This is a genomic window from Acidovorax sp. IB03 (assembly GCF_016406015.1).
GTDB classification, from domain to species: Bacteria; Pseudomonadota; Gammaproteobacteria; order Burkholderiales; family Burkholderiaceae_C; genus Acidovorax; species Acidovorax temperans.
In genome coordinates this window covers 114,003-167,395 of sequence record NZ_JAEFCH010000003.1, presented here as the reverse complement: position 1 = coordinate 167,395, position 53,393 = coordinate 114,003, and the positions used below count along the sequence as shown (strand labels likewise).

Annotated in this window: 66 protein-coding genes, 1 tRNA gene and 1 pseudogene (2 of these 68 cut by a window edge); 42 read left to right on the top strand and 26 right to left on the bottom strand. The window is 62.4% G+C overall.

From position 1 onward, the window contains the following. Positions 1 to 1,083, bottom strand: the 5' portion of a protein-coding gene (locus IHV84_RS02960) for an iron-containing alcohol dehydrogenase (protein WP_198845739.1). 54 nt of this gene lie to the left of the window's left edge; 1,083 of the gene's 1,137 nt are visible here — the first part of the coding sequence; the start codon lies at positions 1,081 to 1,083; the stop codon falls past the left edge of the window. A gap of 85 nt (positions 1,084 to 1,168) precedes the next feature. Here IHV84_RS02960 and IHV84_RS02955 point away from each other — a divergent pair, with 85 nt between their 5' ends. From IHV84_RS02955 to IHV84_RS02945, 3 genes are all read left to right on the top strand, one after another. Continuing rightward, entirely contained in the window at positions 1,169 to 2,038 is an 870-nt protein-coding gene (locus IHV84_RS02955) for a 2-keto-4-pentenoate hydratase (RefSeq protein WP_198845738.1), read from the top strand. An 86-nt stretch (positions 2,039 to 2,124) separates the two neighbouring features. After that, positions 2,125 to 3,051 carry an alpha/beta hydrolase gene (locus tag IHV84_RS02950; RefSeq protein WP_198845770.1) on the top strand — a complete coding sequence of 309 codons (927 nt, stop codon included), beginning with the start codon at positions 2,125 to 2,127 and terminating at the stop codon, positions 3,049 to 3,051. 6 nt (positions 3,052 to 3,057) lie between these two features. After that, a complete protein-coding gene (locus IHV84_RS02945) occupies positions 3,058 to 3,915 on the top strand; it encodes a YbgC/FadM family acyl-CoA thioesterase (protein WP_198845737.1) in 858 nt (285 codons plus the stop codon). A 46-nt stretch (positions 3,916 to 3,961) separates the two neighbouring features. Here the strand turns inward: IHV84_RS02945 and IHV84_RS02940 are convergent, their stop codons facing one another. Next, positions 3,962 to 4,876 (bottom strand): folate-binding protein YgfZ, encoded by a 915-nt coding sequence (locus IHV84_RS02940; protein WP_142080674.1) that lies wholly within the window; start codon positions 4,874 to 4,876, stop codon positions 3,962 to 3,964. 45 nt (positions 4,877 to 4,921) lie between these two features. Between IHV84_RS02940 and mltG the strand changes: the two genes are divergently transcribed. From mltG to IHV84_RS02910, 6 genes are all read left to right on the top strand, one after another. Beyond that, on the top strand, positions 4,922 to 5,911 hold the full coding sequence (gene mltG / locus IHV84_RS02935; protein WP_370541167.1) for an endolytic transglycosylase MltG: 990 nt from the start codon (positions 4,922 to 4,924) through the stop codon (positions 5,909 to 5,911). Positions 5,912 to 5,979: 68 nt separating this feature from the next. After that, positions 5,980 to 6,657 carry a dTMP kinase gene (tmk, locus tag IHV84_RS02930; RefSeq protein ID WP_044394618.1) on the top strand — a complete coding sequence of 226 codons (678 nt, stop codon included), beginning with the start codon at positions 5,980 to 5,982 and terminating at the stop codon, positions 6,655 to 6,657. After that, entirely contained in the window at positions 6,654 to 7,685 is a 1,032-nt protein-coding gene (locus tag IHV84_RS02925) for a DNA polymerase III subunit delta' (protein ID WP_370541166.1), read from the top strand. The genes tmk and IHV84_RS02925 overlap by 4 nt, the downstream gene beginning before the upstream one ends. Before the next feature lie 2 nt (positions 7,686 to 7,687). Further along, positions 7,688 to 8,047 (top strand): PilZ domain-containing protein, encoded by a 360-nt coding sequence (locus tag IHV84_RS02920; protein WP_044394620.1) that lies wholly within the window; start codon positions 7,688 to 7,690, stop codon positions 8,045 to 8,047. A gap of 62 nt (positions 8,048 to 8,109) precedes the next feature. Beyond that, positions 8,110 to 8,916, top strand: coding sequence for a TatD family hydrolase (locus IHV84_RS02915; protein WP_198845735.1), 807 nt, complete (start codon positions 8,110 to 8,112; stop codon positions 8,914 to 8,916). Continuing rightward, complete coding sequence (locus IHV84_RS02910; protein ID WP_198845734.1) at positions 8,913 to 9,584, top strand: ankyrin repeat domain-containing protein; 672 nt, start codon at positions 8,913 to 8,915, stop codon at positions 9,582 to 9,584. Before IHV84_RS02915 ends, IHV84_RS02910 begins: the two co-directional genes overlap by 4 nt. Before the next feature lie 33 nt (positions 9,585 to 9,617). Here IHV84_RS02910 and msbA read toward each other — a convergent pair whose 3' ends face one another. Then, positions 9,618 to 11,405 (bottom strand): lipid A export permease/ATP-binding protein MsbA, encoded by a 1,788-nt coding sequence (msbA, locus tag IHV84_RS02905; protein WP_198845733.1) that lies wholly within the window; start codon positions 11,403 to 11,405, stop codon positions 9,618 to 9,620. A 292-nt stretch (positions 11,406 to 11,697) separates the two neighbouring features. On the opposite strand from msbA, the gene tolB reads away from it, so the two are divergent. The 6 genes from tolB (at position 11,698) to IHV84_RS02875 (ending at position 16,692) form a co-directional block, all read left to right on the top strand. After that, positions 11,698 to 13,017, top strand: coding sequence for a Tol-Pal system beta propeller repeat protein TolB (tolB, locus tag IHV84_RS02900; protein ID WP_198845732.1), 1,320 nt, complete (start codon positions 11,698 to 11,700; stop codon positions 13,015 to 13,017). A gap of 44 nt (positions 13,018 to 13,061) precedes the next feature. Further along, positions 13,062 to 13,601 (top strand): peptidoglycan-associated lipoprotein Pal, encoded by a 540-nt coding sequence (gene pal / locus IHV84_RS02895; RefSeq protein WP_044394630.1) that lies wholly within the window; start codon positions 13,062 to 13,064, stop codon positions 13,599 to 13,601. After that, the gene (gene ybgF / locus IHV84_RS02890) at positions 13,601 to 14,383 is read left to right on the top strand and encodes a tol-pal system protein YbgF (protein WP_198845731.1); all 783 of its coding nucleotides are present in this window, start codon (positions 13,601 to 13,603) and stop codon (positions 14,381 to 14,383) included. Before pal ends, ybgF begins: the two co-directional genes overlap by 1 nt. A gap of 11 nt (positions 14,384 to 14,394) precedes the next feature. Continuing rightward, a complete protein-coding gene (locus tag IHV84_RS02885; protein ID WP_233099677.1) occupies positions 14,395 to 15,198 on the top strand; it encodes a ThiF family adenylyltransferase in 804 nt (267 codons plus the stop codon). Between the two features lie 54 nt (positions 15,199 to 15,252). Continuing rightward, a tRNA-Lys gene (locus IHV84_RS02880) sits at positions 15,253 to 15,328 on the top strand. A gap of 146 nt (positions 15,329 to 15,474) precedes the next feature. Then, entirely contained in the window at positions 15,475 to 16,692 is a 1,218-nt protein-coding gene (locus IHV84_RS02875; protein ID WP_198845729.1) for a site-specific integrase, read from the top strand. Here the strand turns inward: IHV84_RS02875 and IHV84_RS02870 are convergent. From IHV84_RS02870 to IHV84_RS02770, 22 genes and pseudogenes are all read right to left on the bottom strand, one after another. Continuing rightward, a complete protein-coding gene (locus IHV84_RS02870) occupies positions 16,670 to 16,969 on the bottom strand; it encodes a helix-turn-helix domain-containing protein (protein ID WP_198845728.1) in 300 nt (99 codons plus the stop codon). The two genes, IHV84_RS02875 and IHV84_RS02870, sit on opposite strands and share 23 nt — an antisense overlap. After that, the gene (locus IHV84_RS02865) at positions 16,966 to 17,289 is read right to left on the bottom strand and encodes a hypothetical protein (protein WP_198845727.1); all 324 of its coding nucleotides are present in this window, start codon (positions 17,287 to 17,289) and stop codon (positions 16,966 to 16,968) included. Before IHV84_RS02865 ends, IHV84_RS02870 begins: the two co-directional genes overlap by 4 nt. Beyond that, positions 17,286 to 17,798 (bottom strand): class I SAM-dependent methyltransferase, encoded by a 513-nt coding sequence (locus tag IHV84_RS02860; protein WP_198845726.1) that lies wholly within the window; start codon positions 17,796 to 17,798, stop codon positions 17,286 to 17,288. Before IHV84_RS02860 ends, IHV84_RS02865 begins: the two co-directional genes overlap by 4 nt. A 196-nt stretch (positions 17,799 to 17,994) precedes the next feature. Then, positions 17,995 to 18,990 (bottom strand): phage Gp37/Gp68 family protein, encoded by a 996-nt coding sequence (locus IHV84_RS02855; protein WP_198845725.1) that lies wholly within the window; start codon positions 18,988 to 18,990, stop codon positions 17,995 to 17,997. 101 nt (positions 18,991 to 19,091) lie between these two features. Further along, on the bottom strand, positions 19,092 to 19,349 hold the full coding sequence (locus IHV84_RS02850; protein WP_198845724.1) for a hypothetical protein: 258 nt from the start codon (positions 19,347 to 19,349) through the stop codon (positions 19,092 to 19,094). After that, a complete protein-coding gene (locus IHV84_RS02845) occupies positions 19,336 to 19,674 on the bottom strand; it encodes a hypothetical protein (RefSeq protein WP_198845723.1) in 339 nt (112 codons plus the stop codon). The genes IHV84_RS02850 and IHV84_RS02845 overlap by 14 nt, the downstream gene beginning before the upstream one ends. Then, positions 19,671 to 19,838 (bottom strand): hypothetical protein, encoded by a 168-nt coding sequence (locus tag IHV84_RS02840; protein ID WP_198845722.1) that lies wholly within the window; start codon positions 19,836 to 19,838, stop codon positions 19,671 to 19,673. Before IHV84_RS02840 ends, IHV84_RS02845 begins: the two co-directional genes overlap by 4 nt. Then, positions 19,835 to 21,079 carry a DUF551 domain-containing protein gene (locus IHV84_RS02835; RefSeq protein ID WP_198845721.1) on the bottom strand — a complete coding sequence of 415 codons (1,245 nt, stop codon included), beginning with the start codon at positions 21,077 to 21,079 and terminating at the stop codon, positions 19,835 to 19,837. The genes IHV84_RS02840 and IHV84_RS02835 overlap by 4 nt, the downstream gene beginning before the upstream one ends. 279 nt (positions 21,080 to 21,358) lie before the next feature. Next, on the bottom strand, positions 21,359 to 21,892 hold the full coding sequence (locus tag IHV84_RS02830) for a hypothetical protein (protein WP_198845720.1): 534 nt from the start codon (positions 21,890 to 21,892) through the stop codon (positions 21,359 to 21,361). Between the two features lie 76 nt (positions 21,893 to 21,968). Beyond that, complete coding sequence (locus tag IHV84_RS02825; protein WP_198845719.1) at positions 21,969 to 22,553, bottom strand: hypothetical protein; 585 nt, start codon at positions 22,551 to 22,553, stop codon at positions 21,969 to 21,971. Between the two features lie 56 nt (positions 22,554 to 22,609). Further along, a complete protein-coding gene (locus IHV84_RS02820) occupies positions 22,610 to 22,963 on the bottom strand; it encodes a helix-turn-helix domain-containing protein (protein ID WP_198845718.1) in 354 nt (117 codons plus the stop codon). 58 nt (positions 22,964 to 23,021) lie between these two features. Then, positions 23,022 to 23,180, bottom strand: coding sequence for a DNA translocase FtsK (locus IHV84_RS20265; protein WP_370541170.1), 159 nt, complete (start codon positions 23,178 to 23,180; stop codon positions 23,022 to 23,024). A gap of 87 nt (positions 23,181 to 23,267) precedes the next feature. Next, positions 23,268 to 24,180, bottom strand: a pseudogene (locus IHV84_RS02815) (recombination-associated protein RdgC); the annotation flags it as partial. A 56-nt stretch (positions 24,181 to 24,236) separates the two neighbouring features. Further along, a complete protein-coding gene (locus tag IHV84_RS02810; RefSeq protein WP_198845717.1) occupies positions 24,237 to 26,018 on the bottom strand; it encodes a YqaJ viral recombinase family protein in 1,782 nt (593 codons plus the stop codon). 10 nt (positions 26,019 to 26,028) lie between these two features. Further along, the gene (locus tag IHV84_RS02805) at positions 26,029 to 27,117 is read right to left on the bottom strand and encodes a RecT family recombinase (RefSeq protein WP_198845716.1); all 1,089 of its coding nucleotides are present in this window, start codon (positions 27,115 to 27,117) and stop codon (positions 26,029 to 26,031) included. A gap of 293 nt (positions 27,118 to 27,410) precedes the next feature. Continuing rightward, positions 27,411 to 27,698, bottom strand: a complete 288-nt coding sequence (locus tag IHV84_RS02800) for a hypothetical protein (protein WP_198845715.1) — start codon at positions 27,696 to 27,698, stop codon at positions 27,411 to 27,413. Next, the gene (locus IHV84_RS02795; protein WP_198845714.1) at positions 27,695 to 28,093 is read right to left on the bottom strand and encodes a hypothetical protein; all 399 of its coding nucleotides are present in this window, start codon (positions 28,091 to 28,093) and stop codon (positions 27,695 to 27,697) included. The genes IHV84_RS02800 and IHV84_RS02795 overlap by 4 nt, the downstream gene beginning before the upstream one ends. After that, positions 28,090 to 28,287: a hypothetical protein gene (locus tag IHV84_RS02790; RefSeq protein WP_198845713.1), complete on the bottom strand. Its 198-nt coding sequence runs from the start codon at positions 28,285 to 28,287 to the stop codon at positions 28,090 to 28,092. Before IHV84_RS02790 ends, IHV84_RS02795 begins: the two co-directional genes overlap by 4 nt. Further along, positions 28,271 to 28,726, bottom strand: a complete 456-nt coding sequence (locus tag IHV84_RS02785; protein ID WP_198845712.1) for a hypothetical protein — start codon at positions 28,724 to 28,726, stop codon at positions 28,271 to 28,273. Before IHV84_RS02785 ends, IHV84_RS02790 begins: the two co-directional genes overlap by 17 nt. A gap of 838 nt (positions 28,727 to 29,564) precedes the next feature. Next, entirely contained in the window at positions 29,565 to 29,804 is a 240-nt protein-coding gene (locus IHV84_RS02780) for a hypothetical protein (protein ID WP_233099665.1), read from the bottom strand. 174 nt (positions 29,805 to 29,978) lie between these two features. Beyond that, the gene (locus IHV84_RS02775) at positions 29,979 to 30,266 is read right to left on the bottom strand and encodes a hypothetical protein (RefSeq protein WP_198845710.1); all 288 of its coding nucleotides are present in this window, start codon (positions 30,264 to 30,266) and stop codon (positions 29,979 to 29,981) included. A 50-nt stretch (positions 30,267 to 30,316) separates the two neighbouring features. Then, the gene (locus IHV84_RS02770) at positions 30,317 to 31,105 is read right to left on the bottom strand and encodes an XRE family transcriptional regulator (RefSeq protein WP_233099664.1); all 789 of its coding nucleotides are present in this window, start codon (positions 31,103 to 31,105) and stop codon (positions 30,317 to 30,319) included. 71 nt (positions 31,106 to 31,176) lie between these two features. Between IHV84_RS02770 and IHV84_RS02765 the strand changes: the two genes are divergently transcribed. After that, entirely contained in the window at positions 31,177 to 31,434 is a 258-nt protein-coding gene (locus IHV84_RS02765) for a helix-turn-helix domain-containing protein (protein ID WP_066694352.1), read from the top strand. A gap of 302 nt (positions 31,435 to 31,736) precedes the next feature. Here IHV84_RS02765 and IHV84_RS02760 read toward each other — a convergent pair whose 3' ends face one another. Beyond that, positions 31,737 to 32,003, bottom strand: coding sequence for a hypothetical protein (locus IHV84_RS02760; protein WP_198845709.1), 267 nt, complete (start codon positions 32,001 to 32,003; stop codon positions 31,737 to 31,739). 227 nt (positions 32,004 to 32,230) lie between these two features. Between IHV84_RS02760 and IHV84_RS02755 the strand changes: the two genes are divergently transcribed. The 26 genes from IHV84_RS02755 to IHV84_RS02630 form a co-directional block, all read left to right on the top strand. Beyond that, on the top strand, positions 32,231 to 32,551 hold the full coding sequence (locus tag IHV84_RS02755) for a hypothetical protein (RefSeq protein ID WP_198845708.1): 321 nt from the start codon (positions 32,231 to 32,233) through the stop codon (positions 32,549 to 32,551). Further along, the gene (locus IHV84_RS02750; RefSeq protein WP_198845707.1) at positions 32,544 to 32,747 is read left to right on the top strand and encodes a hypothetical protein; all 204 of its coding nucleotides are present in this window, start codon (positions 32,544 to 32,546) and stop codon (positions 32,745 to 32,747) included. The genes IHV84_RS02755 and IHV84_RS02750 overlap by 8 nt, the downstream gene beginning before the upstream one ends. After that, entirely contained in the window at positions 32,741 to 32,998 is a 258-nt protein-coding gene (locus IHV84_RS02745) for a hypothetical protein (RefSeq protein ID WP_198845706.1), read from the top strand. Before IHV84_RS02750 ends, IHV84_RS02745 begins: the two co-directional genes overlap by 7 nt. A 288-nt stretch (positions 32,999 to 33,286) precedes the next feature. Beyond that, the gene (locus IHV84_RS02740) at positions 33,287 to 34,162 is read left to right on the top strand and encodes a YdaU family protein (protein WP_198845705.1); all 876 of its coding nucleotides are present in this window, start codon (positions 33,287 to 33,289) and stop codon (positions 34,160 to 34,162) included. Beyond that, a complete protein-coding gene (locus IHV84_RS02735) occupies positions 34,162 to 34,629 on the top strand; it encodes a hypothetical protein (RefSeq protein ID WP_198845704.1) in 468 nt (155 codons plus the stop codon). The genes IHV84_RS02740 and IHV84_RS02735 overlap by 1 nt, the downstream gene beginning before the upstream one ends. Beyond that, a complete protein-coding gene (locus IHV84_RS02730) occupies positions 34,620 to 34,757 on the top strand; it encodes a hypothetical protein (protein ID WP_198845703.1) in 138 nt (45 codons plus the stop codon). Before IHV84_RS02735 ends, IHV84_RS02730 begins: the two co-directional genes overlap by 10 nt. Further along, the gene (locus tag IHV84_RS02725) at positions 34,754 to 35,248 is read left to right on the top strand and encodes a hypothetical protein (RefSeq protein ID WP_198845702.1); all 495 of its coding nucleotides are present in this window, start codon (positions 34,754 to 34,756) and stop codon (positions 35,246 to 35,248) included. The genes IHV84_RS02730 and IHV84_RS02725 overlap by 4 nt, the downstream gene beginning before the upstream one ends. A 187-nt stretch (positions 35,249 to 35,435) precedes the next feature. Next, the gene (locus tag IHV84_RS02720; RefSeq protein WP_198845701.1) at positions 35,436 to 35,732 is read left to right on the top strand and encodes a DUF4406 domain-containing protein; all 297 of its coding nucleotides are present in this window, start codon (positions 35,436 to 35,438) and stop codon (positions 35,730 to 35,732) included. After that, complete coding sequence (locus IHV84_RS02715) at positions 35,725 to 36,072, top strand: DUF1064 domain-containing protein (protein WP_198845700.1); 348 nt, start codon at positions 35,725 to 35,727, stop codon at positions 36,070 to 36,072. The genes IHV84_RS02720 and IHV84_RS02715 overlap by 8 nt, the downstream gene beginning before the upstream one ends. Further along, the gene (locus tag IHV84_RS02710; RefSeq protein ID WP_198845778.1) at positions 36,069 to 36,290 is read left to right on the top strand and encodes a hypothetical protein; all 222 of its coding nucleotides are present in this window, start codon (positions 36,069 to 36,071) and stop codon (positions 36,288 to 36,290) included. The genes IHV84_RS02715 and IHV84_RS02710 overlap by 4 nt, the downstream gene beginning before the upstream one ends. After that, on the top strand, positions 36,287 to 36,784 hold the full coding sequence (locus IHV84_RS02705; RefSeq protein ID WP_198845699.1) for a recombination protein NinB: 498 nt from the start codon (positions 36,287 to 36,289) through the stop codon (positions 36,782 to 36,784). The genes IHV84_RS02710 and IHV84_RS02705 overlap by 4 nt, the downstream gene beginning before the upstream one ends. Before the next feature lie 533 nt (positions 36,785 to 37,317). Beyond that, positions 37,318 to 37,851 carry a hypothetical protein gene (locus tag IHV84_RS02700; RefSeq protein WP_198845698.1) on the top strand — a complete coding sequence of 178 codons (534 nt, stop codon included), beginning with the start codon at positions 37,318 to 37,320 and terminating at the stop codon, positions 37,849 to 37,851. Positions 37,852 to 37,872: 21 nt separating this feature from the next. Next, the gene (locus IHV84_RS02695) at positions 37,873 to 38,619 is read left to right on the top strand and encodes a hypothetical protein (RefSeq protein WP_082758701.1); all 747 of its coding nucleotides are present in this window, start codon (positions 37,873 to 37,875) and stop codon (positions 38,617 to 38,619) included. A 3-nt stretch (positions 38,620 to 38,622) separates the two neighbouring features. Further along, positions 38,623 to 40,218 (top strand): terminase, encoded by a 1,596-nt coding sequence (locus IHV84_RS02690; protein WP_233099663.1) that lies wholly within the window; start codon positions 38,623 to 38,625, stop codon positions 40,216 to 40,218. Between the two features lie 9 nt (positions 40,219 to 40,227). Beyond that, positions 40,228 to 42,498 carry a hypothetical protein gene (locus tag IHV84_RS02685; protein WP_198845697.1) on the top strand — a complete coding sequence of 757 codons (2,271 nt, stop codon included), beginning with the start codon at positions 40,228 to 40,230 and terminating at the stop codon, positions 42,496 to 42,498. Further along, a complete protein-coding gene (locus IHV84_RS02680; RefSeq protein ID WP_198845696.1) occupies positions 42,495 to 43,013 on the top strand; it encodes a hypothetical protein in 519 nt (172 codons plus the stop codon). The genes IHV84_RS02685 and IHV84_RS02680 overlap by 4 nt, the downstream gene beginning before the upstream one ends. 26 nt (positions 43,014 to 43,039) lie before the next feature. Continuing rightward, positions 43,040 to 43,438 (top strand): Gp49 family protein, encoded by a 399-nt coding sequence (locus IHV84_RS02675; protein ID WP_198845695.1) that lies wholly within the window; start codon positions 43,040 to 43,042, stop codon positions 43,436 to 43,438. Between the two features lie 213 nt (positions 43,439 to 43,651). After that, on the top strand, positions 43,652 to 44,692 hold the full coding sequence (locus tag IHV84_RS02670) for a hypothetical protein (RefSeq protein WP_198845694.1): 1,041 nt from the start codon (positions 43,652 to 43,654) through the stop codon (positions 44,690 to 44,692). Positions 44,693 to 44,748: 56 nt separating this feature from the next. Next, a complete protein-coding gene (locus tag IHV84_RS02665) occupies positions 44,749 to 46,041 on the top strand; it encodes a DUF4043 family protein (RefSeq protein WP_198845693.1) in 1,293 nt (430 codons plus the stop codon). Between the two features lie 68 nt (positions 46,042 to 46,109). Continuing rightward, a complete protein-coding gene (locus tag IHV84_RS02660; RefSeq protein WP_198845692.1) occupies positions 46,110 to 46,589 on the top strand; it encodes a hypothetical protein in 480 nt (159 codons plus the stop codon). Between the two features lie 70 nt (positions 46,590 to 46,659). Further along, positions 46,660 to 47,103 carry a hypothetical protein gene (locus IHV84_RS02655; RefSeq protein ID WP_198845691.1) on the top strand — a complete coding sequence of 148 codons (444 nt, stop codon included), beginning with the start codon at positions 46,660 to 46,662 and terminating at the stop codon, positions 47,101 to 47,103. 36 nt (positions 47,104 to 47,139) lie between these two features. Then, a complete protein-coding gene (locus tag IHV84_RS02650; RefSeq protein WP_370541165.1) occupies positions 47,140 to 47,775 on the top strand; it encodes a DUF6682 family protein in 636 nt (211 codons plus the stop codon). Between the two features lie 86 nt (positions 47,776 to 47,861). Continuing rightward, complete coding sequence (locus IHV84_RS02645) at positions 47,862 to 48,266, top strand: hypothetical protein (protein ID WP_198845689.1); 405 nt, start codon at positions 47,862 to 47,864, stop codon at positions 48,264 to 48,266. 15 nt (positions 48,267 to 48,281) lie between these two features. After that, positions 48,282 to 49,187 carry a LamG domain-containing protein gene (locus IHV84_RS02640; protein ID WP_198845688.1) on the top strand — a complete coding sequence of 302 codons (906 nt, stop codon included), beginning with the start codon at positions 48,282 to 48,284 and terminating at the stop codon, positions 49,185 to 49,187. Positions 49,188 to 50,235: 1,048 nt separating this feature from the next. Beyond that, the gene (locus IHV84_RS02635) at positions 50,236 to 51,405 is read left to right on the top strand and encodes a hypothetical protein (protein WP_198845687.1); all 1,170 of its coding nucleotides are present in this window, start codon (positions 50,236 to 50,238) and stop codon (positions 51,403 to 51,405) included. Then, positions 51,402 to 53,393, top strand: partial view of a hypothetical protein gene (locus IHV84_RS02630; RefSeq protein ID WP_198845686.1) — the 5' portion only. It continues 549 nt past the right edge of the window; only the first 1,992 of its 2,541 coding nucleotides appear in the window; the start codon lies at positions 51,402 to 51,404; the stop codon falls past the right edge of the window. Before IHV84_RS02635 ends, IHV84_RS02630 begins: the two co-directional genes overlap by 4 nt.

The following is a 53,393-nucleotide window of genomic DNA, read 5'->3' as shown; positions in this document are numbered from 1 at the left end:
GTTGGTCTTGTGGCAGTGGTCGGCCATGGCGCCTTTGATGACATCGTCAAACACGTCGGGCGTGACACCCATGGCCGCCAGGCCCGTGGGCAGGCCCAGGCGCGCATTCATGTCGCGAATCGCCTCGGGGATGTCGCTGGCGGACGCCAAACCCATGGCGTGGGCCATGCGCTCCAGGCGGCGCTCTTTCTGCACCGACTCTGCCTGCGCGTTGAACCGCACCACCGCAGGCAAGAACATGGCGTTGAGCGTGCCGTGGTGCAGGCGCGGGTTCACGCCGCCCAGGCTGTGGCTGAGCGAATGCACAGCCCCCAGCCCTTTCTGGAAGGCCATGGCCCCTTGCATGCTGGCGCTCATCATGTTCAGGCGTGCTTCGCGGTCACTGCCGTTGCGGGTGGCTTTTTCGATGGCAGCCCAGCCGCGTTCCAGTCCGTCCAGTGCAATGCCATCGGCAGGTGGGTTGAAGGCGGCAGACATGAAGGTTTCCATGCAGTGCGCAATGGCGTCCATGCCCGTGGCGGCCGTGAGCATGGGGGGCAGACCCAGCGTGAGTTCGGGGTCGCAAATGGCGGCCTTGGGCACCAGGTTCCACGAGTGAAAGCCCAGCTTGCGGTGGTCGTCCACGATGATGATGGCGCCGCGCGCCACCTCGCTGCCCGTGCCGCTGGTGGTGGGCACGGCAATGACCGGTGCCGTGCGCTCGCTGATGCGGGGTGAGCCGCCTTCAATCGTGGCGTAGTGGGTGAGGGGGCCTTCGTGGGTGGCCGCAATGGCAATGCCCTTGGCGCAATCGATGGCCGAACCGCCACCCACGGCAATCAGGCCATCGCAGCCCTGGGCCTGGTACACCGCCACGGCCGCGCGCACGGCGGCTTCGGTGGGGTTGGCCGGCGTCTGGTCGAAAACGGCCAGCGGCAGGCCGGGCAGGGCGTCCAGCGCTTTTTGCAGCACCCCGGCGGCTTTCACGCCGGGGTCGGTCACGATCAGGGGGCGGGTGATGCCGACCCGATCGCATTCCTGGCGCAGCAGTTGCACCGCGCCAAACTCGAACTGGATCTGGGTCACGTAGTTGATGAAAGCCATGGTGTGAGATGGATGTGAAGAAGAACGCCAGCGATTACGATAGCCGCCAGCCCGCAAAGGCCCACTTTATAAGGAGGAGACGCACATGCCTACGAAGCAAACCCTGATGACTGTTTTGCTGGCCGTCACTTGCGCGACAAGCGCCAGCGCCCAGTGCCTGAGCGATGCACAGGTGTCTGACCTGGTCGCCAATTACCTGGCCAAAAAGCCCGCCGCCAACATCGAAGGCTTGTCAGACGCTGACGGCGCCTGCACCCGCGCCAAGGTCAACAGCCTGCTCGCGCAGCGCTTTGGCAAGGTGGTGGGCTACAAGGCCGGGCTGACCAACCCTGCGGTGCAAAAGCGCTTCAACACCGACAAGCCCGTTTGGGGCAAGCTGTACGAAGGCATGGTGCTGGCCAACGGCGCGGCGGTAGAGGCAGGCTTTGGTGCCCGCCCACTGTTCGAGGCCGACATGCTGGTGCGCGTGAAAAGCGCCCAGATCAACCAGGCCAAGACGCCCCTGCAGGTGTTGGAGTCGATTGACCAGGTCATTCCGTTCATTGAGCTGCCCGACCTGCTGGTGCAGGCGCCGCCCAAGCTCAACGGCGCTGGCGTCAGCGCCATCAATGTGGGCGCTCGTCTGGGCGTTGCCGGTGCGCCGCTGGCCGTGCCAGCCTACCGTGCAGAGCGCTACGCGTTCCTGCAGGCTCTGGCCGACATGCAGGTCAGCCTGACCGATGGCGCTGGCACCCGGCTGGGTGGCGGCAAGGGCAGCGACATTCTGGAGCACCCACTCAACGCCGTGGTGTGGCTGGCGCAAGCCCTGGCGCAAGAAGGGCTGGCGATGCAGCCGGGCGACTTGATCAGCCTAGGCTCTTTCTCGCCCCTGCTGCCACCCAAGGCAGGCCTGTCGGTCACGGCCACATTTGAAGGCCTGCCAGGGGCCGAGCCTGTGCGGGTGAGCTTCAAGTAGGCGCTACCCCAATTTTTCGACCGCAACCCACGGAGCTTTGTGTTTTGACCGATTTGCACATCCACCACACCCGCCTGACGCCGCAAATGCGCGGCGTGCTGCAAGGCATGGCCCGCGCTGGGCACCCGCCGCTGCACACGCGCACCCCCGAAGATGCGCGCAAGGCCTACGAGGCCGGTGCCGGTGTGCTGGAAGTGCCCAAGGCGGCACTGCCCAGGGTGGAAGACTTTCACATCCCCGCGCGCGACGGCTACCGTATGCCTGCGCGGCTCTACGCACCTGTCGAGGCGGGGGGCGCCGCGCTGCCGCTGCTGCTGTACCTGCACGGCGGCGGCTTCACCATTGGCAGCATTGCCACGCATGATGTGCTTTGCCGCGAGCTGGCGCGCCTTTCGGGGGCGATGGTGGTGTCGCTGGAATACCGGCTGGCGCCGGAGCACCGGTTCCCCACAGCCAGCAATGACGCGTGGGACGCGCTGGCCTGGCTGGCCCAGCACGCCGCCACGCTGGGCGCAGACCCCGCCCGACTGGCGGTGGGGGGCGACAGCGCCGGGGGCACCCTGGCGGCAGTCAACGCCATCCTGGCGCGCGATGCGGGCCTGCCGCTGGCTTTGCAGCTGCTGTTTTATCCAGGCTGCGCGGCGCACCAGGACACTCCCTCCCACGCCACCTACTCGCGCGGCCTGGTGCTGGAAGAGCCCGCCATCAGCTGGTTCTTTGGGCACTATGTGCAAAGCCGGGCCGAGCGGGAGGACTGGCGGTTTGCCCCCCTGCACGCGCCCGATGTCGAAGGCGTGGCCCCTGCGTGGATCGGCCTGGCCGAGTGTGACCCGCTGGTGGACGAAGGCGTGGACTATGCCGACAAATTGCGCGCCAGCGGTGTGGCGGTCGATCTGGAAATCTACCGTGGCGTGACGCATGAATTCATCAAGATGGGACGTGCCGTGCCCGAGGCATTGAAAGCCCACGCCGACGCAGCCCGCGCGCTGCGCCAAGCCTTTGGAATGGAGTGATACCGAATGCAACGCCAGAACTTCCGTTGTATGCACCGCCTGCGCGTGCGCTGGGCCGAAGTGGACATGCAGAAAATCGTGTTCAACGCCCACTACCTCATGTACATCGACACCGCCATGTCGGAATACTGGCGCGCGCTGGCGCTGCCGTATGAGGCCAGCATGCACATCCTGGGCGGCGAGATGTATGTGAAAAAGGCCACGGTGGAATACCACGCCTCGGCCAAGCTGGACGACACGCTGGACGTGGGGTTGCGCTGCGCGCGCATTGGCAACTCGTCCTGTGCGTTTGAAGCGCCCATTTTCTGTGGCGACCGGCTGCTGGTCACTGGCGAACTGATTTACGTGTTTGCAGACCCCGCCACCCAGACATCCACCCCCGTGCCTGCCGCGCTACGGGCCATGCTGGAGGGGTACGAGGCCGGTGCCGAGATGGTCGAAGTGCGCACGGGTGACTGGAATACGCTGGGCCGCGATGCCGCCCGCCTGCGCACGGCGGTGTTTGTGCGCGAACAGGGCATACCCGCCGATGTGGAAGCAGACGCGCTGGATGCCAGCGCGCGCCACGCGGTGCTCTACAACCGACTGGGGCAGCCTGTGGCTACGGGGCGGCTGCTGCAGCAAGCACCGGGCGTGGGCCGCATTGGGCGCATGGCGGTAGACCGGTCCGTGCGCGGTGCCCAGTGGGGCCGTGTGCTGCTGGCTGCCTTGCTAGAGGCCGCGCGCGCCCGGGGTGACACGCAGGTGCAACTGCACGCGCAGTGCAGCGCACAAGGGTTCTATGAGCGGGCGGGGTTCACGGTGGCGGGTGCGCCCTATGAGGAGGCCGGGCTGGCCCATGTGCTGATGACCCAGGCGCTTTGAGCGCCAAGCCTGCTGGCGCCCTTGCAGGGGTTGTGCAGGCAGACTCTTAAATATCTTCCAGCAGCGGGTACGGCAGGGCTTGCAACTGCAATGCCACGCCGCCGGCTGCGCCCACCTGCAACGGTTGTTCGGTGGCAGCAATCTGCAGCGAGACCAGCGCATCCACGCCCCCTTGCGGCGAAGGCGCAGTCTGCACCACCGTGCCGCAAGGCTGCTCCAGGTCGTCGGCGGCAAAGACTTCGCTGCCTACGGCGATGTCGCTGCTGGCGTGCGCCAGATAGGTACGGCGCTTGAGTGTGCCCCGGAACTGGCTGCGCGCCACCACTTCCTGGCCGGGGTAGCAGCCCTTCTTGAAGTTCACACCGCCCACCGATTCGTAGTTGAGCATTTGCGGCACAAACGCATCCACCAGCGGTGCCGTGAGCGTGGCAACACCGCTTTGCACCTCGCTCCACAGCCAGATTGACGGGTCCAGCTGCGGGCCCTGGGGTGCGGGGCTGCCCTGGGGGGCGATCCACAGCGCGCGCGGCTGGCCTGCGGCCGGGTAGAGGTGGATGATCGTGTTTTGATCAAAATCGGCCTTGGACCAAGCAGGTAAAGCGCTGCCAGCTATGGTTTTGATAGTGTCACCCGCCAGCCCGTAGAGTGCGAAGTCCGCCGTCGCATCGCTGAGCTTGGCCTTGGCGCGCAGCACAAACATCGACAGGCGCTTGAGCGTGGGTGCGAGCAAGTCCAGGCTGCAGACCAGCAGCACTTCGGTGGCGCTGCGCTTGAAGCCGATGAAGCTGGCTTGCATTCGGCCCTTGGCCGACAAAAAAGCCGCCAGCCGGGCGTGCTGCATGTCCAGCAGCGCAAAGTCCTGCGTCAACTGGCCGTGAAGGAATTTCGCGGCGTCTTCGCCTTCCACGCGAATCACGCCGAGGTGGGACAGGGGGGCAATACCGTTCAAAAGCTGCGTCATGGCTGAATTATGATGCCCCCTCCTTTTCACACAGGCAGCAGGGTTGTGCGACGTTTACTGGCATGGGTGTTTGTTTTATTGATCGCCAGCGGCGCCGCTGCCGCATGGTGGTTGCACGAGCCCCTGGCCACAGGTGCCGAGCCGCTAGAGCTGGCGATTGAGCCCGGCTCCACCCCGCGCGGCGTGGCCCGTGATGTGGTGGCTGCGGGTGCGCAGACCAACGCGCAGCTGCTCTACGCCTGGTTTCGCCTGTCTGGCCAAGACCGCCTGATCAAGGCGGGCAACTACGAGATTCCGGCAGGCACCACGCCACGCAGTTTGCTGCGCATGCTGGTGCGCGGCGAGGAGGCCTTGCGGACCTTGACTCTGGTGGAGGGCTGGACCTTCCGGCAGGTGCGCCAGGCGCTGGCCAAGGAAGATCAGATCAAACAAGACACGGCGCAGCTGACGGCTGAGCAAATCATGGCCCAGCTGGGCCGCCCGGGTGTGCATCCGGAAGGGCGGTTTTTTCCTGACACCTATTCGTATGCCAAGGGTTCGAGCGACCTGGCGCTGCTGCGCCGTGCCTTGCACGCCATGGACCGCCGGTTGGAGGCCGCATGGGCTGCACGGGCGTCGGACGTGCCGCTGAAGTCACCCGACGAGGCGCTGATTCTGGCCAGCATTGTTGAAAAAGAAACCGGCCGGGCCAGCGACCGGGCGCAAATTGCCGGGGTGTTTGCCAACCGCCTGCGGGTGGGCATGCTGCTGCAGACCGACCCCACCGTCATCTACGGCCTGGGCGAGAAGTTTGACGGCAACCTGCGCCGCCGTGACCTGCAGACCGACACGCCCTGGAACACCTACACCCGTCCCGGCTTGCCGCCCACGCCCATCGCCATGCCGGGCAAGGCGGCTCTGTTGGCCGCGGTGCAGCCAGCGTCCACCCGTGCGCTGTACTTTGTGGCCAAGGGCGATGGCTCCAGCCATTTCAGCACCAGTCTGGACGAACACAATCGCGCGGTGAATCGCTACCAGCGGGGGCAATCGCAGTAACTGGCGTGCATGCGGTAGATGGCGGTTGATCGACTTGATGGGGCACGGCCTCAACACTGAAGGGTTCCATGTCACGTTCTGGCTTATTCATCTCGTTTGAAGGCATCGACGGTGCAGGCAAGTCCTCGCACATCGACGGCCTGGCACAAGCCTTTCGGGCCCAGGGGCGCAACGTTACGCTCAGCCGCGAGCCCGGCGGCACCCCGCTGGCCGAAAAGCTGCGCGAGCTGGTGTTGAATGACCCCATGGATGCGCTGACCGAAGCCCTGTTGATCTTCGCCGCCCGGCGCGACCATTTGTGCCAGGTGATTGAACCGGCCCTGGCGCGCGGCGATGTGGTGCTGTGCGACCGCTTCACCGATGCCACTTTTGCCTACCAAGGCGCTGGGCGCGGGTTTGATACGAATTTGCTATCGATTTTGGAGCGCATGGCGCAGACTGGTGTTGCGCCAGAGCCTGATTTGATGCGTGAACCCGATTTGACCGTGTGGTTTGATTTGGCCCCCGAAGTAGCGGCCGAGCGGCTGGCAGGTGCGCGTGTGCCTGACCGGTTCGAGTCCCAGCCCGTGGAGTTCTTCCGGCGCGTAGCCCAGGGCTATGCCGACCGGGCGGCTGCCGCGCCCCAGCGCTTCGCCCGCATCGATGCCGCACAGGACCGCCACCGTGTTTGGCAGCAGCTCACCAGCGTGTTTGTGCGCAAGGGGTGGTTGTCCATCATGGTGCCCACGCCAGGAGCCGTCGCGTGAGCAATCTGCCTTCCAGCGAGTCCCCCGCACTGGCGCCGTGGATTGCGGCGCAGCGCACCACCTTGCTCGCGCAACGTGGCCACGCGTGGTTGCTGCAAGGCCCTTCAGGCATGGGGCAGTACGCCCTGGGCCTGGAGCTGGTGCGCGCCTGGCTGTGCGATGCACCCACCCCGCACGGAGCGTGCGGCCAGTGCGCCAGTTGCCACGCCATCGAGGTGCGCACCCATGCGGATCTGTGCGTGCTGATGCCCGAAGTGCAGATGATGGAGCTGGGCTGGCCCTTGTCGGAAAAAGCCCAGGCCGAAATCGACGACAAGAAGCGCAAACCCAGCCGCGAAATTCGCGTGGAAGCCATGCGCGATGCGGTGGAGTTTTCACAGCGTACCTCTGCCCGAGGGCGCGGCAAGGCGGTGCTGGTTTACCCCGCAGAGCAGATGAACCACGTCACGGCCAATGCGCTGCTCAAGACGCTGGAAGAGCCGCCGGGCGACGTGCGTTTTGTGCTGGCCAGCGAGGCTGCGCACCAGTTGCTGCCCACCATTCGCAGCCGTTGCCTGGGCCATACCATGACGTGGCCTGCGCAGGCCGATATGTTGCAGTGGCTGCAATCGAAAGGCGTTGCCGCCGATGCGGCCACCGCGTTTTTGCGTGCAGCGGGCGGGCGGCCTGATGATGCGCTGGCGGTGGCCCGTTCAGGGCGCAGCCCCCAGGCCTGGGCATCGCTGCCGCAGGCGGTGGCGCGTGGTGATGTCACCGCGCTGGGCGACTGGACGCCCGCGCAGGCCATTGAGGCCTTGCAAAAGCTCTGCCATGACTTGCTGGCCGTGGCGGTAGGAGCCGCGCCGCGCTACTTCGCTGCGGCCGACTTGCCCAAGCCTCCTCCCTTGGCCGCGCTCACCCGCTGGTCCAAGGCGCTGGCCAAGGAGGCACGCACGGCAGACCACCCCTTCAATGCTGGACTCATGCTGGAAGCGCTTGTCGCCCAGGCGCGAAACACCCTACACTCCAGACAACCAACGCATTCCTGACCATGAGCACTCCGTCCAATGCCCCCCGTCCCAGCGTCATGCAGCTGGCCATCAAGGAAAAGGGCGCTTTGTATGCTGCGTACATTCCTTTTTTTGTAGAAGGTGGCATTTTTGTCCCCACCCAGCGCGACTACAAGCTGGGCGACGACGTCTATGTGCTGCTGACCTTGCCCGAAGATACCCAGCGCTACCCGGTGGCGGGGCGCGTGGCGTGGGTGACTCCAGCGCGTGCGGCCGGCAATCGCACCCAGGGGGTGGGCATCCAGTTTCCAAAAGACGAAAAATCCCGTCTGCTCAAGCTCAAGATCGAAGAAATCTTGGGAACTGCCCTGGGCTCGGAGCGTCCTACCCAGACCATTTGATGGCGCCGTTGCGCCCTGTGCCGACCTGCGCTGGCTGGTCGGCTTTTTTATTTTGATGCCGCATGTTTATTGACTCGCACTGTCATCTCTCGTTTCCCGAACTAGTGAGCCAAATGCCGGCCATTCGCCAGGCGATGGCCGATGCCCGCGTGGACCGGGCCCTTTGTATCTGCACCACCATGGAAGAGTTTGGTGACGTGCACGCTCTGGCATTGGCCTACGACAACTTCTGGAGCACGGTGGGCGTGCACCCCGACAACGAGGGCGTGCAGGAGCCCTCTGTGGAGGACTTGCTGGCCAAGGCCGGGTTGCCCCGTGTGGTGGCGATTGGCGAAACCGGCCTGGACTATTACGGCATGGAAGACCGCAAGGGCGGGCGCAGTGTGGCTGATCTGGAGTGGCAGCGCGACCGTTTCCGCACCCATATCCGCGCGGCGCGCGCCTGCGCCAAACCGTTGATCATCCACACCCGCAGTGCGTCGGACGACACATTGGCCATCCTTCGGGAAGAAGGGGAAGATGGTGCAGGCAACATCGCGGGCGGTGTCTTCCATTGCTTCACGGAATCCATGCAGGTGGCCCGGGCTGCGCTGGACCTGGGGTACTACCTCTCGTTCTCCGGCATCATCACCTTCAAGAACGCGCAGGACTTGCGTGACGTGGTGGCATTCACTCCGCTGGACCGAATCTTGATCGAGACCGACAGCCCCTATCTGGCGCCGGTGCCGTACCGAGGGAAAACCAACAATCCTTCCTTTGTGCCCTATGTGGCCCAGCAGGTGGCGCAGTGCAAAGGCATTGCGGTGGAAGAGGTGGGACACGCCACCAGCCGCAACTTTGAAACGCTGTTCAAAGGGGTGATGCCATGATCCATCGCCGCACTGTGCTGTTGGCCGCAGGGGCCGCAGTAGTTAGCCCTCTGGCTTGGGCAGGCTCGTACGAAGATTTTTTCACGGCCATTTTGCGCGACGACCCTGCCACTATCACCGCCTTGCTGCGCCGGGGTTTCGATCCCAACACACGCGATGCCAAAGGGCAGGTGGGTTTGGTCATTGCCTTGAAACAAGAGTCCGACAAAGCATTCGACGCTTTGCTGGCCGCGCGCAACACGCAGGTGGAAGCACGCAACGCGCAGGACGAAAGCCCGCTGATGATGGCGGCCATCAAGGGCAATGTGGAAGCGGTGCGCAAGCTGATCGCTCGCGATGCAGATGTCAACAAGACCGGCTGGGCGCCGCTGCACTACGCTGCGTCTGGTGGCACTGAGCAGCATTTGCGCATTGCTGCGCTGTTGCTGGAGAGCCATGCCTATATCGACGCTGCTTCTCCCAATGGCACCACGCCTTTGATGATGGCCGCGCAGTATGGCTCCGCAGAGATGGTGAAGTTATTGCTGGATGAAGGGGCGGACCCCACCCTGAAAAACCAGCTGGGTTTGACCGCTGTGAATTTTGCGCAGCGGGTCAGCCGCAGCGAATTGGCTGCGCAGCTTTCCGCAGCGATTCGCAAGCGCCAGCCCAACGCCGGCTCCTGGTGATTGACGGCTACTGGTGCGCGTAGCGGCGCGCCATCAAAGCTCTGCGGGCGTGCCCGTACGGCTTTGCAAGCGGGCGTAGAGGCCACCCGAAGCCATCAGTTGCGCGTGGGTGCCTTGCTCCACGATGGCCCCGCGCTCCATGACGACCACGCGATCGGCATGCTCAATGGTCGAGAGGCGGTGGGCAATTACCAGCGTGGTTCTTCCTTGCATCAGCCGCTGCAAGGCGTCTTGAACCAGGCGCTCGGATTCGGTGTCGAGCGCTGAAGTCGCTTCGTCCAGTATCAGGATGGGAGCGTTTTTATACAGCGCACGGGCAATGGCCAAACGTTGCCGTTGCCCCCCAGACAGTTGCGCTGCATTGTGGCCTGCCACGGTATGAATGCCCTGAGGTAGCGCCGCAATGTGCTCGGCCAGATTGGCTGCCGCCAGACACTCGTGCACCCGCTTTTCATCCATGGCGCTGCCCAGCGCCACATTGGCCGCGATGGTGTCGTTGAACATCACCACGTCCTGGCTCACCATGGCAAATTGGCTGCGCAGGGAGGCCAGGTTCCAGGTGCTCAGCTCATGCCCGTCGAGCGTGATCTGGCCCTGGCTGCTGTTGACGAAACGTGGCAGCAGGTTGACCAGAGTTGTCTTGCCTGCGCCCGAGGGGCCCACCAGCGCCACGATCTCGCCCGGTGCCACACGCAGGCTGACGTTGTTGAGCGCTGGCGCCTGTTCTGCGCCGAAAGAGACGCTGACCTGGTTCAGCACAATCTCTCCCCGCACCCGGTCGGCAGTGTGCGTGCCTTCCGATTCTGCCCCGGTGTCACCCAATAGCGATAAACCTCGTTCCAGCGCAGCAACGCCACGCGTGATGGGGTTGGCCACATCAGCCAGCCGGCGGATGGGGGCAATCAGCATCAACATCGCGGTGATGAACGAGACAAACCCGCCGACCGTGACGTCTTTGGAGTCCACCACCCCACGGCTTTGCCACAGGGCAATGCAGATCACCACAGACAAGGCTGCGGCGGCCAACAATTGGGTCAGCGGCGTCATGGCAGCTGAGGCGATGGTGGATTTGATCGCCAGGCGTCGCAGGCTCTGGCTCAGCGCGCCGAAACGGCTTGCCTGGCTTTGCTGGGCACCGTGCAGGCGCACCATGCGGTGGGCCAGTACGTTTTCTTCCACCACGTAGGCGAGTTCATCGGTGGCTTGCTGGCTGAATTTGGTGAGCTTGTACAGACGGTGTGACAAGGTTTTCATGATCCAGGCCACGCCCGGCACTACCACGGCCACGATCAGCGTCAGTTGCCAGTTCAGGTACAGCAGGTATCCCAGCAGGGCAATCAATGTGAAGCCATCCCGAGAGAGGCCCAGAAGCGCTTGCACCAGCAGGTTGGATCCGTTCTGCACCTCGTACACCACCGTGTTCGAAAGCGCACTGGCCGATTGGCGGCCAAACAGGCCCATTTCTGCTGCCAGCACACGCTCAAACAGAGCCTTGCGCAACAGGAGCATGCCCTCGTTGGCAATCTTGGCCAGCGCGTATTGGCCTATGAATTGAGCCAGGCCCCGGATCAGGAAGACCCCCATGATGGCCAGAGGAACCGTCCACACCTGCAGGGTGCCTTGGGTGAATCCCTTGTCCAGCAACGGCTGCAAGAGGGCAGGAATCATGGGCTCGGTCACAGCGCCGACCAAGGTCGCGGCAATCGCCAAGCCCCATGCAAGCCGCTGGTGCCCGAAGTAGACCGCCAGCCGGGCCAGTCTGGTCATCAAGGGAAGGCTGGAGGTGGCGCGCTGCTCGCCTTGCGATTCATTTGCTTGCATGTGACGCGGATTCTACGGTTGCGGCATTGCACTTCGGGTTGAAGTGGGCGGGGCAGAGCAACAACTGCGTGCGCCAAAGTTGCATGCACGCTTGGACTACGCGTTGTTGGCAGGTTCTCTGGCCCCGTTCACGCCGGAAGACGCGTGGAATCCATGGGTGCCTGAAAGTCGCAAAAAATGCCTTTCCCTGTAAGGGATGCCGAACAGTTTGTCACAGGGGGTGCTTTCCAGTGTGTAACATTGAAGGTTGTCTTCCGCCAGACTGCGATAGTTCGGCTATTTCTGAACGCCAATGACCATCGAACACCACTCACACCAAATTCTCGCTGCGGCCAAGCCGCTCCATCACCGCCGAAATGTGCTGGCTGCCTTGGCCGCGACCTCGGTAGCGCCGGCCATGGCGCAGTTTCGTGTCGAAGTCACCGGCGTGGGCTTGACGCAATTGCCGATTGCCATCGCTCCGTTTCGTGGCGATGCCCAGGCTCCCCAGAAGATTGCTGCAATTGTTCAGGCAGACTTGGAGCGCAGTGGTCAGTTTCGCTCCATCGATGCTTCTGGCGCTGCGCTGGACGAATCGTCCCGCCCTGACGTGGCAATGTGGCGGCAAAAAAGCGCCGATTCTCTGGCTACCGGCAGCATCACCCGTATTGCCGATGGCCGGTATGACGTGCGCTTCAGGCTCTGGGACGTGGTTCGGGGTCAGGATTTGGGTGGGCAAAGCTTTGTCGTGACCCAAGGCGATCTGCGCTTGGTGGCGCACCGTATCGCCGACTTCATTTACGAAAAGCTCACGGGCGAGCGAGGCGTGTTTTCCACGCGCATCACTTACGTGACCAAGACCGGTTCTCGCTACAGCCTCTGGGTGGCGGATGCGGATGGTGAGAACGCCCAGTCCGCGCTGTCCAGCCCCGAGCCCATCATCTCGCCTGCGTGGTCTCCGAGCGGCGGGCAGATCGCTTACGTGTCTTTCGAATCGCGCAAGCCCGTGGTGTATGTGCACGATGTGGCCACGGGGCGTCGCCGTTTGATTGCGAATTTCCGCGGCTCCAACAGTGCTCCTGCCTGGGCTCCAGATGGCCGCACTTTGGCGGTCACCCTCAGCCGTGACGGCGGCTCGCAGCTCTACACCATTGACGCCAATGGAGGAGAGCCACGTCGTCTTATGCAAAGTTCTGGCATTGACACGGAGCCGGTGTTTTCGAGCGATGGTCGCACGATTTACTTCGTGAGCGATCGTGGTGGCGCTCCCCAGATTTATCGGGTTCCCGTTGGCGGCGGTAGTGCTGAGCGAGTGACCTTCTCTGGAAATTACAACATTTCCCCCAGCATCAGCCCCGATGGCAAGTGGCTTGCCTTCATCTCTCGGGTGGGCGGGGCCTTCAAGCTGCACGTCATGGATCTCGCTTCCGGCGCAGTCAATGCCATTACAGACACGACAGCGGATGAGAATCCGAGCTTTGCACCCAACAGCCGACTGCTGGTGTACGCGACTCAGCAGCAGGGGCGTGAGGCTCTGATGACGACAACGCTGGACGGAAAAATCAAGGCACGCCTGGCAGGACAAGCAGGGGACATTCGCGAGCCTGACTGGGGCTCGTTTCAAAAACAATGAACTTTTGACTCTTTTTAGCAATCCGTAATTTCTGGAGATTTTTGATGATCAAACACGCAACCCTTGCCCTTTCCCTCGTCGCACTTCTTGCCGCAGGCTGCAGCTCTGGCGTCAAGCTCGACGATGTGCCTGTCGAAGACAAAACAGGCTCTACCTCTACCACTGGTAGCGGTGCCAACTCTGGTAACACCAGCCAAAGCGGCGTGGCCGGGGTAGATCTGGGCCAGTCGGCTCGCGATGCTGCTGGCCCGGTGGGCGTGAGCCGCATCGTGTACTTTGACTACGACAGCTATGTCATCAAGCCAGAATTCCAATCTTTGATTGAGGCACATGCCCGCTTCATCAAAGCTGGCGGTAACCGCAAACTGATGGTGGAAGGCCACACCGATGAGCGCGGTGGCCGCGAATACAACCTGGCTCTGGGCCAAAAGCGTGCAGAAGCCGTTCGTCGTGCTCTGGCATTGCTGGGCGTGTCGGATGCACAGGTGGAAGCTGTGAGCTTCGGCAAGGAAAAGCCTGCTGCCCAAGGTGGCACGGAAGAAGTGCACGCGAAAAATCGCCGTGCTGAACTGTCGTACCGCTAATGCGCACCGGTGTGATCGCCAAACCCGTGAAATCCCTGCTGGCCCTTGTGCTGGCGGGGCTTTTTGCTTCGGCCAGCAACGCAGCCATTTTTGAAGACGGTGAGGCACGTCGTGCCATCCTGGAGCTTCGCCAGCGTGTGGATTCCATGCAGGCTGCCCAGCAAAAGGCAGCGGACGAGCACCGCCAAGACACCGAGCAACTTCGCCGCATCCTGCTGGATCTGCAAAACCAGATCGAGGTGCTGCGGGTGGAGCAGGCGAAATTGCGCGGCCAAAATGAGCAGCTCATCAGGGACGTTGCGGACCTGCAGCGCCGTCAAAAAGACATCGCCCAAGGGGTGGACGAAAGGCTGAGCAAGTTCGAGCCGGTCAAGGTGACGCTGGACGGACAGGAGTTCCAGGCGGACCCTGCTGAAAAGCGTGATTTCGAAGCCGCCCTGGCAGTCTTCCGTTCTGGCAAGTTTGCCGAGGCCAACACGGCTTTCGCATCCTTCGTGCGTCAATACCCCCGAAGCGGTTATGGCCCATCTGCCCGTTTTTGGTTGGGTAATGCGCAGTATGCGCAGCGCGAGTACAAAGAAGCGATTGGCAATTTCAAGCAGTTGCTTTCGGATGCGCCTTCGCACGCACGTGCACCCGAGGCGGCTCTCTCGATCGCCAATTGCCAGTTGGAACTCAAAGACAACCGTGCAGCCCGAAAAACGCTGGAAGATTTGGTGCGCGTTTACCCGCAATCTGAAGCCGCCGCCGCTGCCAAAGAACGACTTGCGCGCTTGAAGTGACATCCAATTCTTTGTCTGCGTCAAATACCGCCGAAGTCACGCAGCTGCCGGACGAAGTGACCCAGCGCCGATTCGGCGGTCTGGAGCGGCTGTACGGAGTGGGCGGGGCTCAGCGCATCCGTGATGCTCATGTCGTTGTCGTGGGTGTGGGCGGGGTCGGTTCCTGGACGGCCGAGGCCTTGGCCCGCAGTGGTGTCGGCCAACTGACCTTGGTGGACTTGGACCATGTGGCTGAGTCCAACATCAACCGCCAAATCCATGCGGTGTCCACCACGGTGGGTCAAGCCAAGGTGCTTGCCATGCGTGACCGGATCGCGCTGATCAATCCAGGTTGCGTGGTTCATTGCATCGAAGACTTTGTCGAGCCTGAGAACTGGCCGGAGCTGCTCGGCGGCGTGAAAGTGTCTGCAGTGGTGGATGCCTGCGATCAAGTGCGAGCGAAGACAGCCATGGCTGCATGGGCCCTCGCCAACAAGCAGTTGTTGATTTCGGTAGGTGCCGCAGGGGGCAAGCGCCAAGCCCACAAGGTGGATATCGATGACCTGTCTGCCACGACGCATGACCCTCTGTTGGCGCAGCTTCGTTACCGCCTCAGAAAACACCACCGTGCTGCACGAGACGGTAAAAAAATCGGTGTCTCCTGCGTTTTTAGCCGTGAGTCCGTGGCGCCGCCCGACGCTTCATGTGCGCTGGAAAGTGGGGGTGACGGATCGCTCAACTGCCATGGCTATGGATCGGTGGTGGCGGTGACGGCGACTTTTGGCCAATGTGCGGCCGGCTGGGTGCTCGACAAAATTGCCGGGGTTTCTTCTTAGTCCTGAAATTCAGGCTATAATTTGAGTCTTTACAGAAATGTAAATAGACAGGTTGGGACGTTAGCTCAGTTGGTAGAGCAGCGGACTTTTAATCCGTTGGTCACAAGTTCGAATCTTGTACGTCCTACCACCCAACACCGCGTCAGATAAAGAAAGCCTGCTACTAAAACAGTAGCAGGCTTTTTTGTTTTTGGCCCAGAATAGGCTGGAAATCGGCAGTTGGCTACCCGGAAAAGGTAGCACGCTACCCGCTGCTACCCGCTACCATCACGCCCCATGGCAAGCATTCAACCGCGCGGGGGCAAGTTTCAGCTCCGAATCAAGAACAAGGTGCTGCCCAGGCCACTTTTTTACACCTTCGACACCATGGCAGAAGCTGAGGCGTTCAAGGCGCAAGTGGATGGGTTGTTGAAACAGGGCGTTGTGCCCCAGGTGCTGATGGACGAGGCGCAGGCCAAGCAGAAGCACGAAAAGGCTACCCAGAATTCACAGTTTCTCTCTGCCGTGGTGCAGGGCTATCTGAACCATGCGCCTGTGGCGCCCACTGAGGCTGAACTGTTGACCGTCATGCAGCGCGATGATCTGCAGGGCGTGACGGTGGCGGACATAACCTACCGGTGGGTGGAGGACTATGTTCGGAAACTGAAAACGGGTAGGGGGGATGTTCGTGGGGCGTTCGGGCGCAAGGTGGGGAACCTGGCGCCGGGCTCTATCCGCAAGAGGGTGGGCGCGTTGGCTCGGGTGATGGATTGGCATTGGCGGCGCACAGTGCCAGCCGGGGAGGGCGTGCCGCCCAATCCGCTGCGCCAGCTTCCCCGTGGCTACAGTGTTTATTCTGACAAGGACACGGCAGAGGCCGCGCGTGCGGGATTAGCCGCCAAGAAGGACACTACCCGAGAGCGCAGGCTTGCCCCGAGTGAAGAATCGCTACTGCTGCAGGCGCTGGATGGCATCAAGCTACCGGGCAAGTTGCGCGCCCTGGCGCCCGACCCCGAGGCAAAAATGTTCCTGCGGCTGGTGCTTGATACCGGCCTGCGCATGAAAGAGGCGTACACCCTGCGCGTGTCCCAAATTGACTTTGCCCGTGGCTTTATCAACGTGGAAGGCTCCAAGGGACACCGCGGGTCGGCCAAGCCGCGCACGGTGCCCCTGAAACCTGGCATTGCGGCCGTGCTGCGCGCCTGGTGCACGGGCCGCGTGGGCCTGGTGTTCAGCTACTGGGATGGCGACAAGGACACCATGAAGCGCACCACCAACCAGCTGACCTCACGGTTTCGCAGCCTGTTCCGCCATGTGGAGCTGCCCGACATGAAGGAGCACGACTTGCGCCACGAAGCCTGCTGCCGGTGGTTTGAGCTGCGCGGTAAGGATGGCCGGTGGGTGTTTTCCGATGTGGAAATCTGCAAGATCATGGGCTGGAGCGACTACAGCATGGTGCTGCGCTATGCGTCGCTCCGTGGTGAAGACCTGTCTAGCCGACTGAGTGCAATGTAGGCAGCGTAGGTATATCCCGGCGCCGGCCGGGTTTGCGCTCTTTGGTGCTGGCCACGGCCTGCACTGCGCGCCTGGTTGACTTGCGGTGCAACTCCCCGGTGATGGCCAGGGTGTTGATGGCTTTCATGAAGGCTTCACGGGGAAACCGCCATTCGTGGCCCATGCGCAGGCCTGGAAGCACACGGTTGCGGGCATGCTCCTCGATGGTGGACGGTGAGCAGCCCATCATTTCGGCGGCTTCTTCGGTGGTGAAAATTTCCTTTTCTTTGGTGGTCATGGTGTCGTTCTCCGGTGTTCTTTCGCCAGCTTGCTGCTGGCCAGTGCGTAGTGCTTGCCGCCGAGGTGGACTGTTTCGGGTGCATGGCTTGGCTTCCAGGCGCAGAAGCCATCGGGGCCGATGACGGCACCCTGTCGGGCCCAGGCGGTGACCGCCTCCCAGAAAAGGGAGCGCGGGCCGGGCTGTGCCTCCAGCAGTTCGCCCTCTGCGTCCTGCGCTGCGGGGCCGCAGTAAGGGTGCATTTCAAAGCGCCACACCTTGCCCGTGGCGTCTCTGATCTTGCGGTCTGGGCCGCCGTAGCTGATGTGGATGATCTTCATGTGGCCACCTTGCAAGGCTTCATGAACACCAACCAGTGCGTGAGGCCTCCGCGTCCACTGACTTGGCCGAACAGTGGTTTCTCAGGTGTCAGGGCCAGCACCTCACGGAGCTTCACCTGTGTCTCGTTCCACTTGAAGACCAGCACTCCCTCGGGCTCCAGCACACGGAAGCACTCGGTAAACCCCTGGCGCAGGTCATCGCGCCAGTCCTGGCCCAGCTTCCCGTATTTCGCGGCCAGCCAGCTGCGCGGGCCAGCGCGCACGACATGCGGTGGATCGAACGCAACCAGCTTGAAACTACAGTCGGGGTAGGGCAGGGCCCGGAAGTCCAGCAGCACATCGGGCTCGATGGTCAGCGTGCGCGTGCCGTCCTCGCGGTGAGAACGGTCTGTAACTGTGAGGGTTTCGCTGCGGCGGTCGCCAAAGATTGCACGCGGGTCTGCTTTGTCAAACCACATCATCCGACTGCCGCAGCACGGGTCCAGGACGTGGACAGTTTCTTGGGTCATGGTTTCCTCCCCTGGCGCTTCCTCAGCCAAGTGAAATGCGGCGGATCACCCGCCTGGTTGTACTGGGCCCAGAGCTGCGCCCCCTCGGGGCAGCGCTGCTGGGTGTTTGGGCTTGTGCCTGACGCGCGGCATTGGGGGCAGGCTGCGTGGTGCTGCTGGTAGGCCCTGTCGGCGGCGGGCCAGTCGGGCGTGGTAGTCATGGGGCCGGGAAGCCGTCCAAGGTGCGGCCATCCAGCAGACGGCCTGCGGCCTTCTTGCCAACCCGGAAGACTTCTGGTCGTAGCGATGCCAGTTCAACGCCGTTTTGCAGTGGCCCTGGACATTCATGGCGCGGCACACCACCGTCGCGTCGGTCCTGCTCAAACCATCCGCAGTGTGCGATGCCGGTTCGTTCGATGGAGTCGGGTTCTCCCCATTCGCCCCACTGTTTGAACAGGAACGGCACACCGGCTGCCTCGCACTGGTCGCGCAGGCTGCGGGCCCAGTCGGGGTGCATGGGGCGTGCACCTGGGCCGCTTTCGCCGCCGACGATCACCCAGTCCAGTGCTGGAACGTCATCGGTTGGCGCGCCTTCGTCATCCACGCAATCGGTCGTGCCTTTGAGGGGATAGATTTCGGCATCGCCGCCGAAAACCTCAATGTGCGTCAAGTCCACCGGGCCCAGCAGCGGCTCCATGCTCAGGAACCGCACGCGCGCTGGCACGTCTAGCAGCTTTGGAATATCGCGGTCGGCCTCGACCTGGTTGACGATGGTGGCGCCGATCCAGACGTTGGGGTAGTGCTTGTCGAAGTCGAACGGCACGGGCAGCATGTTGCCCACGTTGCCGATGCGCTTGGTCAGCAGCAGCCAGTCAAGATTGGGCGTGGCGGCGATCAGCTCGAACAGGTCTGCGCGCCACTGCGGGTCCACCGCGTTGTCGAACACGTCTGCGAGCGATGCGCAGAACACCCGCTGGCGGCGGCCATGCTGGGCCATGAAAGCGTCGGCCTGTGCGTTCCAGCGCAGCGGCATCTTCCAGTTGGCGTCCTTGGTCCGCACTCGCTCATTGCCCGGCCCCCAAACGGCCACGCCCATGCGCTTGTCCATGAGGTTTTCGGCGTAGCAGTGATCGCACCCAGGGCCCACCTTGGTGCAGCCAATCCAGGGGTTGAAAGTGTGGTCAGTCCATTCGATCTTGGTGTTTTCGGCCATGGTGGCTCCAGAAATGAAAAACCCCGCTCAGTGGCGGGGCTGTGGATCGTCAAATTCAGGGATGGGCGCTCGCTTGTCGCGGCGCGTGCGGGATCGGCGGCTCATGTCTTTTCTCCCAGCCTTGTGCGGGCTGCGGTGATGGCTGCCTGTGCCTTGCTTAGCGCGGCCTTGCTGTCGTACTCGGACTCTGCTGTGTTGCGAACATACTCCAGCACTTCCAGCATCTGCCCAATCAGCGCGTCGTCCTGCTTGCGCACTTCAGCCTCGATGGCGCGGGCAAAGTTGTGAAGCCTGCCGTATGTCGCCACCGGGTCAACGTGCTGCTGTATCGCCAGGTCAATTTGCTCAGGTGTCAGCATTCACCGCCTCCTTTCCTTTGATGCGCAACGTCTTGCCGCAGCAGTGGCAAAAGTTCATGTTGTTTTCCTTCGGGCCACCATCGTCAAACCTCCACGCTTTACCGCAGGAGGTATCCCAGTAGCCGTCATCGTCGTTGTGCGTCCACTCGCATGTCAGCGGCTCCCGCGCAACCGGCTGTGGTGAGCCCCACTTAGCTAGCACGGCGCGGGCAAACGCAACTTCACCTTCGACCCAGACGTCGCCAGCTCCTGTGAATTGCGCGAACGCTTTGAGGTTTTCAGCGGCCAGCGCCTCAATCTCAGCATCGCTCGGCGTGTTGGTCATGGTGTGTCTCCCTTGGTGAACTTCCGGATGGCTGCATCTTCATGGCGCTGGTACAGAAAACAGCCAGTGCTCCAGCCGGATGATGCAGCGCTCCACAAATAGCCCGCCACAGCGGAAGGCCAGCCGATGAAAGTGACGGCAAGGATGTTGAACACATACTTCATGCCTTGCCTCCCTGTGCGGCTATGGCTGCGCACTCATCGCACGGGGGGCGATGGTGACAATCAGGCGCTGGCTGGGGTGCGGCTACATAACCGTCAATGCCATAGGTCCCAGCAATGACCAGGGCATGCCGCCCTTTGGGCAACTGCTGCAGAGCATCTTCCGAGAGTTCTGACCCCAAGTCCAGGTAACCGCCTGCACCGACATCCAGATATGCGACCACATCCCCCGCTTGCTGGGTGGCTGGTGCTGGCTGCTCGGTGCGGAGTGCGGCAATCGCTGCATCAGAGCAGTCACGTCCGAAGGCGAGCATCTGAGCGCCGCTGTACGCGTCCCAGTCAAGACCGACGGTTCCAGCGGGCGCTTCCGGCTTCGGGCGTTGTGGTAGCAGCAAGAAGAATCCATCGGCTGCGCCTTGCTGGGCCACTGGCTGGGGTGCTGCGCCGATCAGTCGGTTTAACTCGCCAGTGACCTGCTTTACAAGTCCGGCAGGTTCTCCAAAATAGCTGTCGTTGTGGCTCATGCAATGCAGCCACTGTGTCAGTTTTCGAGCGTGATGCCCCCACGCTGGCGCTACCTTGGGGGCGGCTTGCTGCTCTGCTGGCGCAGCCACGTCGTCTGGCGGAGATGGCAGCGGCATCCAATGAGTCAAGTATGTCAGTTCGCTAGCCTCGTTCCACTCGGACGCCTCGATCCAGGAGCCTCGGAACCATTGCGCAACGCATGCGTGCCGACCTTCACTGTAAAGCCCGTAGTTGTGCCCCGTCGCCACAAAACGCGATCCGTCTTTAGGGGCGGTGGATATATCTCTCCACACATGGAAGCCTCCCGACGTTTCCTTTGTGGCTTGCTGCTCTGCTGGGGGTGTGGGGGATTCTGATGTGATAGCCGCGCCCTTTGCCGAACCGGGAAATTCCCGGTTTGGGTGTGATAAAGGTCTGCTCTGCTGGGGGGCGGGTGATGCAATCTGTGTACGATACCAGCGTATCAGTTCAAGGTCGTACCCTGCTGTTCCTGGGCTGTAGTCAATGCAGCCCGTGCGATTCAAAATCGCTTCGTCGCTCAGCACGGAAGGCGCTGCGCTGAGTGCCCGCACCCCGCTCAATGCTTCGATCACAGCATTGCGCGCAGCCTCTGTCTTGGCGTTGTAGATACCGCCGCAGCGGTGACGTGTCTCTGCGTAGGCGTCGATCAGATCAATTAACGCCTCGGGCACTTGCCCGTGTGGGGTGGGGTTTGTCATGATGGGTCTTTCTGGATTGCCGCCATTGCTTTTAGGCAGCGCTTGCAGTTGACGTAGTTCACATCACGCTCTTGGGGCGACCCGTCAAGCGTGAATAGCTGGACGGGTTGGCGGCATGCCGTTTGCGATCCGTCGCCTTCTGTGTAGTGCCACTTTGTCCAATCTGGAGAAAACATGCGCTCAAGCATTCGCGTCGCCCATCGGATCGCACGGGGGCCATCCTCTTCTTCCGAGCGGTAGCCCCGTGTCCAGTTGTCGTCTGTGCAGATGCGTGGCCGCTCACCCATGCTCCACCCCCTCGGCTGATGTGGGAGGGAGCGGCATCCATGCGCGCGGCGTTTCGGTCACGCGCCAGTGGTTGTCCTCGCACTGGTTCCACTCGTACCAGCCCTCGGGCGCGTAGTACATATCGTCTTCCTCGACGTATTCGCCCCAGTCGGTGTCGTCATCGGCTGCCTGTACGGTGTGCTTTGCCGCCCACATCGCGCGGATCGGGTACTTCTTGCCAATGTCCAGCAGCACGGGCATGCCTGGCTCTGGCAGTTGCCAGGGTAGCTTTGTCCACCCTTCCGCTTGTGCTGTAGGTGGGGCGGCAATGCCCATCAGCGGGCCGCTCACCCCGCCTGCGCCCACGGCTGCCTCCCAATCCTCCAGCGCTTGGGCTGCGGCCAGGTGTTCGTCGTAGGCGGCCTTGGCGTCTGTCTCGTTCTCCCAGCCTTCGCTGTTGTTGTAGGCGTGCGCCTGGCGCAGCTCCTCCGCAGCTTCGCGCAGCAGGCGGGCGGCGTGGGTGATGGGGTCTTGTTTATCGGTCATGGGTAATTCCAGGTAAAACGCCGCCAGCGCTTTGCATATAAGCGCTAGCAGCTATGTTTTTTATAGCACTTCCGGCTCAGCACCGGTATGAGCCTTCAATGATCTTGTAGCCCTTGCGCTTGCACATATCGCTGGCGTAGTCGAACGCTGCGCGCATTTCTGCCCGCGACGTGTGCCCCGCGAACAATTCGGCTTCGTCGTACCCGGTGCGGAAGGCCCACAACTCCGGGCCTTTGAACCCGATGCGCCGGGTGTCCACGTAGCGCCGCCACACATTCACCAGAGCGCGTCGCGCCCGGCAGATCAGCCGCAGGGTGTTTTGCCGAAGTTCCTGGTAGGCAACACTCCCCCTGGCCAAGCGTTTGATGCGCTGCACCGCTACGTAGAGCAGATGGCCCAACCAAGAATGGATAAGGCTCAGGTGTTCCTCCGTACCCTTCCCGCTGAGCAGGGCATGCTGCTGCTCACGCATGAACAGGGTTGCTGATATGTCCTGGCGGGCCTTGTAAGAGGCGTGTTCGTTGATTGCCCTGGTGGTGGCTTGGATGCGAGAAAGCTCCCCCATCACTTTGCGCGTGAAGCCGCCCAGTCTGGACTTCGTGAATGCCCGGTAGCAGGACTGTTTCACCGCAGCGCGGGCAGCTTGGTTGCCTGGGCTCACGCGCCAGAAGTACAGGCGCAGCTTGCAAACAGAGTGCAGCTGCAAGAATTGGCCCCTCACGCCCGCCCCCGGTAGCTCAATTCGCGCGGCACGTAGGGTGCACGCTGGGCGGCATTGCAAAACCGCCCGTAGCTCGATGGCAGTTCAATGCGTGTGACGGCGGCCTGGCTGGCGTCCACTGGTGCGTCGGCTTTCAGCGTTAGCCCTTTTTTCTTGCGGTTGACCATCGACACGCTGGCCGGTTTTGCGGGTGCGGACGACTTGCGCTTCAGCACCACGGTGATGACGCGGTGCACCGTTGACTTGGGCCTTTCCAGCTTTCTGGCGATGGCGCTCAGGCCAAGCCCTTGCTCTGCCAGTTCTCTAATTTGCTCGATGACCTCGGGCGGGGTGGCGTATCCATTTGGCATGGGGTGGGTAATAAAAAAGCCCGCGAGGTGGCGGGCTGGGTTGTTTCAGGGGCTTGGCTTATGAGAGCACCATGCGGCGCCCGTCAGCACTCATGGCGCTCACAACCCCGGCCTTCTCCATCTCCTCAAGAAGACAGGCGGCGCGGTTGTAGCCAATGCGCAGTACCCGCTGCACCAGGGAAATGCTGGCCTTGTTCTGGGCACGAACGGTTTTCACAGCTTCGTCGTACAGGGGGTCAGGGCCTTCCCCGAGCCAGCTGGAAGTGGTCCCAGAAGTAATGGCTTCCACAACCGCCTCGCCTTTCGCCTGCACGGCCTGAGCAACGCAGCTTTGCGCCTCGCCACCCAGGGCTTCGATCAGGTCAGGGATCAGCTTGCGCAGCTCGCCGGTGGCGATGGCCACGTCTGTGTCGAAACCGCCGTCGTCGGCCTTGGTGCCTTCAAACACCGAGTCCAGGAACGCCACCTTCTTGATCTGCAGCCCCTCGGTGAGCACGAACGAAACCCGGTCGTCCCAGGTCAGGGCCAGCTTGGTGGGCAGTTTGCCCTGCTGGATGTGCTGCTGCACCTCGGCAATGTCCAGGGGGTGGCGGCCGTACTTCACCACGGCCTTGCTTTCGTCGGCGGCTTTCAGTTCGCACTCGCGGTCGATGGAGAAGCCTGCAGGCGGCTCCTGCGTGGCCAGCCAGTGCGCCATGGACGCTTGCGGGCTGGCCTTCATGTTCAGAAGCGACACCGACAGGCCGGGCAGCGAATCCACCAGCATGCTCACCACCTCGTCGGCGCGGGCCTGGCTGGTCGTGTCCAGCACCAGCAGGCGCTCGGTAGGGTCGATCCAAACCCACATGCTGGCCTGCTTGGTGAAGGCCATGGGCAGCAAGTCCAGCATGGCCTCGTCTTTCAGCTCCTTGGATTCATTGCGCCCAGGCTTGCGGCCGGTTTCCTGCTCAATGCGGGCGGCCTTCTCTGCCACCTTGCGGGCCAGCACGCTGGCGGGCACGGCCTTGGTTTCTGTCATCAGGCTGGCGATCCACTGGCCGCCGATGCTCTCCACCAGGGCGCCATGGGCTTCGCCGCGCGGCGGCACCCACCCGGCTGACTTCTGTTGCGTGGCCCCGCACTCAATGAACGGGGACTTGGCAAGGGCTGCCTCAATGGCGGCCAGGTCAGCGGGCCACAGGGGGGGAGATTCGGTAGGCGATCAGGCTTTTGAACATGGGGACTCCAAGAAAAAAGCCACCGCGGTGGGTGGCTTGGGGTTGGGGTGGGTGGGTCAGGCGGCAACCACAGCCAGATCCCGCAGGAACTGCGCCTTGGCTTCTAGCGCCTGGGCCGCGATGGCTTCACAGATGGCCGGGAAGTCATCGTCGTGGTACAGCGGGGCAGCGCGTTCGCGGCCAGCGGGTTCAAAACCCAGGGCGCGCAGGTCTTCGGCTGTCACGCTCATGTGCTGCAGGCGCTCCTTGATGGTGCCGATGCGCAGGGTTGGCGTGCCTGTGCGCTCTGCTGGAGCTGGCGCGGCGCGCATGGGCACCACGTTGGCGGGGGCGGGCTCAGAAACTACGATGCGTCGATGCGCGCGGGCAAAGTTCTCCCTGCCTTCCTGCTCGTGCAGCGCTTGCGCTGCTGGCGACAACTCTTGGCCTTCGGGGTTCTGCTTTGCCAAAGCCAGTTCAGCCTGCGCAGCGGCGCGTGCGTCAGCCTCTGCTTTGGCCTGCGCCTCGCGCTGCAGCTTCAACGCTTCCTCCTGGCGGATGCGCTCGCGCTCTGCTTCCAGGCGCTGCTGCTCTGCTGCCTTGCGGGTTGCGATGATGGCGGCCAGGTCATCGGGCGCTTTCAGCACCAGGGTTGCGGCATCGGGCACCACCAGGCCGCTGGCTTCCAGCGTCTTGACGTTGGCATGGATGCGGGTGGCGATGTTGCTGGCTTCGATCTTGGCTCGGGCCAGCTCGTCGTTCACTGCGCTGCGCAGGCTTTCAACCGTTCGCTTGCCTTTGATGGCCCCGGCGAAGTCGGCGGGCACCTGGGGCATGTAGTCTGCGGGCATGGCCGCGTTCAGCTGGGCAATGTGCTCGCGCAGTGCGGTGATGCCACCGGCCACGATTTCGCCCCGGATTTCTTCCTTGCGGGCCTTCACCAGCTTGTCCAGCTCCAGCCGCGTGCGGCGGGCCTCGGCGCTGATGTCGTCAATGGTCTTGAAAAGCGCGTCAATGGTGGCTGTTTGCGAAAGGGCATGCTCTTTGGCGGCGGCCAGGCGGCTTTCCACGTCGGCGCACCACTTCACCGTGCTCTCGGCCGTCGCAAAGTCCTGGTCGGTGGTGAGGGTGCGGTTGATGCCCTTGAACACCTCCAGCGCGTGGGCCTTGAATTCGGGCAGGTTGCTGGCCGTCACGGCTCCGGTCACTTGGATCAGCAGTGCGGGCAGGTTGTCGGGGGTCTTGCCAACTACGGGCGCGGGTTTTGCCTCGGGTGGAGTCCAGGCGGCAAGGTCGGCGGCAAACTGCTTCCAGCCTGCAATCAGCTGGGCGCGGCGCTCGGGCTTGGATTCGTACCAAAGCGGGTGCGTGCCCTCCGGCGTGCCGTCGCTGGTGGTGAACAGGGCGCGCGATGCGCCGCTGACCAGTAATTGGTGCTCCAGCTGCAGCCAGTAGTGCGGCTCCAGGTCGCCTGCCTGCACTTGCTGCACCAGGGACTGGTTCAGCAGCTTGTTTTCCCAGATCAGGTCGTCCAGCACATCGATGCCGTCAAAGCTGGCCAGCAGCGGCAGGCCATCCACCTCGCGTGTGGCCACCACAGGGAAGAACTCTGTACCGGCAATGCCCTCGGCAATCGGGCGGGCCAGTGCCTCGGCTTCGTGCCCCGCATCGAAAATGCGCTGCTTGGCTGGACTGACTTCTTCGGTCAGGCCTGTGGCCTTCTGGCGCAGCAGTTCGTCGCGGGTGGTGTATTTGGACATTCCAAGGGCTGCGGCTGCTTCCGAGGCGCAGAAGTGTTTGGCTCGTGCGGCCAGCCAGGCGGCTGAACCTTGGGGGGCGTTTTCAAGTGGGGTGTACATGTTGTTCCTCTCAGGCGCTTTCCAGCGCGAACTGGCGTTCTTCAAAATAGGCGGTCAGGCGTGCGCGTCCTTCTGCATCGGTGACTTCGCCAATCAGGTCGGCCGCGGCATAGAGCGCGTCCAGGTCTTTGGCATCGCGCAGGCGCTTTTCCAGGTCCTGGGCTGTTGGCGCTACCGGGTCGGCTTCAGCCTTGGGCTGCACATCGGTGACTTGCTGGCTTGGCGGCTTGGCGGCCGCCTTCTCTGCTTCTGTGAGTGGTGCGCGAATGGCGGCCTCCTGCTCGGCTGTCACCGTCCCCTTGGTTTTGATCTTGCCCACCACACCGTCTGCCGTGGCCTTGCCTGCGGCGATGGCTTTGCGCCAGCTGGGCAGCAGGTCGGCAAATTGCTCTGCGGTGTAGGCGGGCTGAGGCGCTGCGGGGGGCGTCAGATCCTCGGCCATGCCCATGAACTTCTCGCCGGGTTCTGCCAGCTCGTCTGGGGTGTAAACACCCAGGATCACATCGGGGGCGTACAAGCGCGCCCACTTCTTCTGCGCCAGGTACGCCAGCTGCTGCTTCGGGTCATCTGCCCACTGGGTGGAGTTGCGCACGCGCGCCTGGGCCAGCAGAAGATCCAGTACACGGGGTTCGGCTTCGCCTTTCAAAGTGGCCCACACACGGATGCCGCACCCTTCTTCGTCGCTCATTCCCCAGCCAGGAACGCGGTACTCGCCCTTTTCGCCTCGCTTGATAACAAACTTCCCAATGACCTTCTCCCAGGGGCCGTACCACTCAAAGTGAAAACGATCCTTCACCGCCTTGGATGTGTTGACGACGGCTGCTACCAGCTGCCCCTCGTAGCCCAGCGTGCCATTGACTAGGTGGGTTTTCTGGGCCACGGCGATGGGGTTCATGCCCCATTGCATCGACTGGAGCACCACAGCAAAGCAATCGCCTCGGCTGCCCCGCAGGTGCTGCGGGATGGTTGTTTTACCGCTGGCCATCAGGTCTGCAATTCGCTCCAGGCGCTCCAGGCTGTTGTTGTCCATGAGCAGGGCATAGCTGCTGGCGCTGCTGGTGGCCAGGGCTGTGTTTTCGGTCTGTGTCAGTGCATTCATAAAAACCTCAATTGGTGGTTGTTTCGGATGGTCTTGACGGGCTGTTTGAGCCCGGTGTTCTGCCATACGTGCCAAAACCCGCAATGGGCGCAGCGGTAGGGTGCGAGTGGCTTTTCGGTGCGCTGCCTGGCGCGTTTGCTGGCGGCTTTGGCCGTCGCCAGCGTGTGCTGAACTTTTCCGGTTGGGCAGTTCATGTCACCCGCCCGATACAACCCACGCCATGCGCAGTGAGCGGATGGGCTTGTGGCACTGGCGATAGATGCGATATAGCGCGGCGAAGTCTTTTAGGCGGCTCATTTCCACGCCTCCTTCGCCGCCTGGTGAATCGCATCGGCCAAATCCGCCTGCATCGCGGCATACGTGTCCACATCGCTTGTGCAGCCGCTGAAAACCAGCACTGCCAGCACTGCGGGAACGATCAGCCAGCCGTGGCGGCAGAAGGCCCACAGTGCGCGCTTGTGCATTGGTGTCTTGTAGACCTCAATTGCCACGGCCATCTGAGCAGCGGTCTTGCCAAAGCCGGGGCAGGTGCGGGCGTAGGTGCTGGTGTTGTCGTCCAGGTATGAGGGGGCGCGTGTCATGGGGTGTCTCCTGTTGCTTTGGCAATGGCTGCGCGGCCAGTCTGCAGGGCCGCAGCGTGCGAGCGGTAGGTCGCAGCTGTTCTTTCGTAGTGCTCCTGCAGGTAGCGCAGCGCGCGAGCCAGCGTGCAGGCCCTGGCCTCGTGCAGCCATGGCGCACGGGTGCCGTAGCCCGAAGAACGAGCCTCATATGTCACCACTCCGCCAGCCTCTCGGCGCGTGACTTCAAGTGTCGAAAGCCGGTTGCTGCCGCTGGACTGGATGCCTGTGGCCGCCAGCACCTCGGGCAAATCTTCTGCCAACTTGGACGGCAGACGAGACTTGAGCGGCTTGTGCACCGTCCACGAGTAGCCCGGCATGATCTTCACCAGCTCGGCGCGAAATTCGTTTCTGCTCACGACCACACCCCCATGCGCGCGTTGTGCTGGACCTGATCCTGCAGTGCGCGATGGGCGCGGCCACTTTCGCGGTGCTGCTGGTAGTCCAGGTCTGCGGCCACGCGCTGCGCCTCTGCAGGCGGTGTGCCGGGTTCGATCAGCGGCCAGTGCCCGCGCAGGGCTTCCAACATCACAGGATTAACGTGCTCGTTCATACGGGCCACCTCTTTTTTGAACTGGTGTTTTCAGAATTTGCTGATCTGTCCACCCACGCTTCCATCGCGTGGACAGGGTGATTGGGCTTATGCCGATTACTTCTGCCCACTCCGCAAGTGGTTTGGTCACGCCATCTAGCGTCAGGCGGATGGTGTTGCGCCTGTTCCTCTGCTGCTCTTTGGGTGTCGCCCAACGGCAGTTCTCTGGCGCGTATGGCCCGTTGTTGTCTATGCGATCAAGAGACATGCCGTCCGGTGGGTCGCCCATGTCTGCATAAAAGGCCTCAAAAGAGGTACGCCATCGCTCGCAGACAAAAATCCCGCGTGTCCCGTACCGCTGAAACGTCTTGCCGCCTGGGCTGTGGCAGCGTTTCCGCATCGAAGACCAGATTTCATAAACGCGGGTTTTGGCCATGCCGTGCTTTGTCTTTGCAGCCATTTGGTGCTCTCCAGAAAATGAGTGAAATCAGGTCGCAGCGCTTGTTGAATAAGCGCGAGTAGCTATCAAAGTAATAGCGGTGCAGGCGTAAAAAAGCCCACCGAGGTGGGCAAACCCCTGCGCATGGCAGGAGGGGAGGGGATGGGGTGATGGCGGCCCGCTCCTGTCTCGGGCTTCTACAGGCTCTCATTCGCCATCACATCAGCCAGCGACATCCTCCCGCTTGGCCGCACCCGTCGAAGTGCTGCGCTTGGTTCGGAAAGCCTTTCGGCGCGCAGTCGATCAAGCTGCGCACGCTGGCTGATGTGATGGCCCTCTTGCGAGGGCATCCCGGCATCTGGTAGCCGCTTCGCTGCATCCACATGCAGCACCGTCCCGTGGTGTCAGCCCCTTGCGGGGTTCCCTACCCGTTTACCGCGCTTTGGCGGACTGGGAACCGCCTCGGTATCGGCGGCGCAGAACAACGGCCCATGCCCGTTGGAGCTATTTCGCCGGACAAAGGCCCCGCAGGTGGGGCCAGCAACATCGGCGTGCTTGTTTTTAATGAACTCCGCAGTGACCGCCGATCCGCTCACCCGATGCCGCTTTGTTTGGCATGGGTGAACTTTAGCGATGCTAAATAATGCTGTCAACAGCAATGCTAAATATTTCGCTAAAATTTCTCCACGCCAGCATCCCGCAGGCGAAAAAAAACCACCCGGCTGGGTGGTCTGGAGTTGTGATGAAACCTGATGAACTGTTATTTGAACTGCGTGCTCCAGACGGCCATGTGTGGCGCCTGTATCTTGACGGCAGGTCTGAAGGATTCCCCGCGGGGACTGTCGTGTCTAATTTCGCGTCAGTCGCGTGCGCGCGGATGGTCGGGGAAGTGGTGAAGCAGCCCGCTAGCCTCACCGCAGAGTAGCCCCAGATTGAACTGATTGTGCGTTGGCTTGTCGCATGGCGACGCGCCAAACTGCAAGGCAAGTGCTGCAGACGCTGGCGTGAAATACAGCTCCACGTTGTCAGCCCGCAAGTCGTAGCGCGAAAACAGCGCCCAATCTGAGCGCGGCGTGCCATGCGCAATCAGCAAATTCATAAATGCCTCTTGAATTTGGCGTGTCGGAACGAATGCATCGGCCCCATTGCCAAGGTCCAGTCTGTACCAAGAACTCATGTGAATGCGATCTCCTAAGCGTGTTGAGAAAAACCGGTGCTACCTCGCCCGCCGATACTTGCGGTGCTCCACCATGGTGCCCACGATCCTGATGTGTCAGCGCATGAGTCCTATTAAGAGAGGGAGGCCAATCGCGCCGACTATTGCGCCCATCTTGCCACCCAGGTATTCGCTGCTGTATCTGGCATTTTGTTTGTCCAGTTGCGCCTTGTTGTAAGCGCGCTCGACAAAATAACCTATCGCAGCCCCTGCAGCGACCGCAATGATTGCGGCCCCGCCTACAGATCGGCCTCCGTCGCTTTCTACGTTTCCCATGCCGCCGTAACCGGCGTTTGCCAGCACCGGGATAAGTGCTGCAACTGACACTGCAATTAAATACTTCATTGTGTGACACTTCCCTTCATGACGGCGATGTGCCAGGCCGCCTGTCTGGCTTAAAACTGCTCGCTCCGCCACACGGTCAGCACCTTGCCTAAAACCTCGAAATGCGGGTTCCTCGGGGAAATGTCATACGGTGGGTAGTCTGGATTTTTTGAGATCACGCGCAGGCGGACGCCGGGCCCATCAAACTCGGGCACGCGCTGGATCAGCTTGATGAACCCTTCATCGCCCACCCGGAAAAAGTAAACGCCCTCGTGGTCGATGACTTTCACGCCCACATCCACAAGCAACGGATCGCCAGGGTTGAACATCGGCTTCATTGATGGACCGAAGCCAGTAACGATTGCCAGATTCTTCACGCCCGTGTGGTTTGGGACATTGAGGCGCAGCCACTCGTGGGTGACTCTCCAGCTCTTGATGTGGCCTGGCGGGTGGTCTGTCAGATTGAACCCGTGGCCCATTGCGCCGCCTGTGTCCTCGTATTGAGTAATTACGAGATCGGGTTTGCCTGAGTCAGACTCAGACGGAGCTTCGTATGGGGCGGATGTCGTGCCGCCGCCTGGCCGCGGTGTCTCCGAAGGGGTGTTGGCGGTTGTTGCTCGGTTTGCCTCGGCAATAGCTTTGGCAAGCCGTGGGCTGAACTCTTCAACGCCTACTCCTAGTCCTAGTGCATAAGCCGTTGCCGCTGTGAGACTTATTGGCCTGTGCCCACTTAGGTGTTGCGAGAGCATTGACGCTCCACCAGGAATCTTGGCGTCCTTGGCGAATTGCGCTTTGTTGCGATTCCCCAATAGTTCCTTGAGGCGTGCGCCTTCCTGCTCGGGAGTTAGGTCGTCATTCATATAGCAATGCTATTCGCGGCGTGATTTAGCATGGCTTGTGTTTTTGCTTTAGCGATGCTAAAGTTTGGCGCATGACATATCAACAAGCCATTCAACAGGCCTGTGAGAGCGTGGGCTCGCAGGCCGGTCTCGCCAAGGCCATTGAGGTGGCTCCCGCCATCGTGCATCAGTGGCGCAGCGGCACTCGCCCCGTGCCAGTTCAGCACTGCCTCGCAATCGAGCGCGCCACCGCTGGAACCGTCACCCGCCGCGACCTTCGCCCAGATGACTGGCAAAAAATCTGGCCCGAGCTGGCTGAACCCACCGCCCAGGAGGTGAGCCATGGTTGACATGCCACTGATGGCCGCCACGGCATGGGCCCAAGCGCACGCAGCGGAATCCAAGGATCCGGTTGTCTTCGGTGCAAAGGTCGCGCAGGTGTACTTGGCGGCAGAGTCCACCAAGTACCACGGTTGCAAAGACACCTCCAGCGAACTGGAAGCCACCATCCTGCGCGAAGCAGGGTTCGGTGATCCCATGCCGCCGAAGAACGGTGGTGATGCGAATGCAGAAGGTGCAACGCAGCCCCACAAGCCAACACCGCCGAGCCCTTGCGGCTGCGTGGCAGCGTTGTATGAGGGGGCGGCAAATGCTATGCGCGAGGCGCCTGCTCTTCCCCTTGGGGGCCTGGCTCCACAAAGCTCGCAATCACCTGCTTCACCAGGGCTGCCATTTCTGGGTTCTTCAGCATCCCAGGCTGAACAAGCGTCATCCCAAGCATGCGCTCCAGGTACGTCTGCACAAGTTCCTTGTTCGGGTGCATGTGAAAAAGGGCGCGAACCATGAGTTCGGTCGCCACTTGTCTTGCTGCAAAAAACTCTGGCGAACCTGGCGTCGGAGTCTGTGATTGCTCGGTCATGCCTGCCCCTTTCGGTGATGGTTGTGTAAGCGACTCCCATCCTAGCCGGAAGAGGGCGGGCACCCGATTCAGCTGGCACCACCGCCGCCCCCCAGCTTCCGCAAGCGCTCCCGCAGCGCCGCAATCCGCCGCGCCATAACCCGGCGCGCATTTCCCGATTTTTTTTGCTCAGGCCGCGCAACTTCCTGATGTTCGTCCGCCTTGGGTTTTGACACGCAGAGGACTCCATGCCCGAAAACGATAACGACAACTTCCAAGACCCAGCGCAATTCGCACGGGGCATTGCTGGCCCCCTGGGGAAGCTGGACCACGACCTGAAAACGAAGGTGGACGAGCACACGCACACGCTGTTTCTGCAGCAGTGCTCCATGCGCGGCATTGACCCATCGTGCGCAATCCGTGACTGCGTGTACCTGATGGTGCACGGCAAGAGCTATCGGCAGATGGTGATGGAGAAGGTGAGCCATGACGAGAAGCGTATCGAAGCGCTGACCAAGCTCATAGGCTCTTTTGGGGCCCTCGAATTGGGAGGTGCCCAGCATGGCTGAAATCCGCCCCCTGACCACGGAAAGCCTGCGCGCGGCAGCCATCGCAGCCGCTGAGCAGCACGTACCGCTTTCGGAGTGCAACCACTACGAAAAAGGCACCGATCTTTGGCACGCATTCAATGCCGCCTACCGCGCCGCCGAGTCGCGGATCCACGCAGCGCGCCGTGTGCGCGAACGGGAGGCGTGCACATGCTGAACACCCTTCCACTCAACGCTTTTCAAAGCGTGCGCCCCCGTGGCGCTGATGATGCCGCCACTGCGAAGCAGCCCCGCAAGACCAATTCAAGCCAGGCCCCGCAGAAGGGCAATGTGCATCTGGCGCTTGACCGCAATGGCCGCCGCACGGTTTCGGTTGCACCACGCCCGAGCGGCATCACCATCGAAAACCGCGAGCAGAAGCTGGCCAGCGAGGCCAAGCAGGCGCGCCTTGCGGGTGGGGTGCGCTGACCATGCCAGCAAGCCAGCAAAACCTGTTTGGCGCGGCACCTGCTCCGCGCAGTTTTGACCAGGACGCATTGGGCTTCTTGATCGCCTTCGCGCGCAAGCACAAGGGCCAGCCATTCAGCGCCGAGCAGGTGACGCTGGCCGCTATCGAGCGGGGTATTGCGCCCCCGATCTTCGCAACTGGGGCCGCGTGTTCACGCAGGCCGCACGCGATGGGCATATCCGGCGCAGCGAGGTGCTTTTCCCGCGCGCCATGGGCAATGGGAGCTTGGCTCCGGGATGGATTGCGGCATGAACTACTACCCATTCCACATCGGTGACTTCCGTTCGGGCACTGTGAACATGAGTCGGCAATCGCGGTGGATCTACCGCGATCTGCTGGACGTGTACTACGACACCGAAAAACCCCTCAACAACGACTTTGAGGCCTTGTGCGATTCCATCGGCGTTGAGTCTGAGGATGAGCGCCGCATTGTTGAACGCTTGTTGCGTTTCAAGTTTGTGAAGTGCGACGAGGGCTACCGCAATGAGGTGTGCGATCGCGTGATTGCGGAGTACCAATTGAAGGCTGAAACCGCAAAAGCAAACGGTAAGCGCGGAGGCAGGCCTCGCAAGCAATCCGGTGGCGACGAAAAACCCAGTGGGTTTCTATCTGGTTCCGATCCGCAACCTACAGGCGACCCAGCAGAAACCGGATTGAAAACTAACCAAGAACCAATAACCAATAACCAAATAACACCCTCTAACGAGGGTGTGGCGCCCACACGCGAAGCCGTGGCCTGCATGGCGATGAAGTCGGCGGGGATGGCTGGCGTCAACCCGTCAAACCCAAAGCTAACCGCGTTGTTGGCTGCAGGCATCACGGTGCCCGAGCTGGTGGCGGCAGCTGCAGACGCTGTGGCCAAGGGTAAGCCGTTCGCTTACGCCCTAGCGTCCGCAGAAGGGCGCCGTCGTGATGCCGCCACAGCCCCATTGCCAAACGTGGTGCAGCGCGACGCGCCGGTCGAAACCTATGCGCAGCGGGCCGCCCGCCAGCGCATGGAGGAGGTGGCCCCAATGGCCGCCCGCAAGCAGCCTGGCAGCGCTTTTGACGCTGCGCAAAGGTTCATGCAGGGCGAAGTGATCGACGTGGCCGCGGTGCCAAAACAACTTGCGCGGGTGGTGTGATGACCAACGAATCTTTTGCCGAAGTGATCGACGCGATTTTTGCCAAGCTGGCCGTGCGCTACGGGGCAACCTGGCTGCGTCAGTGGGATGGCCTGGACATGAACCTCGTCAAAAGCGACTGGGGCAGTGAGCTGGCAGGCTTCGCTCAAAACCTGGAGCCGCTGCGCTATGCGCTGCGCCACTTGCCCGAGCGCTGCCCCAATGTGGCCCAGTTCCGCGCCCTGGCCAATGCCTGCCCGCTGCCTGAGTTCAAGCAGTTGCCAGCACCCAAGGCCGACGAGCGCGTGGTGGCCGAGGAAATGGCGAAGCAGCTGGGCATCAAGAAGGCCATGCAGCCGCTGGTGGACGGGAAGGAGTGGGCGCGCCGCCTTATAGCCCGCCACGAAGCAGGGGAGCGCCTGCGCCCCTACACGCTGACTTGCGCCCGCCAAGCCCTGGGCATGGAAGGAAAGATGCCATGGCAATGACCCTGCGCGAAAACCTCACTGCCGAACAGCGCTGGGCCCATGCCGTCCTCGATGACGTGCGCGACGGCCTGGCCCATTCCCACCAAGACGTGCGCGCGGCTCTGCGCATCCTGGGGGACTACCTGTGATAACGATTGACCAGATCCGCGCCCGTTGCGCCGAGGTGGGCGACTGCTGGATATGGCAAGGAGCCACCAGCAATACGGGCTACCCCATCATCAAAGTGAAGGGGTGCAACTGCCAGTTTGTGCGCCGCGTTGTGTTCAGGCTGGGCGGCTTGGAGTTGCAGCCACGCCAGCCGGTCATTACAACCTGCGAGGACAAGCTGTGCGTGAACCCTGCGCACCTGCGCTCCAGCACTGTCGCTGACGTGGCCAAGGCTGCTGCACAGAGAGGTGCTTTCTCGGGCTTGGCCAGGGCCGCAAAGATTGCAGCATCCAAGCGCTCGACCGCTGCCAAGCTGGACATGGAGAAGGCGCGGGAAATCCGGGTGAGCGAGGAATCTGGCCCTGTGCTGGCAGCGCGCTATGGGGTGAACAAGTCGGTCATCAACAACATCAAGCGCGGCGTGTCTTGGAAAGACCACACGAACCCATTTTTTGCACTGGGGGCGCGATGACCAAGCCCAACAACCGCTGCGCCCGCTGTGGCCGCGTCACGTTCCTGCCCGCCGTGGTCATTGGCACCCAGTCATTCGGCAGGGTTTGTGCGCGCAAGGCTGGGCTGATAGAGCCCAAGCGCAGGGGCCGCGCATCTGAGGCTGAGCGGGATACCCGCACCCGTGATTTGTTTGAGGGGGCTACGGCATGACCCGCATTTACATCGCCGGGCCAATGTCCGGCCTTCCCGATTTGAACTACCCGGCCTTCAACGCCATGGCAGAGCGCCTGCGCGCGCACGGGCACCACGTTGAAAACCCTGCCGAGAACCCGCCGCCCAAGTGCGAAAGCTGGCTGGGCTACATGCGCATGGCTGTGGCGCAGCTTGCCACCTGTGACGCTGTGGTAATGCTGCCCGGCTGGTCAAAGTCCAAAGGCGCGTGCATTGAGCACCAGCTTGCCGTTGGCCTGGGGCTGGAGATCGTGGAGGCAGGCAATGGCTGAGCGCGTCCACCGCAAGTACGGCAACAAAAAAACCCAGTTTGCCGGGCTGACGTTTGACAGCAAGGCCGAAGCGCGCCGCTACGGTGAGCTGCAGGTGTTGGAGCGCGCGGGCAGGATTTCCAACCTGCGCCGCCAAGTGCCTATCGAGCTGGTGCCCGGCGTGAAGCTATGGGGCGCAGCGCGTGCCAGGCCTGCAATCCGTTTGGTAGTGGACTTCTGCTACCAGGAGCAGGGCGCCACGGTGTGGGAAGACACCAAGGGCATGGAGACGCCCCTGAGCCTGGCCAAGCGCCACATGGCGAAAGCCCTGCACGGCATTGATGTGAGGGTGACAAAGTGATCCAGCTCGCACTCGCATTCTTCGGGCTGTCGGCCCTGTGGATGGCCACCGGCCGCAACGAGCGCGCCCGCCGCTGGGCACCGCTGGTAGGGCTGTGTGGCCAGCCGTTTTGGATCGCCTTCGCGGTGCAGGCATCTGCCTGGGGCCTGCTGGCGCTGTCGCTCGCATACAGCGCTGCCTACGTGCGTGGCGCGTGGGTGCAGTGGGGGCGCAGATGAGCGGCTTGGCCATTCAAGCCACCTGGAACGAGCCCGTACAGGCTGGCCAGCACTTCAAGAACGTGCTCGCCCCCTGGTGCAAGAGCATGTGGGCCGCTGGCCACCGGCTGCACGTTGAGGTGCGGCTGCATGAGGACGCCAAGACAGACCGCCAAAGGGCGTACTACCACGGGGTGGTGCTCAAGAGCATTGCCCAGCAGGCCCGGCCCAACGGTGAGCAGCACGCGCTCGCTGTGTGGAAAGAGTATTTCAGGGCCGAGTACCTGGGCTACAAGACCGTCACCACCAAGAACCCCATCACGGGCAAGAAGGTGCGCCGCCGCGTGCGCGTGAGCACCGAAGACCTGGGGGTGAAGGGCTACAGCCAGTTGATTGACCGGGTGAGCGCCTTCGCTGCCACGGAGCTAGGGGTGACGTTCCCAGCCACGTTCCAGCAGTGGGAGGGCATGCAGGTGGACCCGGACACGGGAGAGATCATTTGGGGTGTGCAGTGAAGCGCACCGGATTCAAACCCCGCGCGCAGCACCGCGAACAACGCGACCCCGACCGAGTGCGGAGCGTGCCAACTGTTGCCCCTGGCGCTTTCCGTGCGCCTGAGCCAGTGAGCGAAGCGCCTGCCGCTCAGGTGGCCAAGGCCGCGCCCGTGCGCTCGGAGGCTTATCGCCGCGCGGTGGCCACGCTGCTATGCGCTATCTGCGGAGTTCCAGGCTATTCCCAGGCAGCCCACGCCAACCAAGGCAAAGGCATGGGAATGAAGGCTTGTGACTTGACCTGTTTTCCAGCCTGCGGGCCAAGGCCAGGCATCCAGGGGTGCCACGCAGCGCTTGACCAAGGGGCTTTGTTCTCAAAAGCCGTGCGCCGCGAGTTGGAGCCCGTGTGGGCAGCTGACACCCGCCGAAAGATCCAGGCAATGGGCCTGTGGCCCAAGGGACTGCCGGTACCGGACGACTGAAAAAAGAAAGCCCGCACGGTGGCGGGCCTCCCGGTCATCGACCTGAGCAATCGCATGATACCGGAGGACCACAAGATGCAGGAAATCGAAACGACGACGCCAACAGCGCGCGGCCAGAGCGCGCAGATGGTATGGGACGCCATTCTTGAGCTGCACAACGGCGAGAAGCGCATCAACCGCCAGAGCATTGCCGCCCTGACCGGATTGCGACCAACGATTGTGGATGACCACGTAGAGCGCCTGCGCGATGCAGGAAAGCTGGCCAGGGCAGGCAAGGGCGACCTGGAGCTGCTGGAGACGTTCCCACCACCACGCCCTATCAGCAAGACTGAGCTGGCAAATGGGCTGGTCAAGATCGAAGTGGGCGATGTGTGCCTTGACTTGTCACCCAAGGAAATGCGAATGCTCTATCGCGCTTGCGCTGGCCACGCCCGTGACATGCACGAAATTGACGAAGCTAACAAGGCGGTGATCCTGTGCCATGAGCTGGCCCGAGAGAATGCAGAGATGCGCAAGGAACTGCGCGCGATTCGCATCAAGGTGGAGTCACCAGAATTGCAGCTGGCCCTGAACTGGTCGCCCCCCCATTCGGTTCGACACCCAGCCTAGCGCCCGGAACACTCCGGGCCCATGGCATCTAAACCCGCGCCCAAGAAGGCGCCCCCAAAAGCCAGCACCAAGCCTGCCGCCGCGAAGAAGGCAGCAGGCGCAGCTGTGCCCGTGAAAGCGCAACCCGACTGGGAGCGCATTGAGCTGGATTACCGGGCTGGCATCAAGACACTGCGCCAAATAGCCGACGAGCACGGCATTTCCCATGTGGCTGTGGCCAAGCGTGCAAAGCGCGACGGATGGACACGCGACCTTGCTGGGAAGATCCAGGCCAAAGCCGACGAGCTGGTTAACAAGAGCTTGGTTACCAGCTCAGTTACCGCGCAAACCAAGATTGCAGAAAAAGCTGTCATTGATGCCAACGCCCAGGCCGTGGCAGACATTCGGCTGGCCCATCGCAGCGATATTCGGCGCGCACGCAATCTGACGAATTCGCTCCTGGCCGAACTGGAAGCCCAAACCGACCCGAGTACCCTGGCCATGCTGCATGAGCTGGGCGAGATGCTGCGCAACGAGGACGACAACGGCCAAGACCGGCGCAATGACCTCTACACGAAGGTAATCAGTCTGTCTGAGCGCTCAAAGACTATGAAGACCTTGGCGGACAGCCTGCGTGTGGTGGTTGATATGGAGCGCACGGCGTTCAGTATGGACAAAGACCAAGGACCAGCCGCCGACCCGCTCACTTCATTGCTCAAGACCATCACAGGCGGCACCGACAGCGCTTTCAAGCCCGTGGCGCAAGACCCAGACCACGACGAGGACTGATCCATGTCCGAGTTGGCCCCCCGTATCACCCACAACGAGCCGCTTGTTCCGTTGCCCACGGACGAGGCCGACCTGGCCCGCAAGCTGGCAGATCCTGAGTGGCGCCTGTTCTCAGGCTGCCTCTACAAGATCATGGTCAAGGGCGACGACGAGGCCGAGGAGGCCATGGTGATGCCGTTCAAGCCCAACCGGGCGCAGCGGCGATTCATCAAGCGCCTGTGGCACCGCAATCTGATCCTCAAGGCCCGCCAGCTGGGTTTTACAACCCTGATTGCCATCCTGTGGCTGGACCATGCCTTGTTTAACGCCGACCAGCGCTGCGGCATCATTGCCCAGGACCGGGACGCCGCGAAAGTGATCTTCCGCGACAAGGTGAAATTCGCTTACACGAACCTGCCCGAGCAGCTGCGCGAACGGTTCCCGCTGGCGGCTGACAACGCCGACGAGCTGCTTTTTGCGCACAACAACAGCTCCATTCGCGTGGCAACGTCCATGCGCTCGGGCACGATCCACCGCCTGCACGTCTCCGAGTTCGGGAAGATTTGCGCGAAGTACCCAGACAAGGCAAAGGAAGTCGTCACAGGTTCTATACCGGCTGTGCCAACGAACGGCATTCTGGTGATCGAATCCACCGCCGAAGGCCGCGAAGGCGAGTTCTTCAACATGGTGGAGCAGGCGCAAAAGCTGCACGCCGCCAAGCTGCCGCTCACGCCCAAGGACTACCGTTTCCACTTCTATGCCTGGTGGCAGGAGCCCAAGTACCGGCTGGACAGCCGCACGGTTTCTATCTCGCCCAAGGAGCACGAATACTTTGACGAGATCGAGGTGGCCATGGAGTGCCGCATCGACCCCGACCAGCGCGCCTGGTACATCGCCACCAAGCAGGCGGACTTTTCAGGCGCCGAGGAACGGATGTGGCAGGAGTACCCATCCACACCCGACGAGGCTTTCCAGCTGTCCACCGAGGGCAACTACTACGCCAAGGACATGGTGGCCCTGCGCAAGCGTGGTGGTATCTGCGACGTGCTTGTGCTGGATGCGCCGGTCAACACGTTTTGGGACATTGGACGCAGCGATGGTTGCGCCATCTGGTTTCACCAGGAGCTGCGTGGCGAGGACCGCTTCATCAACTACCTGGAGGCGCACAACGAGGACTTGCGCTTCTACGTGGCCGAGTTGCGCAAGCTGGGCTACCTGTTTGGCACGCACTACCTGCCGCACGACGCCAATCACAAGCGCCTGAGTGACTACAACAAGAGCACGAAGGAGCAGCTGCAGGCCCTGATGCCCGGTGAGAAGTTCCAGATTGTTCCCCTGATTACGCAGCTGATTACCGGCATTCAGGCCACGCGCAAGCACCTCAAGACCGCCTATTTCGACAAAATACGGTGCAAACAGGGCATTGCCCGCATCGAGGGCTACCGAAAGCGGTTCAACCGCGCGGACAACCGTTTCACTGACGAGCCCGACAAGTCCAACGGCTGCAGCGAGGGCGCCGACGCACTGCGCCAGTGGGCACAGCAAAAGGAGCTGGGCTCCTTCGGCGCCAAGAGCCACAACGACTACGAACCCCCACCTGCGCCCGACTGGCGCCTGTAAGGCCACACCATGATGACCAACACCGACCGCACCGACCCCGAGGATTTCCCTGTGGAAATGACTCTGCCAGAGTACATCGAGATCCTGAGCGAGATCGAGGAACAGGCACCCTGGCGCACGAACGCCGACAAGGAAATGGACTACGTGGACGGGAACCAGCTCAACAGCGAGCTGCTGCAAAAGCAGGCCGCCGTGGGCATCCCCCCTGCCGTGGAGGACTTGATGGGCCCCGCGTTGCGCGCCCTGACGGGCTACGAGGCCAGTACGCGCACCGACTGGCGTGTGTCGCCCGATTCCGGCCCGAGCGGGCAAGACGTGGCCGACGCCCTGGGCTATGAGCTCAACCAGGCCGAGAAGGCCAGCCGCGCCGACCAAGCCTGCGGCGATGCCTTCCGCACCCAGGCTGCAGTGGGCATTGGCTGGGTAGAGGTGAGCAAGCAGAGCGACCCTTTTCAGTACCCCTACCGCTGCGCACCCGTGCACCGCAATGAGATCCACTGGGACATGCAAGGCAACGCCGAAGATCCCTTGTTGGAGAAATCCCGCTGGCTGCGCCGCTCCCGCTGGCTGCGTCCCGAGCGCATCATTGCCGCCTTCCCCAAGTACAAGGACGTGATTCGCATGTGCGGCCGCCATGGTTCACAGTGGTGGGGCGATACCACCGTGATGCAGGCGCTCGATGGCGGGTCATCCACTGGGCTGCAGAACGCATGGAACGAGGCGCGCGGCTGGACGGTGGAGGAATCGCGCTGGTACGACTCCACGCGCCGCGAGCTGTGCCTGACCGAGCTTTGGTACCGGCGCTGGGAGCAGGTGCCCGTGCTGACCAGCCCGGACGGCCGGGTGGTGGAGTTTGACGAAAGCAACCCCGCCCACCTCTACGCCGTGACCACGGGCGCCAGCAAGGTGACGGTGGCCACGATTGCGCGCATGCGTATGTCCTACTGGCTGGGCCCGCACAAGCTGCACGATGGCCCGAGCCCGTACAGCCACCGCTTTTTCCCCTATGTGCCGTTTGTGGCATTCCGCGAGGACCGCACTGGCGTGCCCTATGGCTATGCCCGCAGCATGATCTACCAGCAGGACAGCGTGAACAGTGGCACAGCCAAGCTGCGTTGGGGCATGAGTGTGGTGCGAACCGAGCGCACCAAGGGCGCCGTGGCCATGAGCGACGCCCAATTCCGCCAGCAGATTGCCCGGCCCGATGCCGACATTGTTTTGGATGCCGACCACATGGCCCAGCCCGGTGCCGTGTTCAAGGTGCACCGCGATTTCCAGCTCAACGACCAGCAGTTCAAGCTGCTGCAGGATGCGCGCCTGGCCATCGAGCGCGTGAGCGTCATCACCAGCGGTTTCCAGGGCAAGAGCGGTACCGCCACCAGCGGCGTCCAAGAGCAAACGCAGGTGGAGCAGACCAACCAGAGCCTGGGCACGCTGATGGCGAACTTTCGTTCAGCCCGCGCACGGGTGGGCGAGATCCTGATGGCGCTCATCATTGCTGATTGGGGTACCAAGCACCGCACTGTGACCATCGAGGGCCAGGACGGTGTGACAGAGGACCGGGTGATCGAGCTGAACAAGCCCGAGGTGGACCCGGCTACCGGCCTGCAGTACCTGTCCAACGACTTGAGCCGAACCATGCTCAAGGTGGGCCTGGAAGAAGTGCCCAGCAGCACCACGTACCGCGCGCAGCAGCTCAAGACCATGGGCGAGACGGTCAAATCCCTGCCGCCAAACTACCAGGCAGCCATCACACCGTTCATGGTCAGCCTCATGGACGTGCCTTTCAAGCGCGCCGTGGTGGAGGCCATTCGTGCGGCTGGCCAGCAGGAAACGCCCGAGGCGGTGGAGCAGCGCATCAAGGAGGCCGTGGAGCAGGCGCTGATGAAGGCTGGCCACGACCTCAAATCGCGCGAACTGGACATGAAGGAGCGCGTGAGCGAGGCGCAGATCAAGCAGATCATGGCCCAGGCAGTGCAGACCGGCGTGCAGGCGGCATTCAGCGCCATGCAAGCGGGCTCCCAGGTGGCGCAGATGCCCCAGATTGCCCCCGTGGCCGACGCCATCATGCAGGGCGCGGGCTACGTGCGCCCCGAGCGCAGCGACGACCCGAACTTTCCCACCGCTGGCGTGCCACCGCTGCCGCCAGGCGTGGCGCCACAGGTCAACGCCAACACATCCCCCGCTTTCCCACCCGTGCCGGATGACGGCGCATCCCCCATGGCTGGCATTGAGACGCCCGCTACCACCGACAACCTGCAAGGAGAACCCGCAGTATGACCACCACCCTCTACGAAGGCACCAAGCGCGTGCACGCCAAACCCATGAATCGCGGCGACTACAACTCCTATCGCGGCTGGGAAGTGCCAGCCGATGAGAACCCAGCCGAGGAGGGCTACCTGGTGGAGTACGTGGACGGCGGGCGTGGCAACGACTCCCGCCATGCAGGCTATATCTCCTGGTCCCCCAAGGATGTTTTTGAGCGCAGCTACAAGGAAGTCAAGACCGTGCCCGGTTTGGCGCCACACCAGCAGCGCGTGGTGGACGAGCACGCCGAATGCCTGGAGCGCCTGCGCAAGCTGCGGGCGTTCATCGGTGATGCCAAGGGCCCATTCCGCCAACTTGATGACGCCGAGCGTCACCGACTTATGCACCAAGAGGACGTGATGACCGAGCTTGCCACGGTGTTGGCAGAACGCGTCGCGGCGTTTCTCCCCGCACAGGTGGACGACGATTTCCCGCTGGGGAAGGCATGTGACCTGTCGGGTGATACCGCTTGCGAGGCTTGCCAATGACCGGCGCAATTTCCCCCATCCCACCCATGAACACCGAGGTTTACATGAGCAACACCGACGAAACCATTGAGCAGGAAATTCAGGCCAAGGGCCTGACCGCGCCGCGTGTGACGCCTGCGGACATTGAGGCCGCTATCGCCCGTGAATACTATTTCACTGCTGCCGATGGCGTGCTGGGCGCTTGCATCAGCGACAACGTGCCGATGTTTGCGGACGCACAGGAGCCGACTTCGCCATTGCACTTGGTGACGTGCTGCCTGCTGATTACGCGCAACGGCACCAAGCTATTTGGCGTCAACGAAGGGCCGGTATCGCCCGAAAACTTCGATGCCGACATGGGCCGCCGCATGGCCCGCCAGAAGGCAATCGACCAGCTGTGGCCTATGTTGGGCTACGAGCTACGCACCAAGCTGGCAGGGCTCTAAGCCCTTATCCCCCCTGTCCGGTTTCACCTGAGCACCAGCAACCGGCACATTCCAGTCTCAAGCCCCCCGCTGTGAAGCGCCGGGCGACACGCAACCCTGTGAAGGGTGGCATTCCCGTAGCTGGAGGGCGCTGCGGGCCGGGGCAAGTCCCTGGTCTGCCTCACCCGAATGCTCTGAACCCTTGCGGCCACGGCGATATGTGGTGGGACAGACATGACCACAACTCAACAAACAGAGTTTCTCCAACAGCACGCGCAAGACGGCGTGATGACCCCTGAACAAGCGGCCCAGTTCCTGGAACTGGTAGAGGGCGATACCGGCACCAAGTTGCCGGACACAAGCAGCGTGCCCAGCGCTGCACCCGCAGACGCAGCGGCCAGCACCGACCAGGCAGCCGAGCTGGAACCTTCCAAGAACGCAGGCGAGGCAACCCCTACACCTTCGGACGTGCAACCAGACCCGGCCAACACCGTGATTCTGGCCAAGGATGGCAAACACACCATCCCGTACTCCAAGCTGGAGGAAGCCCGCCAAGCTGAGCAAGCCGCACGGGCAGCCGCCCAGGCTGCGCAAGCCGAACTGGCCGCTTTGCGTGCCCAGGCCGACCAGCGCGCCGCAGCGGGTGTCGCTCCAACCGCCGCCGACAACGCTTCTGCCCTTGTGGTGAAGGCGCTGGAAACCGGCGATGTGGACCCTGCCATCTTCGGGGACTTTTCCGAGGGTGCCATGGCCAAGGGCATTGCCACGCTGATCAAGCAGGGCTTTGTCGAACTGCGGCAAGAGATTGCTCCCCTCAAGGAGCAGCAACAACTCAGCGAATCGGAAAAGCACTACGCGGCGATCTACCAGGCCCATCCCGATGCGGATTCGGTGGCGGAGAGCCAGGAGCTGGACAGCTGGATCAACAGCAAACCCAGCTTTGTGCGTGACGCCTACCGCGCCGTACTCGACCCGCAAGGGCAGGGCACCGCAGCGCAGGTGATTGAGCTTTTCAGCGCGTTCAAGAAGGAAACCGGGGCAACTCAGGCAGCCGCCGCGCCCGCGCACAGCGTGGACCCGAAAGCCGCCGCCAAGGCAGCCATTGCAGCCGCGCAGCCCGCCGTGCCCGCCAGCCTCTCGGACTTTCCGGGTGGCCGTGCAGGCGCATCGAGCCGTATGGAGGCGCTGGATGCCTTGTCACCTGCTGATCTCGCAGAGGCACTGGAGGCCATGCCCCAGGCCCAGCGCGATCTTTATTTGAGTCGCCAGATGTAAGTCTGGTCCGGGCCACGCCGTGAGGCGCAGCCCCCGTCCCATTGAAGGAGGTCCACATGACCACGAAAACGCAAATGCGCTATGGCGATCCCGTGGCGCTGGTTCAGCAGGCTGCTGGCTTGTTTGCCACCCACAACACCCGCAACACCCAGATGGCACGCCTGACCGGCGCTATGCCCAAGGGTACCAGCGGCGCAACCGCAACCCTGCGCAAGCAGACCACCGCGCACATGCCAATCGTGCGCGCCCAAGACTTGGGTAAGGGCCGTGGCGACGAGGTGAATTTTCACCTGCTGAACCCTGTGGGTGCCAAGCCCATCATGGGCTCCAAGTACGCAGAAGGCCGTGGCGTGGGCATGAAGCTGTCCGAGGACCGCCTGCGCGTCAACCAGGCACGTTTCCCCGTAGACCTGGGCGACGTGATGACGCAGATCCGCAGCCCCTACGACTTCCGCCAGCTGGGTCGCCCCGTGGCTCAGGCGCTGATGGACAAGTACGTGGACCAGACCTTGCACGTCCACATGGCCGGTGCACGCGGCTATCACAACAACATCGAGTGGGTTGTTCCTACCGATGCTGACCCAGATTTCGCTGAAATCATGGTCAACACCGTGAAGGCCCCCACCAAGAACCGCCACTTCATCGCAGACGGTGGCAATGGTGTGAAGCCCTTCACGGTGGCTGCTGGGGAAGTGGACTTGACCACTACCGACCTGTTCAAGATGGACACGGTGGACGGCATCCGCACCTACATGGAGCAAATCGCTCTGCCTCCCCCACCCGTGATTTTTGAGGGTGACAAGGCGGCTACAGATTCGCCCCTGCGCGTGCTGCTGGTCAGCCCTGCACAGTACAGCGGCTTCGCCACGGACCCCAATTTCCGCTCGTTCCAGGCTTCGGCCATGGCGCGTGCAGGCCAGGCGGGCAATCACCCCCTGTTCTTGGGCGAGGCGGGCCTGTGGAACGGCATCTTGATCGTGAAGATGCACAAGCCTATCCGCTTCTACGCTGGCGACACGATCAAGTATTGCGCCGACTTTGAAACCGAAACGGAAAGCTCTTGCATCGTGCCCGCATCCTTCGGCACCAACTTTGCCGTGGACCGCGCCATCCTGCTGGGTGGCCAGGCTGTGGCCGAGGCCATGGCCGCGCACAAGGATTCCAGCCTGCCGTTCTTCTGGAGCGAGAAGGAACTGGACCACGGCGACAAGGTGGAGCTGCTGCTGGGCGCCATTCGCGGCGTCTCCAAGATCCGCTACGAGATCGACCACGGCAACGGCAAGCAGATCACCGACTACGGCGCCACGGTGATTGACACCGCCGTGCCGATCATCGGCGCGCGCAACTGATGTGTAGGGCCGGGTAACACCGGCCCTGCCTTCATGCCCAATCGGTTCAACCCATTCAGGAGCCCATCATGGCCACCATCAAAATCAACCAGTTCCGCGCACGCCAGTTCGGCGGCGCCTCGCCCTTCGGCAACCTCACGACCCTGCCTTTCAAGCTGGAAACCAGCGCCACGGGCGCTGCCACCAATGCCAACTCCACCGCTGCCATTGCCAGCGGCGACAAGGTGGTGCTGGGTGAGCTGCCTGCAGGCATGTGCCTGCAGGACTTCCTGGCGCGCGTATCGGTGGGCTTCACTGCCGCCGTGACGGCCAATATCGGCTTTGAATACGCCGATGGCGTGGACGACACCACTGTGCCCCAGGACGCCTCCTACTTTGGCGCTGCCGTGGCGATCAACACCGCTGGTGTGTACCGCCTGGCCACCACCAAGGCCCCAGTCACGCTGCCCAAGGCTGCGAACCTGATTCTCACCACGGGTGGCGCGGCCAACGCCAAGGCTGCCCGTGTGGATCTGTTCGTCATTGGCGAGCTGACCGGCGCCAAGTAAGCGCACCGGGTGAAAGGTCCGATTTGAAATCGGGCCTTTCCTCCCTCCCCATCGACTGGAGCACCACCCCATGACCGAAACCAACACCGTGCCCGTGCAGTACATCGGCCGCCGCGAATCCTTCCGCGACCACCTGTTTGGCACTGGCTTGACCTTCACGCAGGGGCAAACCCGCGCGCTGCCGGTTGACGTGGCCCGCAAGTTCCTGCGCCATGCGGACCAGTTCGCCCAGGCTGGGGCCGAAGATGCACCGCAAGCGCCAGTCACTGAGCCCGTATTGACCGATGACGGCACCCGCGAGGCACTGGAGAAGGCCGCTTTGGAGCAGCAGGAAGCAGCTGCCAAGGAAAACCAGCTGCAGGACATGTACGTGACGATTGCGCACATGCCCAAGGACGCGCTGATCGAGTTCGCGCGCAACAACTACCGCCAGGAGCTGGACAAGTCCAAGAAGTTGGGCGAGCTGCGCGACCAAGTGCGCGGTTTTGTGGACCAGTTCGGCATGGTGGGCTAAGCGATGAACCTGGAGCAGCTTATTCAGCAATTTCGAGTGGACGCGGACGACCTGACCGAACCCCATTTCTGGGACGCGGAATGGATCGCCGCATGGTTGACAGAGGCGCAGGACGAGGCGGCTATCCGTGGCCGCCTGCTGATGGATGACTACACCACAGCCTTGACGCAGATCCCAGTGACTGCGGGCGTTTCGTCCTATGCGCTGCACCCGAAGCTGTACGAAATCGCTGTGATGGATTTCATCCCGGAGGTTGGCTACGTTCAGCCGGTGTACCTGACATCCCGCGAAAAGCTGGACCGTGACCGCAACGGCTGGCGCAACGAGCCCGCAGGTGTTCCCTGCAGCGCCATCCAGACCGACACCCGGTTGCGCCTGGTGCCTGTTCCATCGGTCAACGGCACTCTGCGTCTGGAGGCTTACCGCCTGCCGCTCAAGGCGCTGGTCAACGACAACGACAAGCCAGAAATCCACGAGGCCCACCACCGCCACTTGGTGCACTGGGCACTGCATAGAGCTTTCAGCAAGCCAGACTCCGAGGCCATCGACAAAGACCGTGCTGCATTGGCAGAAGCTGCCTTTACCGACTACTTCGGACCGCGCCCTGACGCGGATTTGCGCCGCTCGACGCGCCACGACGAGGTGCAGACGAACATATCGTTCATGGCCTGATGACCACCCCCCCTGTTCGGTTTGAGCGCAGCGGGGTGGGGTGGAATCATTGGCGCATCGACTCATTGCACCACTGAGGAAACACCATGGCCAACGCACTCTACACGAAGGGCAAGGAGAAAATCCTCTCCGGCGCCATCAACTTCACCTCCGACACGATCAAGGTCGCATTGGTGAAGAGCACATACACGCAGAACCTGGCAACAGACGAGTTCTACACGACGATCAGTGCGGGCGTGCTGGGCACGCCGCAGACACTGGCCGCGAAGACTGTGACCGGCGGCGCACTCGACGCCGACGACGTGACTTGGTCCGCGGTTACGGCCGGTTACACCGCGAAGTGCGTCGTGCTCTACAAAGACACCGGCGCCGAGGCCACGTCACCGCTCCTTGCGTTCATTGACACGATCACCGGGTTCCCCCTTGCAACGAACGGCGGCGACGTCACTGTCCGCTGGGACAACGGCGCGTACAAGATCTTCAGCCTCTGAAGTGGCGGGTGACGCATGCCAACGATCAGCGGCACGGTATACGACAGCGTAGGCGCCCCGGCAGCGGGACGCATTGTGCGGACGTACCGCAGGGACACGGGGGCGCTGCTGGGGTCTGCAGTCACAAGCGATGGGCTTCCCGTTGCGGGCGACCCACACTATGCCAATGTGTCGCTGCTGCTGCACTTCGATGGTGCGGATGGCAGCACCACATTTGTTGACAGCAGCCCGCGCCCGAAGACGGCTACTGTGATCGGTGGGGTGAAGATCAGCACTGCACAGAGCCAATTTGGTGGAGCTAGCAGCCAGTTCGATGGCTCGGATGATGAGCTGTTTTTTGCTAGCAACAGTGACTTTGGCTTTGGCACAGGCGACTTTGCGCTGGAGGCGTGGGTTAGGCGAAAAAACGCCGATTGTGCGATTTTTGATCTGCGGGTAACGGGAACTGATGCTTCGGCTATGGTGGGCTACATCAGCGCTACGGGCTACCTGGCCTGGTGGGACAACAGCGCAAGGATCAGCGCTACCGAATATATACCCATGGATACGTGGACACATGTGGCGTACTGCCGTGCGGCCGGTGTCTTGACGATGTACGTGGGCGGAGTCGCTACGCGCTCGGACGTTAAAGGCAGCGACATGGGCAGCGCAAGGGCCCTGCGCATCGGCCGAGATGCCGGCGGAAATGCCGATTTTTATGGGCATCTTGACGACATCAGAGTGACCAAGGGTGTGTCCCGCTACACCGCCAACTTCACCCCGCCCGCCGCCCCGCATTACGACCGCCTACCTGCAGACGCCACCCCCGTAGGCTCCTACGGCATTACCACGGCCTACACCGGCGAGGTGCAGCGCATCGTGCTCGATGACGATGCGGGCGATCTCTACAACGACCTGATCGACAGGGTCGTGCTCGCATGAGCTACACCCGCCCATCCGCATCAGCAGCAGATGCCACCTGGCTTGGCGCAGCGGCCTACACGCGCCCGGCGCAGTCTGCAGCAGATGCGACGTGGGTCCAAGGCAGCGGCTACGTTGCAAGCTGGAACCACACGGCGTTCGGTTCGCCGTCCAACGCACCGAACGCCGTAGGCTTTAGTCCCGCCGCCAACTTCGGTACCGCCTTGGGGGGGAATTTCCAGCGCGCCCTCGGGTTCTCAGGTACCTCATTCGGCGCACCTGGGGCCGTCGGTGCGCAGCTACCGAGCAGCCCATTCACTTCGTTCGGTATCGGCACCATCCCGTTGCTCGCGGAAGGGTGGAGTTCGACAGCCTTCGGCGGGCCTGACACACCACTGTTTGCGACGGGCGCGATCCACACGGTCTTCGGTGACTCGCAGATCATTCAGTCGTGGAGGCACCTAGGGCCAGCACCGGCCACGAGGTTCGGCACCCCATACATCCAGCAGGACGTGGTACTGGACGCGACGGGTGCGCCCCACACAAGATTCGGGAGGGCATTCGCGGCGGAGGTGGTCGAGCTGGAAGTCAACTGGGTGGTGCAAGCAGCAGGATTCAAACCGGTTGCGTTCGGCTCTCCATCGACGGGTGAAGCACAGAGCGTGCGCGCATTCAGCACGAGGCACACCGTGTTCGGGGTGCCGACGGCCTCCACAGCGATGTTCGGCGTGGTGGCAAGGTTCGGCCTGCCCGGGGCCAACGTCGGGCTGCTCGCAGTTGGCGCGGTGCCAGGCACGGCGGCAGGCCTCCCCCGCTCAGGCACGTCCGGAGAAGCGAAGGCCGTCCGGGCCACTCAGTTCGGTGCGGTCGTGGGTGGGAGAGCGTGCGCGGCGCAAGGAACGCTGCGCACGCAGTTCGGCGTGGGCTCTGTGCGGTATGGGTTCAGCGCGCTGGCGTCTGGTATACAGCACGGCCGTTTCGGGGCCACATCGGCGCACTGCACCTACCGTGCGCTACGTGCCACACCAGGTACGCGGTTCGGGCGGCCATCACTTGTACGGGGGACAGAGTGCTGAAATTCGAGAATTTTTCCGGGATTAACAACGTCCTCCCGCCCGAGCGGCTTGCAGACGGGGCCTTGGCGGCGGCGGTAAACATAGACGTCGGTCTGACCGGCGAAGTGCGGAGACGCGCAGGGTTCACGCTGCGCGCCGACGGGTGCCACAAAAACGTCCACCAGGGCGATGGCTTCCTCCTGGCGACGCGTGATGGGGGCGAACTTGTTTCCATCGTCGGTGATACGGCAACAAGCCTGCACCCGGCGCTCGGTGTGTCGAGGGTCTGGTACTGCAATCTGCCGGACGGGCGCACCACGTTCAGCAACGGCCTCATCAACGGGATTACGGACGGGGCATCAATCACCTCGTTCGGAATCCCTGTGCCAGAGTTCATAGGGGGACTCACACCAGTGTCGGGCGATCTCCACCCAGGGGACTACCAGTACCAGCTCACCTATGTACGCCTCTCCGACGGGCTGGAGGGAGGTCCTGCGTACTCCAACCCGACTGCCGTGCCTGACGGCGGCGTACTTCTGACAGACCTCCCTGCGCTGGAGGGACACAAGATCAACGTGTACTTGACGGGCGCGAACGGAGAACATGCCTACCTCGCTGGCAGCACCACCGGCGAGGCCTTCAGCTATCTCGGGAAGAACGACGCCCTGGTGCTCCCCTGCCGCACGGACCACTTCCGCCCAGCCCCGATCGGGACCGTCACGGCATTCTGGCGCGGGAGGGTTCTTGTCGCCCAAGGGAGTTTGCTCTGGGCGTCACGCACGAACGCATGGGAGAGCTTTGACTTGCGCCGGGACTTCAAGCAGTTCTCGGCCCCCATCACCCTCATCCAGCCAGTGGATGGCGGCATTTTTGTCGGTACAGAGAAAGAGCTTGCATTCCTGGCTGGAACCGAGTTCGACAAGTTGGCATATGGGTGTGTCGTGGACGGCCCCACGGTGCTGGGCTCTGGCGTGGCCGTGCGCGGCGAATTGGTGCAACGCGGCCAGAGCGTGGGGCAGGGGGCAGCAATGCTCTGCATCGCCGGTGGTGGGATCGTCGCCGGGTTCAGCGACGGCGGTGTATCCCGCATGACTGAAGGGAGGTACATGACGGGCGTAGGCGAAGTCGCCGCCACGGCCCGCATGGTGGACGGCATACCCCAATACATCGCGGTGCCTCAATGAGCCAGGTGAACAACCCGCACTGGATCACGTTCAGCGGCGACCCCGTGCAAGGGATGGCGCCGACGCCGCTCGTCCTGCGCAAGGGGGCGCTCACGCCCAGCCGTTCAGCGATGGTGCAGCACGCATACCACCTGTATCGCATGTCCAGGAACGTGTCGGTCACAGAGTATTGCGTTTCAGAGCGCATCCTGGAGGACGGTACCCGCGTGCGTATGGAATCAGCCTGGGGGCGCGACAGGGTGTTTGTGTGGGCTCCTAAAGAAGATGGCGAGGATACTGAAATCCCGCATGGCTTCGTCGCCGTCTCGACCTGGAACGACCCGAAGTTCTACGCAAAACAGTTCGAGCGTTCTGAAAAAAAGACGTTTCTCGACATGACTGTGCCGCAGGCGAAGAGCGGGATCACAAGCTACAACGCCGTGCACGAATATGACAAGGACGGCTTCCTCATAGAGCCGCTCGTGCGTGCCGACGGCGGGAAGATAGTCTGGGACTGGGCACCGCACGCGGGCGTCGGAGTCGGTGGGACCTACGTGTTCCCAGTCAACCCCGACGTGACGGGTTTTGTCGGCGAGATGGAGCATCTCAACGGGTTCCATCATGGCCCTGCGCACATCGTCTCTGACACAAAGATACTCAGCGCGTCAGGGAAAGTCGTCGCCGTGCTCGAACCCGAACCGAACATCCTGCTGGATGGATCAGACAGCGTGGAGGTCCTGTGCGGCGCGGCTGCAGGGGACGGCGACGGGGTCGCCCTACAGGCCATGCGAGGAGCGATCCTCTCCGTGACGGCGAACATCTGTCAGTTCGTTTTCTGGAACGCAGTGTACCGCCGCATGAGCCTGCCGTCCGCATCCGAAGCGACCTATGAAGCCGCGACCGTCCAGGGTTCCCCCACCAGGAAAGTCTGCGGATTCCGTACGCCGTTGAGGGCGGAAAGAACCATAAGAGATGAGTTCTACAACACCCTCGGAGAGGAACCCTCGCAAGATTTGAGCTATTTCAGTTGGTCGCCGACGAAACCTGGTGCTGCGGGCGGTGGTAACGGCACGCAGAGTTGGGTCACCGGAATGACCCGCGAAGAGAGACCGATGAACATAGTGGAGTACGACAGCGCATGGAGGGAGATTTACCAGACGGGGCTGCAGGAGAGCTATCTAAACGCAGTGCTTGCGGTAGGTGCGTCGCAAGGTATCGAATACCTGAATCTGGAAAACAAGGTCGCATACGAGGACGACGTGTATTGGCGCGCTGGGTCCGCTGGCGCGTACTACACGAACCCTGCGGCCCAGGACACGTTCGGGTTCAGACAGAACGACCTTGGCAGAATCGACTCGAACTATGGCAGGACAGGCGAGCCGACGCTCAAACTGAAAGGCACGCTCGAAGTGTGGCCCGATGTCAACCTGTTCGAGGGGGACGTCGCCGGGGAACTTAGAGGGCACGTCCACACTTCCACAAAATATAAATTCGGGCGTTTCGTGTTTGCCCCCGCGACCTACTTACTGGCCATAGCCCAAGACCCTGCCGTGGATTGGGGGCCTGGTAATCCTTGGGGTTACATCGAATGGTACCAAGCGAACGACATCAAGCCGACCTACATGATCGACTACGCCGAATGGGCGACCGGGGTCGCCCACGGGTACGGGAGCGAGGCATTGGGGACGCCTGTACCCATCACTGACACGAACGAAGAGCGGCCCAACACTACCGGGTCGTACAAGTTCATCTCCCGGTACATCATCGACTACGACCACAGAGGACAGTTTTTCGCCGCGATCAGGGTGGAAGTCGAGTGCAGCGGGGCGGAGTGGAAAGAGAACCAGGACATGTACCTCGGCTGGCAGAGCCCGGTAGGTAAGCCGACGTACCGTGCGAAGATATTCTTCGAGGCCAAGTGGGGCGAAACGACGGTGTCCAAGCTGCTCGCAGAAGATACGAGCATCCGGAAACCTTACGAATTCGAGGATTTCAAGCGGATCAACCCT

Excerpts from the sequence above, each read along its gene's own strand:
- IHV84_RS02730 (WP_198845703.1), top strand. The coding sequence starts at position 34,620 with ATGGCAATGACCCTGCGCGAAAACCTCACTGCCGAACAGCGCTGGGCC.
- IHV84_RS02865 (WP_198845727.1), bottom strand. The coding sequence starts at position 17,289 with ATGAAGATCATCCACATCAGCTACGGCGGCCCAGACCGCAAGATCAGA.
- IHV84_RS02945 (WP_198845737.1), top strand. The coding sequence starts at position 3,058 with ATGCAACGCCAGAACTTCCGTTGTATGCACCGCCTGCGCGTGCGCTGG.
- IHV84_RS02715 (WP_198845700.1), top strand. The coding sequence starts at position 35,725 with ATGGCTGAGCGCGTCCACCGCAAGTACGGCAACAAAAAAACCCAGTTT.
- IHV84_RS02870 (WP_198845728.1), bottom strand. The coding sequence starts at position 16,969 with ATGACCACCAAAGAAAAGGAAATTTTCACCACCGAAGAAGCCGCCGAA.
- tmk (WP_044394618.1), top strand. The coding sequence starts at position 5,980 with ATGTCACGTTCTGGCTTATTCATCTCGTTTGAAGGCATCGACGGTGCA.
- IHV84_RS02910 (WP_198845734.1), top strand. The coding sequence starts at position 8,913 with ATGATCCATCGCCGCACTGTGCTGTTGGCCGCAGGGGCCGCAGTAGTT.
- IHV84_RS02675 (WP_198845695.1), top strand. The coding sequence starts at position 43,040 with ATGAACACCGAGGTTTACATGAGCAACACCGACGAAACCATTGAGCAG.
- IHV84_RS02920 (WP_044394620.1), top strand. The coding sequence starts at position 7,688 with ATGAGCACTCCGTCCAATGCCCCCCGTCCCAGCGTCATGCAGCTGGCC.
- tolB (WP_198845732.1), top strand. The coding sequence starts at position 11,698 with ATGACCATCGAACACCACTCACACCAAATTCTCGCTGCGGCCAAGCCG.
- IHV84_RS02785 (WP_198845712.1), bottom strand. The coding sequence starts at position 28,726 with ATGGCTGCAAAGACAAAGCACGGCATGGCCAAAACCCGCGTTTATGAA.
- msbA (WP_198845733.1), bottom strand. The coding sequence starts at position 11,405 with ATGCAAGCAAATGAATCGCAAGGCGAGCAGCGCGCCACCTCCAGCCTT.
- IHV84_RS02640 (WP_198845688.1), top strand. The coding sequence starts at position 48,282 with ATGCCAACGATCAGCGGCACGGTATACGACAGCGTAGGCGCCCCGGCA.
- IHV84_RS02645 (WP_198845689.1), top strand. The coding sequence starts at position 47,862 with ATGGCCAACGCACTCTACACGAAGGGCAAGGAGAAAATCCTCTCCGGC.
- IHV84_RS02830 (WP_198845720.1), bottom strand. The coding sequence starts at position 21,892 with ATGACCGATAAACAAGACCCCATCACCCACGCCGCCCGCCTGCTGCGC.
- IHV84_RS02720 (WP_198845701.1), top strand. The coding sequence starts at position 35,436 with ATGACCCGCATTTACATCGCCGGGCCAATGTCCGGCCTTCCCGATTTG.
- pal (WP_044394630.1), top strand. The coding sequence starts at position 13,062 with ATGATCAAACACGCAACCCTTGCCCTTTCCCTCGTCGCACTTCTTGCC.
- IHV84_RS02765 (WP_066694352.1), top strand. The coding sequence starts at position 31,177 with ATGACATATCAACAAGCCATTCAACAGGCCTGTGAGAGCGTGGGCTCG.
- IHV84_RS02755 (WP_198845708.1), top strand. The coding sequence starts at position 32,231 with ATGCCCGAAAACGATAACGACAACTTCCAAGACCCAGCGCAATTCGCA.
- IHV84_RS02685 (WP_198845697.1), top strand. The coding sequence starts at position 40,228 with ATGATGACCAACACCGACCGCACCGACCCCGAGGATTTCCCTGTGGAA.
- IHV84_RS02740 (WP_198845705.1), top strand. The coding sequence starts at position 33,287 with ATGAACTACTACCCATTCCACATCGGTGACTTCCGTTCGGGCACTGTG.
- IHV84_RS02800 (WP_198845715.1), bottom strand. The coding sequence starts at position 27,698 with ATGACACGCGCCCCCTCATACCTGGACGACAACACCAGCACCTACGCC.
- ybgF (WP_198845731.1), top strand. The coding sequence starts at position 13,601 with ATGCGCACCGGTGTGATCGCCAAACCCGTGAAATCCCTGCTGGCCCTT.
- IHV84_RS02695 (WP_082758701.1), top strand. The coding sequence starts at position 37,873 with ATGGCATCTAAACCCGCGCCCAAGAAGGCGCCCCCAAAAGCCAGCACC.
- IHV84_RS02665 (WP_198845693.1), top strand. The coding sequence starts at position 44,749 with ATGACCACGAAAACGCAAATGCGCTATGGCGATCCCGTGGCGCTGGTT.
- IHV84_RS02860 (WP_198845726.1), bottom strand. The coding sequence starts at position 17,798 with ATGACCCAAGAAACTGTCCACGTCCTGGACCCGTGCTGCGGCAGTCGG.
- IHV84_RS02700 (WP_198845698.1), top strand. The coding sequence starts at position 37,318 with ATGCAGGAAATCGAAACGACGACGCCAACAGCGCGCGGCCAGAGCGCG.
- IHV84_RS02760 (WP_198845709.1), bottom strand. The coding sequence starts at position 32,003 with ATGACCGAGCAATCACAGACTCCGACGCCAGGTTCGCCAGAGTTTTTT.
- IHV84_RS02810 (WP_198845717.1), bottom strand. The coding sequence starts at position 26,018 with ATGTACACCCCACTTGAAAACGCCCCCCAAGGTTCAGCCGCCTGGCTG.
- IHV84_RS02790 (WP_198845713.1), bottom strand. The coding sequence starts at position 28,287 with ATGAACGAGCACGTTAATCCTGTGATGTTGGAAGCCCTGCGCGGGCAC.
- IHV84_RS02655 (WP_198845691.1), top strand. The coding sequence starts at position 46,660 with ATGACCGAAACCAACACCGTGCCCGTGCAGTACATCGGCCGCCGCGAA.
- IHV84_RS02955 (WP_198845738.1), top strand. The coding sequence starts at position 1,169 with ATGCCTACGAAGCAAACCCTGATGACTGTTTTGCTGGCCGTCACTTGC.
- IHV84_RS02670 (WP_198845694.1), top strand. The coding sequence starts at position 43,652 with ATGACCACAACTCAACAAACAGAGTTTCTCCAACAGCACGCGCAAGAC.
- IHV84_RS02690 (WP_233099663.1), top strand. The coding sequence starts at position 38,623 with ATGTCCGAGTTGGCCCCCCGTATCACCCACAACGAGCCGCTTGTTCCG.
- IHV84_RS02745 (WP_198845706.1), top strand. The coding sequence starts at position 32,741 with ATGCTGAACACCCTTCCACTCAACGCTTTTCAAAGCGTGCGCCCCCGT.
- IHV84_RS02855 (WP_198845725.1), bottom strand. The coding sequence starts at position 18,990 with ATGGCCGAAAACACCAAGATCGAATGGACTGACCACACTTTCAACCCC.
- IHV84_RS02845 (WP_198845723.1), bottom strand. The coding sequence starts at position 19,674 with ATGACCAACACGCCGAGCGATGCTGAGATTGAGGCGCTGGCCGCTGAA.
- IHV84_RS02940 (WP_142080674.1), bottom strand. The coding sequence starts at position 4,876 with ATGACGCAGCTTTTGAACGGTATTGCCCCCCTGTCCCACCTCGGCGTG.
- IHV84_RS02915 (WP_198845735.1), top strand. The coding sequence starts at position 8,110 with ATGTTTATTGACTCGCACTGTCATCTCTCGTTTCCCGAACTAGTGAGC.
- IHV84_RS02780 (WP_233099665.1), bottom strand. The coding sequence starts at position 29,804 with ATGAATTTGCTGATTGCGCATGGCACGCCGCGCTCAGATTGGGCGCTG.
- IHV84_RS02660 (WP_198845692.1), top strand. The coding sequence starts at position 46,110 with ATGGCCACCATCAAAATCAACCAGTTCCGCGCACGCCAGTTCGGCGGC.
- IHV84_RS02775 (WP_198845710.1), bottom strand. The coding sequence starts at position 30,266 with ATGAAGTATTTAATTGCAGTGTCAGTTGCAGCACTTATCCCGGTGCTG.
- IHV84_RS02680 (WP_198845696.1), top strand. The coding sequence starts at position 42,495 with ATGACCACCACCCTCTACGAAGGCACCAAGCGCGTGCACGCCAAACCC.
- IHV84_RS02820 (WP_198845718.1), bottom strand. The coding sequence starts at position 22,963 with ATGCCAAATGGATACGCCACCCCGCCCGAGGTCATCGAGCAAATTAGA.
- IHV84_RS02705 (WP_198845699.1), top strand. The coding sequence starts at position 36,287 with ATGAGCGGCTTGGCCATTCAAGCCACCTGGAACGAGCCCGTACAGGCT.
- IHV84_RS02735 (WP_198845704.1), top strand. The coding sequence starts at position 34,162 with ATGACCAACGAATCTTTTGCCGAAGTGATCGACGCGATTTTTGCCAAG.
- IHV84_RS02875 (WP_198845729.1), top strand. The coding sequence starts at position 15,475 with ATGGCAAGCATTCAACCGCGCGGGGGCAAGTTTCAGCTCCGAATCAAG.
- IHV84_RS02850 (WP_198845724.1), bottom strand. The coding sequence starts at position 19,349 with ATGCTGACACCTGAGCAAATTGACCTGGCGATACAGCAGCACGTTGAC.
- IHV84_RS02805 (WP_198845716.1), bottom strand. The coding sequence starts at position 27,117 with ATGAATGCACTGACACAGACCGAAAACACAGCCCTGGCCACCAGCAGC.
- IHV84_RS02750 (WP_198845707.1), top strand. The coding sequence starts at position 32,544 with ATGGCTGAAATCCGCCCCCTGACCACGGAAAGCCTGCGCGCGGCAGCC.
- IHV84_RS02835 (WP_198845721.1), bottom strand. The coding sequence starts at position 21,079 with ATGACAAACCCCACCCCACACGGGCAAGTGCCCGAGGCGTTAATTGAT.
- IHV84_RS02840 (WP_198845722.1), bottom strand. The coding sequence starts at position 19,838 with ATGAAGTATGTGTTCAACATCCTTGCCGTCACTTTCATCGGCTGGCCT.
- IHV84_RS02770 (WP_233099664.1), bottom strand. The coding sequence starts at position 31,105 with ATGAATGACGACCTAACTCCCGAGCAGGAAGGCGCACGCCTCAAGGAA.
- IHV84_RS02950 (WP_198845770.1), top strand. The coding sequence starts at position 2,125 with ATGCGCGGCGTGCTGCAAGGCATGGCCCGCGCTGGGCACCCGCCGCTG.